At 34.8% G+C, this 57,671-nt stretch carries 63 protein-coding genes and 2 other annotated features (2 of these 65 cut by a window edge); of the genes, 7 read left to right on the top strand and 56 right to left on the bottom strand.

What is annotated here, in order from left to right; all coding sequences use genetic code 11:
• From ACTNDN_RS00850 to ACTNDN_RS00840, 3 genes are all read right to left on the bottom strand, one after another.
• Nucleotides 1–1,191: the 5' portion of a DNA internalization-related competence protein ComEC/Rec2 gene (locus tag ACTNDN_RS00850; protein WP_349204328.1), read on the bottom strand. The gene continues 1,140 nt to the left of window position 1, outside the view; the window shows 1,191 of its 2,331 coding nt (coding positions 1–1,191); its start codon is at nt 1,189–1,191; the stop codon falls past the left edge of the window.
• Nucleotides 1,192–1,237: 46 nt separating this feature from the next.
• Nucleotides 1,238–1,816 (bottom strand): ComE operon protein 2, encoded by a 579-nt coding sequence (locus tag ACTNDN_RS00845; RefSeq protein WP_031536578.1) that lies wholly within the window; start codon nt 1,814–1,816, stop codon nt 1,238–1,240.
• Between the two features lie 152 nt (nt 1,817–1,968).
• On the bottom strand, nt 1,969–2,607 hold the full coding sequence (locus tag ACTNDN_RS00840; RefSeq protein ID WP_031536577.1) for a helix-hairpin-helix domain-containing protein: 639 nt from the start codon (nt 2,605–2,607) through the stop codon (nt 1,969–1,971).
• A gap of 88 nt (nt 2,608–2,695) precedes the next feature.
• Between ACTNDN_RS00840 and comER the strand changes: the two genes are divergently transcribed.
• The gene (comER, locus tag ACTNDN_RS00835; RefSeq protein WP_031536575.1) at nt 2,696–3,529 is read left to right on the top strand and encodes a late competence protein ComER; all 834 of its coding nucleotides are present in this window, start codon (nt 2,696–2,698) and stop codon (nt 3,527–3,529) included.
• A 159-nt stretch (nt 3,530–3,688) separates the two neighbouring features.
• Here comER and ACTNDN_RS00830 read toward each other — a convergent pair whose 3' ends face one another.
• From ACTNDN_RS00830 to ACTNDN_RS00795, 8 genes are read right to left on the bottom strand one after another with little or no spacing between them, the layout of a single operon-like run.
• Nucleotides 3,689–4,435 carry a class I SAM-dependent methyltransferase gene (locus ACTNDN_RS00830; RefSeq protein WP_031536574.1) on the bottom strand — a complete coding sequence of 249 codons (747 nt, stop codon included), beginning with the start codon at nt 4,433–4,435 and terminating at the stop codon, nt 3,689–3,691.
• Nucleotides 4,432–4,788 carry a ribosome silencing factor gene (rsfS, locus tag ACTNDN_RS00825; RefSeq protein WP_031536573.1) on the bottom strand — a complete coding sequence of 119 codons (357 nt, stop codon included), beginning with the start codon at nt 4,786–4,788 and terminating at the stop codon, nt 4,432–4,434. The genes ACTNDN_RS00830 and rsfS overlap by 4 nt, the downstream gene beginning before the upstream one ends.
• Before the next feature lie 4 nt (nt 4,789–4,792).
• Complete coding sequence (yqeK, locus tag ACTNDN_RS00820) at nt 4,793–5,359, bottom strand: bis(5'-nucleosyl)-tetraphosphatase (symmetrical) YqeK (RefSeq protein WP_031536572.1); 567 nt, start codon at nt 5,357–5,359, stop codon at nt 4,793–4,795.
• A complete protein-coding gene (locus ACTNDN_RS00815; RefSeq protein WP_031536571.1) occupies nt 5,349–5,918 on the bottom strand; it encodes a nicotinate-nucleotide adenylyltransferase in 570 nt (189 codons plus the stop codon). Before ACTNDN_RS00815 ends, yqeK begins: the two co-directional genes overlap by 11 nt.
• Before the next feature lie 22 nt (nt 5,919–5,940).
• Nucleotides 5,941–6,234, bottom strand: a complete 294-nt coding sequence (gene yhbY / locus ACTNDN_RS00810) for a ribosome assembly RNA-binding protein YhbY (protein ID WP_016202941.1) — start codon at nt 6,232–6,234, stop codon at nt 5,941–5,943.
• The gene (gene aroE / locus ACTNDN_RS00805) at nt 6,228–7,067 is read right to left on the bottom strand and encodes a shikimate dehydrogenase (RefSeq protein WP_031536570.1); all 840 of its coding nucleotides are present in this window, start codon (nt 7,065–7,067) and stop codon (nt 6,228–6,230) included. The genes yhbY and aroE overlap by 7 nt, the downstream gene beginning before the upstream one ends.
• 36 nt (nt 7,068–7,103) lie before the next feature.
• Nucleotides 7,104–8,207 carry a ribosome biogenesis GTPase YqeH gene (gene yqeH, locus ACTNDN_RS00800; protein ID WP_235247946.1) on the bottom strand — a complete coding sequence of 368 codons (1,104 nt, stop codon included), beginning with the start codon at nt 8,205–8,207 and terminating at the stop codon, nt 7,104–7,106.
• A gap of 3 nt (nt 8,208–8,210) precedes the next feature.
• Nucleotides 8,211–8,726, bottom strand: coding sequence for a YqeG family HAD IIIA-type phosphatase (locus tag ACTNDN_RS00795; protein ID WP_235247945.1), 516 nt, complete (start codon nt 8,724–8,726; stop codon nt 8,211–8,213).
• Nucleotides 8,727–9,328: 602 nt separating this feature from the next.
• On the opposite strand from ACTNDN_RS00795, the gene ACTNDN_RS00790 reads away from it, so the two are divergent.
• A complete protein-coding gene (locus ACTNDN_RS00790; protein WP_048719030.1) occupies nt 9,329–9,469 on the top strand; it encodes a sporulation histidine kinase inhibitor Sda in 141 nt (46 codons plus the stop codon).
• Between the two features lie 197 nt (nt 9,470–9,666).
• Here the strand turns inward: ACTNDN_RS00790 and ACTNDN_RS00785 are convergent, their stop codons facing one another.
• Nucleotides 9,667–10,458: a phosphatidylserine decarboxylase gene (locus tag ACTNDN_RS00785; RefSeq protein WP_031536567.1), complete on the bottom strand. Its 792-nt coding sequence runs from the start codon at nt 10,456–10,458 to the stop codon at nt 9,667–9,669.
• A 122-nt stretch (nt 10,459–10,580) separates the two neighbouring features.
• Between ACTNDN_RS00785 and pssA the strand changes: the two genes are divergently transcribed.
• On the top strand, nt 10,581–11,120 hold the full coding sequence (gene pssA / locus ACTNDN_RS00780) for a CDP-diacylglycerol--serine O-phosphatidyltransferase (protein WP_235247943.1): 540 nt from the start codon (nt 10,581–10,583) through the stop codon (nt 11,118–11,120).
• A gap of 125 nt (nt 11,121–11,245) precedes the next feature.
• Here pssA and ACTNDN_RS00775 read toward each other — a convergent pair whose 3' ends face one another.
• From ACTNDN_RS00775 to ACTNDN_RS00755, 5 genes are all read right to left on the bottom strand, one after another.
• A complete protein-coding gene (locus ACTNDN_RS00775; protein WP_031536565.1) occupies nt 11,246–13,030 on the bottom strand; it encodes a M3 family oligoendopeptidase in 1,785 nt (594 codons plus the stop codon).
• 37 nt (nt 13,031–13,067) lie between these two features.
• On the bottom strand, nt 13,068–13,208 hold the full coding sequence (locus ACTNDN_RS00770) for a hypothetical protein (RefSeq protein ID WP_349204595.1): 141 nt from the start codon (nt 13,206–13,208) through the stop codon (nt 13,068–13,070).
• Nucleotides 13,209–13,230: 22 nt separating this feature from the next.
• The gene (locus tag ACTNDN_RS00765; protein WP_031538904.1) at nt 13,231–13,446 is read right to left on the bottom strand and encodes a hypothetical protein; all 216 of its coding nucleotides are present in this window, start codon (nt 13,444–13,446) and stop codon (nt 13,231–13,233) included.
• A 126-nt stretch (nt 13,447–13,572) separates the two neighbouring features.
• Nucleotides 13,573–14,334 carry an N-acetylmuramoyl-L-alanine amidase gene (locus ACTNDN_RS00760; protein WP_235247933.1) on the bottom strand — a complete coding sequence of 254 codons (762 nt, stop codon included), beginning with the start codon at nt 14,332–14,334 and terminating at the stop codon, nt 13,573–13,575.
• Nucleotides 14,335–14,456: 122 nt separating this feature from the next.
• Complete coding sequence (locus ACTNDN_RS00755; RefSeq protein ID WP_197030898.1) at nt 14,457–14,909, bottom strand: hypothetical protein; 453 nt, start codon at nt 14,907–14,909, stop codon at nt 14,457–14,459.
• 295 nt (nt 14,910–15,204) lie between these two features.
• Between ACTNDN_RS00755 and ACTNDN_RS00750 the strand changes: the two genes are divergently transcribed.
• Nucleotides 15,205–15,519 carry a hypothetical protein gene (locus tag ACTNDN_RS00750; protein ID WP_031538901.1) on the top strand — a complete coding sequence of 105 codons (315 nt, stop codon included), beginning with the start codon at nt 15,205–15,207 and terminating at the stop codon, nt 15,517–15,519.
• A gap of 159 nt (nt 15,520–15,678) precedes the next feature.
• Here ACTNDN_RS00750 and sigK read toward each other — a convergent pair whose 3' ends face one another.
• Nucleotides 15,679–16,398, bottom strand: a complete 720-nt coding sequence (gene sigK, locus ACTNDN_RS00745; protein ID WP_031538899.1) for an RNA polymerase sporulation sigma factor SigK — start codon at nt 16,396–16,398, stop codon at nt 15,679–15,681.
• Between the two features lie 305 nt (nt 16,399–16,703).
• Between sigK and ACTNDN_RS00740 the strand changes: the two genes are divergently transcribed.
• Nucleotides 16,704–18,641: a fructose-bisphosphatase class III gene (locus ACTNDN_RS00740; protein WP_031538897.1), complete on the top strand. Its 1,938-nt coding sequence runs from the start codon at nt 16,704–16,706 to the stop codon at nt 18,639–18,641.
• 201 nt (nt 18,642–18,842) lie between these two features.
• Here ACTNDN_RS00740 and ACTNDN_RS00735 read toward each other — a convergent pair whose 3' ends face one another.
• The 7 genes from ACTNDN_RS00735 to ACTNDN_RS00705 form a co-directional block, all read right to left on the bottom strand.
• A complete protein-coding gene (locus ACTNDN_RS00735) occupies nt 18,843–18,983 on the bottom strand; it encodes a YrzI family small protein (protein WP_081836693.1) in 141 nt (46 codons plus the stop codon).
• Nucleotides 18,984–19,006: 23 nt separating this feature from the next.
• Nucleotides 19,007–19,159, bottom strand: coding sequence for a YrzI family small protein (locus ACTNDN_RS00730; protein WP_235247931.1), 153 nt, complete (start codon nt 19,157–19,159; stop codon nt 19,007–19,009).
• A gap of 26 nt (nt 19,160–19,185) precedes the next feature.
• Entirely contained in the window at nt 19,186–19,335 is a 150-nt protein-coding gene (locus ACTNDN_RS00725; protein ID WP_081836691.1) for a YrzI family small protein, read from the bottom strand.
• Nucleotides 19,336–19,806: 471 nt separating this feature from the next.
• Nucleotides 19,807–20,940: a bifunctional cystathionine gamma-lyase/homocysteine desulfhydrase gene (locus ACTNDN_RS00720; RefSeq protein WP_441130448.1), complete on the bottom strand. Its 1,134-nt coding sequence runs from the start codon at nt 20,938–20,940 to the stop codon at nt 19,807–19,809.
• Complete coding sequence (cysK, locus tag ACTNDN_RS00715) at nt 20,941–21,864, bottom strand: cysteine synthase A (RefSeq protein WP_441130447.1); 924 nt, start codon at nt 21,862–21,864, stop codon at nt 20,941–20,943.
• A 142-nt stretch (nt 21,865–22,006) separates the two neighbouring features.
• Entirely contained in the window at nt 22,007–22,699 is a 693-nt protein-coding gene (gene mtnN, locus ACTNDN_RS00710) for a 5'-methylthioadenosine/S-adenosylhomocysteine nucleosidase (protein ID WP_349204600.1), read from the bottom strand.
• 1 nt (nt 22,700) lies between these two features.
• The gene (locus ACTNDN_RS00705; RefSeq protein ID WP_235247900.1) at nt 22,701–23,351 is read right to left on the bottom strand and encodes a class I SAM-dependent methyltransferase; all 651 of its coding nucleotides are present in this window, start codon (nt 23,349–23,351) and stop codon (nt 22,701–22,703) included.
• Between the two features lie 231 nt (nt 23,352–23,582).
• On the opposite strand from ACTNDN_RS00705, the gene ACTNDN_RS00700 reads away from it, so the two are divergent.
• Entirely contained in the window at nt 23,583–23,795 is a 213-nt protein-coding gene (locus ACTNDN_RS00700) for a YrzA family protein (protein ID WP_031538889.1), read from the top strand.
• 46 nt (nt 23,796–23,841) lie between these two features.
• Here the strand turns inward: ACTNDN_RS00700 and ACTNDN_RS00695 are convergent, their stop codons facing one another.
• The 31 genes from ACTNDN_RS00695 to ACTNDN_RS00545 form a co-directional block, all read right to left on the bottom strand.
• Nucleotides 23,842–24,483: a DUF1510 family protein gene (locus tag ACTNDN_RS00695; protein ID WP_251627486.1), complete on the bottom strand. Its 642-nt coding sequence runs from the start codon at nt 24,481–24,483 to the stop codon at nt 23,842–23,844.
• A gap of 149 nt (nt 24,484–24,632) precedes the next feature.
• A complete protein-coding gene (locus ACTNDN_RS00690; RefSeq protein WP_349204601.1) occupies nt 24,633–26,381 on the bottom strand; it encodes a peptidoglycan D,D-transpeptidase FtsI family protein in 1,749 nt (582 codons plus the stop codon).
• Nucleotides 26,382–26,475: 94 nt separating this feature from the next.
• A complete protein-coding gene (greA, locus tag ACTNDN_RS00685; protein ID WP_031538886.1) occupies nt 26,476–26,952 on the bottom strand; it encodes a transcription elongation factor GreA in 477 nt (158 codons plus the stop codon).
• A 452-nt stretch (nt 26,953–27,404) separates the two neighbouring features.
• The gene (gene udk, locus ACTNDN_RS00680; protein ID WP_031538884.1) at nt 27,405–28,040 is read right to left on the bottom strand and encodes a uridine kinase; all 636 of its coding nucleotides are present in this window, start codon (nt 28,038–28,040) and stop codon (nt 27,405–27,407) included.
• A 5-nt stretch (nt 28,041–28,045) separates the two neighbouring features.
• Entirely contained in the window at nt 28,046–29,314 is a 1,269-nt protein-coding gene (locus ACTNDN_RS00675; protein WP_031538882.1) for a peptidase U32 family protein, read from the bottom strand.
• A 19-nt stretch (nt 29,315–29,333) separates the two neighbouring features.
• Nucleotides 29,334–30,263 carry a peptidase U32 family protein gene (locus ACTNDN_RS00670; protein WP_031538881.1) on the bottom strand — a complete coding sequence of 310 codons (930 nt, stop codon included), beginning with the start codon at nt 30,261–30,263 and terminating at the stop codon, nt 29,334–29,336.
• Nucleotides 30,264–30,265: 2 nt separating this feature from the next.
• Entirely contained in the window at nt 30,266–30,907 is a 642-nt protein-coding gene (locus ACTNDN_RS00665) for an O-methyltransferase (RefSeq protein ID WP_031538880.1), read from the bottom strand.
• Nucleotides 30,908–31,214: 307 nt separating this feature from the next.
• Nucleotides 31,215–32,366 carry an endolytic transglycosylase MltG gene (gene mltG / locus ACTNDN_RS00660; protein ID WP_031538879.1) on the bottom strand — a complete coding sequence of 384 codons (1,152 nt, stop codon included), beginning with the start codon at nt 32,364–32,366 and terminating at the stop codon, nt 31,215–31,217.
• A 293-nt stretch (nt 32,367–32,659) separates the two neighbouring features.
• Nucleotides 32,660–32,947, bottom strand: a complete 288-nt coding sequence (locus ACTNDN_RS00655; protein WP_031538878.1) for a DUF1292 domain-containing protein — start codon at nt 32,945–32,947, stop codon at nt 32,660–32,662.
• A gap of 13 nt (nt 32,948–32,960) precedes the next feature.
• Nucleotides 32,961–33,377 carry a Holliday junction resolvase RuvX gene (gene ruvX / locus ACTNDN_RS00650; protein WP_031538877.1) on the bottom strand — a complete coding sequence of 139 codons (417 nt, stop codon included), beginning with the start codon at nt 33,375–33,377 and terminating at the stop codon, nt 32,961–32,963.
• Between the two features lie 4 nt (nt 33,378–33,381).
• A complete protein-coding gene (locus tag ACTNDN_RS00645) occupies nt 33,382–33,648 on the bottom strand; it encodes an IreB family regulatory phosphoprotein (protein ID WP_031538876.1) in 267 nt (88 codons plus the stop codon).
• Between the two features lie 75 nt (nt 33,649–33,723).
• On the bottom strand, nt 33,724–36,351 hold the full coding sequence (gene alaS, locus ACTNDN_RS00640) for an alanine--tRNA ligase (RefSeq protein ID WP_441130440.1): 2,628 nt from the start codon (nt 36,349–36,351) through the stop codon (nt 33,724–33,726).
• Between the two features lie 86 nt (nt 36,352–36,437).
• Nucleotides 36,438–36,671: a binding site (T-box leader), on the bottom strand.
• Nucleotides 36,672–36,730: 59 nt separating this feature from the next.
• Nucleotides 36,731–37,810: an AI-2E family transporter gene (locus ACTNDN_RS00635; RefSeq protein ID WP_031538870.1), complete on the bottom strand. Its 1,080-nt coding sequence runs from the start codon at nt 37,808–37,810 to the stop codon at nt 36,731–36,733.
• A 129-nt stretch (nt 37,811–37,939) separates the two neighbouring features.
• Nucleotides 37,940–38,071: a YrzQ family protein gene (locus ACTNDN_RS00630; RefSeq protein WP_081836690.1), complete on the bottom strand. Its 132-nt coding sequence runs from the start codon at nt 38,069–38,071 to the stop codon at nt 37,940–37,942.
• Nucleotides 38,072–38,127: 56 nt separating this feature from the next.
• On the bottom strand, nt 38,128–38,316 hold the full coding sequence (locus tag ACTNDN_RS00625; RefSeq protein WP_016202904.1) for a hypothetical protein: 189 nt from the start codon (nt 38,314–38,316) through the stop codon (nt 38,128–38,130).
• A 259-nt stretch (nt 38,317–38,575) separates the two neighbouring features.
• Nucleotides 38,576–40,993, bottom strand: a complete 2,418-nt coding sequence (gene recD2, locus ACTNDN_RS00620; protein WP_251627480.1) for an SF1B family DNA helicase RecD2 — start codon at nt 40,991–40,993, stop codon at nt 38,576–38,578.
• Nucleotides 40,994–41,026: 33 nt separating this feature from the next.
• Nucleotides 41,027–41,677, bottom strand: coding sequence for a tetratricopeptide repeat protein (locus tag ACTNDN_RS00615; protein WP_031538867.1), 651 nt, complete (start codon nt 41,675–41,677; stop codon nt 41,027–41,029).
• Nucleotides 41,678–41,845: 168 nt separating this feature from the next.
• On the bottom strand, nt 41,846–42,961 hold the full coding sequence (mnmA, locus tag ACTNDN_RS00610) for a tRNA 2-thiouridine(34) synthase MnmA (RefSeq protein ID WP_031540594.1): 1,116 nt from the start codon (nt 42,959–42,961) through the stop codon (nt 41,846–41,848).
• Nucleotides 42,962–43,007: 46 nt separating this feature from the next.
• Nucleotides 43,008–44,150: a cysteine desulfurase family protein gene (locus ACTNDN_RS00605; RefSeq protein WP_441130436.1), complete on the bottom strand. Its 1,143-nt coding sequence runs from the start codon at nt 44,148–44,150 to the stop codon at nt 43,008–43,010.
• Between the two features lie 138 nt (nt 44,151–44,288).
• Nucleotides 44,289–44,708: a cysteine metabolism transcriptional regulator CymR gene (gene cymR, locus ACTNDN_RS00600; RefSeq protein ID WP_031540596.1), complete on the bottom strand. Its 420-nt coding sequence runs from the start codon at nt 44,706–44,708 to the stop codon at nt 44,289–44,291.
• Nucleotides 44,708–45,391: a YczE/YyaS/YitT family protein gene (locus ACTNDN_RS00595; protein ID WP_031540597.1), complete on the bottom strand. Its 684-nt coding sequence runs from the start codon at nt 45,389–45,391 to the stop codon at nt 44,708–44,710. The genes cymR and ACTNDN_RS00595 overlap by 1 nt, the downstream gene beginning before the upstream one ends.
• A gap of 299 nt (nt 45,392–45,690) precedes the next feature.
• Complete coding sequence (locus ACTNDN_RS00590; protein ID WP_035416894.1) at nt 45,691–46,833, bottom strand: M20 peptidase aminoacylase family protein; 1,143 nt, start codon at nt 46,831–46,833, stop codon at nt 45,691–45,693.
• Nucleotides 46,834–46,899: 66 nt separating this feature from the next.
• Nucleotides 46,900–47,688, bottom strand: a complete 789-nt coding sequence (locus ACTNDN_RS00585; RefSeq protein WP_035416896.1) for a GNAT family N-acetyltransferase — start codon at nt 47,686–47,688, stop codon at nt 46,900–46,902.
• Nucleotides 47,689–47,710: 22 nt separating this feature from the next.
• Nucleotides 47,711–48,832, bottom strand: coding sequence for an o-succinylbenzoate synthase (gene menC, locus ACTNDN_RS00580; protein ID WP_031540600.1), 1,122 nt, complete (start codon nt 48,830–48,832; stop codon nt 47,711–47,713).
• A gap of 144 nt (nt 48,833–48,976) precedes the next feature.
• Nucleotides 48,977–50,260: a replication-associated recombination protein A gene (locus ACTNDN_RS00575; protein ID WP_031540601.1), complete on the bottom strand. Its 1,284-nt coding sequence runs from the start codon at nt 50,258–50,260 to the stop codon at nt 48,977–48,979.
• A gap of 97 nt (nt 50,261–50,357) precedes the next feature.
• The gene (locus ACTNDN_RS00570) at nt 50,358–51,311 is read right to left on the bottom strand and encodes an ABC transporter permease (protein WP_235247723.1); all 954 of its coding nucleotides are present in this window, start codon (nt 51,309–51,311) and stop codon (nt 50,358–50,360) included.
• 2 nt (nt 51,312–51,313) lie between these two features.
• Nucleotides 51,314–52,228: an ABC transporter ATP-binding protein gene (locus ACTNDN_RS00565; protein ID WP_284561198.1), complete on the bottom strand. Its 915-nt coding sequence runs from the start codon at nt 52,226–52,228 to the stop codon at nt 51,314–51,316.
• 252 nt (nt 52,229–52,480) lie between these two features.
• Nucleotides 52,481–53,248, bottom strand: coding sequence for a tRNA threonylcarbamoyladenosine dehydratase (locus tag ACTNDN_RS00560; RefSeq protein WP_441130432.1), 768 nt, complete (start codon nt 53,246–53,248; stop codon nt 52,481–52,483).
• A gap of 369 nt (nt 53,249–53,617) precedes the next feature.
• Nucleotides 53,618–55,387 (bottom strand): aspartate--tRNA ligase, encoded by a 1,770-nt coding sequence (gene aspS, locus ACTNDN_RS00555; RefSeq protein WP_441130430.1) that lies wholly within the window; start codon nt 55,385–55,387, stop codon nt 53,618–53,620.
• 113 nt (nt 55,388–55,500) lie between these two features.
• Nucleotides 55,501–56,775, bottom strand: coding sequence for a histidine--tRNA ligase (gene hisS, locus ACTNDN_RS00550; protein WP_441130428.1), 1,275 nt, complete (start codon nt 56,773–56,775; stop codon nt 55,501–55,503).
• Between the two features lie 96 nt (nt 56,776–56,871).
• Nucleotides 56,872–57,108, bottom strand: a binding site (T-box leader).
• An 82-nt stretch (nt 57,109–57,190) separates the two neighbouring features.
• Complete coding sequence (locus ACTNDN_RS00545; RefSeq protein WP_031540607.1) at nt 57,191–57,370, bottom strand: hypothetical protein; 180 nt, start codon at nt 57,368–57,370, stop codon at nt 57,191–57,193.
• A gap of 213 nt (nt 57,371–57,583) precedes the next feature.
• On the opposite strand from ACTNDN_RS00545, the gene ACTNDN_RS00540 reads away from it, so the two are divergent.
• Nucleotides 57,584–57,671: the beginning of an N-acetylmuramoyl-L-alanine amidase gene (locus tag ACTNDN_RS00540; protein ID WP_031540608.1), read on the top strand. The gene runs 1,439 nt beyond the window's last position; 88 of the gene's 1,527 nt are visible here — the first part of the coding sequence; it begins with the start codon at nt 57,584–57,586; the stop codon falls past the right edge of the window.

Genomic DNA, 57,671 nt, shown 5'->3' with positions numbered 1-57,671 from the left:
GATATAAATAAGATTCGCTACTAAAGATAGAGTAGGAATTTCATAAAAATAATACAATATAACAGGAATTACTGCATATTCGGAAATAAAAGTAGTAAAGAAATACATTTTGACGGTTGAGGTATGATAAGACCTAATTAGAGTGGAAGAAAGGATGAGGAAAAAACAAACAATAAAGGATAACAAAAAACCAATATTAAAAAGATTCCGTGGGTCGATAATTAAGCATAAACAAAAGACTACACTGATTATATCAATCATCGGCAAGCCAGAAAAAATTCGAAATTTATTTTTGGCCAATAGTACCATGGAGGTCAAAACAGCTCTAACTACCGATGGACTTATTCCTGTCAATACAGCATAAACGGGCAAGAGTAGTAAAAGAATTGTGCTAGCCCTTTCTTTCGTAATTCCAGCTCGGATCATCACAAAATAAAGTATCCCTATTAATACGACAACATGGGAGCCAGAAATAGCTAGTAGATGGATAATTCCTAAACGCTGATACGCAATTTGGAGGTTTTCGTCCATCATTCCTCGTTCGCCAAAAATAAGCGCTTCTGCAATAGGTACGGTTGTTTCTGAAAAATGTTCAGCAATCCAGATAGTCCCTTTTTCTCTCAGCTGCTTTAATGAAAAGAGGAGATTACTTTCTTCCTTACAGTTTGTTAAATTTAAATCCTGTGTTGCAAGTAACCAATAAATTGAATCATTTTTAAGAAACTGTCTATAATCAAACCCATTCTCGTTTCTTTGCGAAGCGGGAAGCGATAATGACCCCTGTAGCATACAAGTTTTCCCAATCACTCGCTCACTTTCTAAAAAATTTTTTTCTTTTTCTGTATTCATTTTGTAGGAAACGATTAATTTTTCTTTCGTTTGTTTATCACGCCCAACGGTCCTCCACCTATCCCCGTCTATATCAGCTGACTCTAGGAAAGTAATGATAAAAGAAGAATCATCTTCGCTTATCTCCGAGTGGTTTCCTATATTGTCATAACTACCCCTCACAAGAAAAAGGAGAAAGAAACAAATGAGAAAACCACTTAATCCTAATGTGATTTTTTTAGCCAAATAAAGCCATAGGATAAAAAGAATATATAATAGATAAAAAAATAATGTTTGAGAAAAAGAGCATAAAATACCAAAAAATGCCGAAATGGCGAAGAATAGAAATCTAGTTTGAAACATAAATCGCTCCTATCTACTGCTGTAGATCGGAAAAGGAAAAGAATTATCAAATAGACGTCTTTGCTGTAGGGATAATAGAAAATAATTCTTCTGCTCTTTTTTCCAACGTTTCCACATTAACAGTATCCGTATTATTTTCCTTTAATTGCTTAACAAGTGCTTCCACTAAAGCCTTTTTCTCTTCTTTTTTATCAAAATCATTTCTCTCCACTTGTACTGTTGCAATATTAGCCTGTTCAAACAGCTCAAGTGCATACGGATGATTTTTATAATCTATTGCATAATACACTGTCTTAATCCCTGCTTGTACAATCGCCTTGCAGCATTGGAGACAAGGAAAATGAGTGACATATATATCTGCCCCATCTGTAGGAACACCAAATTTTGCACATTGTAAAATCGCATTCATCTCTGCATGAATGGTTCGTACACAATGATTATCAATGACATAGCAACCTTCGTCTATACAATGAACTCCACCAGCTATGCTACCATTATATCCACCAGCAATAATACGCTTATCTCGTACGATAGTCGCTCCAACTGCTAATCTTGTACATGTGCTTCTTAATGCTAATAATTCACTTTGTGCCATAAAATACTCATCCCATGAAATTCTATCCAATTCCCATTCACTCCCATTAATTATCAAAGTTATGCAATGCAATAATCTAATTCTTCATTTAGTTTATCGAGAAGTATGTTGTGAGTCAATTATGAAAAGGAAGCTAAGCCATGGACATAACTCACCTAAATTTTCTGTAAAACATTTGTCTATCACTTTATGGTAATGAATGCTTCTAATTTCTCATATGTTTTCTCGCCAATTCCACTTATGTTTTTGATATCCTCTTTTGTAGAGAAACCTCCATTTTGTTCACGATATTCAATGATTGCAGCTGCTTTGGAAGGTCCCACCCCTGGCAATTCAGTTAATTCTGTTTCACTAGCCTTATTTATATTTATTAATTCCTCATCTGAGGATAAGCTCGTCTGGTTTCCAGATTCGCTAATAATAGAATCTTCTTCCCCTATATATGGAACATAGATAATCATCTCATCTGTCACCTTCATCGCTAAATTCACCCCATTTTTTTCTCCTTTATCCAACATCCCTCCTGCTTTTTTTATGATATCATTCACTCGGTCTCCTTCCGTTGCTTCATAAACTCCCGGGTTTTTAACTGCGCCTTTTACATCTACAATCAGCAATTTATCTTGTAATCCCTCTTCCACACTATTACCATCTATCGCTGTTTCCTCCACACTGCTACCTGCAAATAAATCATCTTGCTGAATATAGTCTTCTTCCTCATTAGGTTGCATAAGGATAGGAGAATAATGATAAAGCACAAGAAAGAGTAAACAACCTAAAACAATAAAAATGAATTTTCTATTTTTTCGAAGCCAGTCCATGATAACTAATCATCCTTTCAGGTATATTTTTTATCTTTGCTTCATATCGTTATATGAGAAACCGCTCATTATAGGGGGGGAAGGAAAAATGAAAATTGGAATGATTGGTACAGGTAATATGGGGAAAATATTAATAGAAGCGATGATTGATGGAAATGCTATTTCCCCCGAAGACGTATTTATTTTTAATCGAACACTTTCCAAAGCATTAGAAATTAAGGAAAATTATCCAAACATAAATATATGCTCTAATGCTATTGAAATAGCAAAAGAAGCAGATCTTATTTTTTTATGTGTAAAGCCTCATGATATGTATGGTGTCTCTAAAAACATTTCTCCTGTTTTAACAAAGGATAAATGTGTCGTTTCCATTACAAGTCCAATTAGCCCTGACCAGCTTGAAACTTTCTTTAATTGCTCTGTTGCGCGGATAATTCCAAGCATAACAAATAGAGCATTAGCAGGCGTATCTTTGTTCTCTTTTGGAAGGAATTGTACAGAAGCTTGGAAAAATCAGCTGGAGAATTTCTATAAAAAGTTTTCGACTCCGTTAGAAATTGAAGATAATATTACGAGGGTAGCCTCTGATATAGTAAGTTGCGGACCAGCATTTTTTTGTTATCTTACTAGGAAGTTTATCGAAGGTGCGGTGGATGAAACGGAAATTGATTTAGAAACAGCAACTAAATTAGCTAGTGAAATGCTTATTGGGTTGGGAGAATTATTAAAGAAAGGTTATTATACTTTACCTACCTTACAGGAAAAAGTAAGTGTAAAGGGTGGTATCACTGGCGAAGGAATAAACGTATTAGAACGTCAACTAGGAGATACTTTTAACCAGTTATTTCAGGCAACACATGCAAAATATGAGGATGATCAGCTATCCCTTAAAAATCTTGTTTCAGGGCATAAAAATAGTTAATGCTAATAAAACATTCTATAAGACTAACGTAAATTCCTTCTTTCCATTTAAATTTTTTTATCCGCCTTTAAGATTTTCCAATCGGACATAAGAAAATGGAAATGATCCCTCTATGGAACATTTCCATTTTCTAATAATTATTTCAACTTAGATACTCTCTCACTTTTTCTTACAATAAAAGAAAATTCTTTCTGCATGATCCTCTATTGGACCATCAGAAAAATCTGCTTCTACTTTTAGAATAGCAAAACCAGTTTGCTCAAGCCATTCTCTATACTGTTCAACCGAATAGGTTCGTTGAAGATGGAGTTCATCGTAGCGAAAATACATATCTGTTTTTTCGTCAAGTTGAAAAAAGCTTAAATCATGCTCAACACTATTTGGATAGTCACCTTCGTAGCACTGCCAAATAAGGCTTACGTCCTCATCGTTGACAGCATAGGTTTGATTAATAAATAAATGATTCATTTTATACAAAGAATGAACATCGAATATAAATAGACCTCTTTCATCCAAATGTTCATAAACACTGTTAAATGTATTAACCACTTCTTCTTCTGTTTGTAAATAATTGATGGAATCACAGCATATACAAACAAGATCAAAAACAGGTAAACCTTCTAACTGAGACATATCTTGTTCAAGATAAAAAATCGATTCTCCTGCTTCCATCGTTTTTGCCTGGGCAACACTCAGCATATCCTCTGATAAATCAACACCAGTTACTTGAAAACCAGCCTGTGATAATCTAATCGCTAATTCGCCTGTTCCACATGCTAAATCTAGAAGGTTTGCTCCATCAACTTTATAATCGCTTGCTGCTTTTTTTATAAGCTCAATCCACTTATCGTATGGAACATCATTCATCAGTCGATCATAAAGATAGGCAAACTGCTCATAACTCATTGACTAATCACGCTTTCAATGTTTTCAACTGGCGCGTCTCCCCAAAGGCGTTCTAAATTATAATAAGTTCTTTCATCCCGGTGGAAAACATGAACGATAATATCACCTAAGTCAACTAAAATCCACTTTGCTTCATTATACCCTTCAAATCGTTTAACCGTGATGCCAAGCTCGCTAGCTTTATCTTTAATTTCATTTGCAATTGCTTGTACTTGCTTGTCTGAATTACCATGACAAATAACAAAATAATCTGCGACTAGAGAAATACCTTTCATATTTAGTGCAACAATATTTTCTGCTCTTTTCGCATCTGCTGCTTTTACTGCCGTCCATAATAACGTACGTTCATCCATTCAATCAACCTCCATGTTTTATACAATAACTATTATATGTTTCAAAACTCAAAGGAAATACTGCTCTATTATTCCGGATGAGAAACATGATCGTGTTTTTTACTGCTTGTAAAAATGCACGTTCAAAATCCAGTTCTGCTAATTCTCTAACTTCATCAACACCAGGAAAAGCTCTACCTGGTTCCATATAATCAGCCAAGTATACTATTTTTTCTAGCATACTCATTTCTGGTCTCCCCGAAGTATGGTATCTAATAGCATCTAGTATTTCCCTATCGTTAATTCCTACTTCTTTCTCTACTAGAAAAGCGCCAACTGGAGCATGCCAAAGTTCAGAATGAAACAATAAAAGATTAGGATCCATATTTTGCTCTAGGATAATCTGTTTCATTTCATCCTTCTGTCGGAATTTAGCGTAATCGTGAAAAATCGCTGCCATTTCTGCCTTTTCGACATTTCCGCCATATTTAGTCGCTAACTTAATAGCTGTTTCCATTACACCAATTGTGTGAATATAACGTTTTTCCGTTATCTGCTCTTTCACTATTTGTAATGCTTCCTCACGCTTCATATAATCGATTCTCCTCAATATATCTCTTTACTGCATCTCTTACTAAAAATGAAATGGTTTCTCCAGCTTTAACCCTTTCACGAATTAAGCTAGAGGAAATATTAATATCAGGAACCTTTACATACTGAACAGGATAATCTGTTTCAAGTTCATATTTAGGACGGTTTACACTAATGAATTGTACCATTTTCAAAAGCTCTTGAATTTTATACCATTTAGGCAGATATTCTACCATATCTGCTCCAATTATAAAATAGAAATCAATATCTGGATAAGCTTCTTCTAATAGCTTCATTGTATCGAAGGTATATGATTTTCCTTCTCTATCCATTTCAATTGTTTGGATTCGAAAAGAAGTGTGTGCCTCTATCGATAACTGTACCATGTCCACTCGATGAGCATTCGTTACGTCCCCTGATTTCATTTTATGTGGAGGTTCTTGGTTTGGCATAAACCATATTTCATCTAATTTTTTTGCATGTAGCACTTCATTCGCAATGATTAGATGACCAATATGAGGGGGATCAAACGTTCCTCCTAATATCCCTACTTTTTTCAAAAATATCGCCTCTTCTGCGGAATTAAGATGGTAAATTAATCGTTTTATTTTCTTTAGACTCTTTATATAACACGATTGTATTGCCAATAATTTGAACTAGCTCACTTTTCGTGCCATTCACTAATTCACTTGCAACGGTATCTTTATCTTCATCGCAATTTTGTAAAATGCTTATTTTCAATAATTCTCTTACTTCTAATGCTTCACTTATTTGCTTAATCATATTATCATTTACGCCACCTTTTCCTACTTGGAATATAGGACTTAAATGGTGTGCCTTTGCTCGTAAAAATCTTTTCTGCTTACCTCTTAACATGTTAATCCTCCTAATTGTGTCAAAACATTTTGCCTCATTCTAGTTGTATCTGGAAATACCCCTTGCCATTTTTCAAAAGCTAGGGCTCCTTGATATACAAACATATCAATCCCGTTTTGAGTTATTGCGCCTTTGGCTTTGGCATCTTTTAATATTTTTGTTTCCAATGGATTATAGATTATATCACTTACAAACGCACCCTCCATCACATTGCTCATTTGAATGGGAGAAGCATCTATTTTTGGTGACATTCCGATAGAAGTTGTTTGTATAATAAGACCATATTCTCCAAGCGTTTTTTCCGCTAGCGCAATTTCCATTATATTTGTTTTTACTGGATAAGGACATGCCTCTTTTAAGGCTTTTGCCTTTGAAATGGTACGATTGCAAATATCGACTTGTTCTACTCCATAATGAGCAAGAGTAAAATAAATACCCCTTGCAGCCCCACCACTTCCAATAATTAAGGTTCTTCGCTGTTTTATATCAGGAAGCTGCTTTAAAAGACCTTTTAGATATCCTTCTCCATCTGTATTATACCCAATCCATCGACCATTTTCACAAACTACAGTATTTACAGCACCAATAGCTTTACTCAACGGATCCAGTTCATCCAAAAAGGGAATAATAGCTTGTTTATGTGGTACGGTAACATTAAAGCCTGCCATGTTCATGTCCCTTAATTCACTTAAACCACTTTGCAGGAAATCCTTTTTTATATGTATCTTTTTCATCTCAGCATCTAATCCATAAAACTGAAAAAGATCATTGTGCATAATAGGTGACATGGAATGTTCGATTGGATCGCCAATTACTGCAAAATTCTTCCTCATACCGCTCTCCCTTTTCCCTTATGACATTTCTAATCCTTATATCAATGATTTACGAAGCATGGCATGAACCCCTTTTGGAACGTAAACAGATACTTGAATATTTGGTTCATTAACTGTAATCCAGCCTAAGCCCGAAAATACAATATCCGTCTTTGGCTCTTTTATGGAGAAATCGTGTCTTACTAATTCGGGAAATTCATCCATCTGTTCTCTGTTTGGAGGAGTTAATAACTCACCAGCATGCTTTTTATATAATTCATCTGCATTCTCCAATTTTGTTCGATGAATCATTATCTCGTTAGAAAAATAACAAACAAAGCTATTACGATCCCCTTTAACAAAATCAAATCGAGCTAGTCCACCAAAGTAAAGTGTTTGTCTGTCGTTTAATTGAAATATTCTCGCTTTGATTTCCTTCTTTGGAGTTATAACTTTTAAATCCTTTTTGTCAACAAAATGGGCCATTTGATGATGATTGATGATTCCCGGAGTATCCACTAAAAATTTCCCATCTGATAAAGGTATCTCAATGATATCTAGTGTTGTACCTGGAAAATGGGAAGTAGTGATTACATTTTCTTCTCCTGAAACCTCTTTAAGAATTCGATTAATAAATGTTGATTTCCCTACGTTTGTACAGCCAACTACGTAAACATTTTTTCCATTACGGTGATAATCAATTGCTTCTAAGACTTCCTTTACATTCTTCCCTCTTTCAGCACTAACAAGATACACATCTTCAGGTCTTAATCCTAAATCTTTCGCTTCTTTTTTCATCCAATTAACGACTTTCTGCTGTTTCACTGATTTAGGTAGAAGATCGACTTTATTTCCAATTAATAAAACCTTATTTTTCCCGGTAAAACGATGCAGACCAGGTAGCCAGCTTCCATTAAAATCAAATATATCTACTAATTTAACAATCAGGCTATCGCTTTTGCCAATCTCATTTAATATCTTTAAAAAGTCATCATCTGTTAATGAAACATCCTGTACTTCATTATAATGTTTTAAACGGAAACATCTTTGGCAAATTACCTCTTCTTTCTCCAGTGAAGAAGAAGGGGCATATCCTAATTCATTTTTATTATCCGTTTGAATGGCAACTCCACAGCCAATACAATGTATTCTTTCTGTCACTTATTAATCCTCCCAAGTCAATTTTCCGTTTCTACGAAACCAATTTAAAATTCTTCTTTCAATTTTCCGATTGATTCTTGTCATAAAACCATCTGTTTGTGCAACAGGAACTACTAAAATAGTATGAAACCCACTTCTATTTCCACCAAGAACATCTGTTAATAATTGGTCTCCGATTACTACTGTCTCTTCTTTTTTTACATTCATTTGCATTACTGCTCTTTTAAATGCTCGACCAAGTGGTTTGCGCGCAGCAAAAATAAAAGGAATATGCAATGGATCTGAAAATGACTTAACCCTCGTCTCCTTATTATTAGAAACAATTGTTACTTTAATATTATTTCTTTTCATTTCTGCAAACCATTCAATAATTTGCGGTGTTGCAAGCGGGCGATCCCATTCTACTAACGTATTATCTAAATCAGTGATAATCCCTTTAATTCCTTTTTCTTTTAAGCTTTCGGGTGAAATCTCAAATATATTTTTTACAAACTGATCAGGTAAAAATTGATTAAACACTTAAAATACACCTCTTGTCTCTTTTATATCTATGTTTTTACCAATATATATGCTTCTCTTTTTATGGTAACCATTTTTCACGGTAGAAGAAAGTAATATTATACCGTTTTTCTTCTTAAAGAAGATACAATATCTATTCTTTTTTTGATAATAATAAAATAATTTTCGACAAAAATCGCATTTTTCAACATATGTGGATAACATTATGCACATAATACCCATTGATTTACACGCCGTCTACATACTTCTCAACAAATTAATCACAGGTTATCCACTTATGATTGTGGATAACCGAACAGTTGTTCTCTATGTTTATTTTTGTTAAAGTAAGGATACAGAATAATATCCAGTAAACTTCCAAGGCTAACTTCCCGGAAATGACAAAATGTATCTTAAATGACTATTGTTGGACAAGCAATTATTACTATCAAAAAAAACTATGTCAAATTTATACGCACAGTATGTATGGTGCCCATTTTCAAAGCACTACTTTCATCTTAATAGAATAACAAAAAAAATTTTTTCGGCATCACAGGTAATACATATTTATATGTTACTAGAAAGAAGTACTTATTTTTGATTTGAATGGAGGTGTTTCTGGCATGCGTAAATTGTCAGATGAATTATTGATCGAGTCTTACCATAAAGCTAGGGAACTTAATTTAAGCCCTGAATTTATTCGTCTCATCGAAACTGAAATTCACCGACGTTCTTTAAACAACAAGATAAAAGTTTCCTCTTGATTAAGTGACAAAGAAAAATGATAAAACTATATATACACTTTAAAACAGCCCTTTCATTTAGGCTGTTTTTTTATTTACGCTACATAAAAGTTACTATATCTATATAAAATACAAAATGGCAGCAGAAAACACCTTGCTTTGGTAACAAAGAAAAAGCAAAGTGACTCATACTTAGCCATTAATTTTGAAAGATTAGTCTATACTTTTTTTCTCATTTCGCCAATAACCTCTCCTATTTTAACCGGATATGGCATAGAAGGAAAGTCTTTCTGTATAAAAGTATTTTTTTCAAATAGTAAAACAACTGTAGAACCGAAAGAAAAATAAGCCATTTCCTCTCCTTGTACTAAGTGCTCTTTATGATGACTTAGTATAATCGAGTTAATAAACATCGCTCCAACTTTTACCATACAAATGCCAGTTCCTTCTTCGGTCTTAATTTCAGTTATAGACCGATAATTCCGAGATAGAGTTGATTTCCCCCACTTTAAGCCATATTTATTAACAGGATACGATTTATTTCCAAGAGTCCAACGTTTTATCACTATACCTGTTGCAGGACAATGAATTCGATGATAATGACTTGGACTTAAATAAAAAATAAGATAAGTTCCTCCAACATATTTTTTAACTATTTTTTCGTCTCCAAGCATATCATAAATAGAATACGTTTTTCCTTTCACGATAATGGATTGATCGCTCTTTACTTTTCCAATATCTTCAATCACTGCATCAACAGGACTAATGATCTCTCCTGCAACGGCATCTATTTTTCGACTATTAGCTTTTAATTTTCTAATAAAGAATTCATGTAATGAACGGTATTCATTTAACTGTTTTTCCATTTCACCTATATTTATTTGATATACCTTTGCAAAGGAAGGAATCATATAACGGCTCCATTTAGAATAGGCAAATTTCTTAATTAAAGCGGAGCTCCATCTTCCATTCGTTAGTTCGATACAATGGCGATATACTCTTTCTTTCAACGAAGCAATCCTCCAATAAATAAAATTTTTCTTTACGAATATTCATATACTACATTAAAATTATATATGATTATATTAAAAATAGTTGTATGAAATTCATTTCATACTGGGAGTGAATATAAATGTTTTTACATGAAGTCTTAGAACAAACGATGAAGAAGATTAAAACACAATTAGCTAATGTATTAACTTTAACAAATATTTCTTTAGGTGCTTTGGCAATTATTTATAGTTTAAAGGGACATCTACAATTAAGTCTATTATTAATTTTTATTGCAGCATTAGCAGATCGCCTGGATGGAATGACAGCAAGAAAATTTAATATTGAATCAGAACTAGGCAAACAGCTTGATTCGATGAGTGATATTATTTCATTTGGAGTAGCGCCAGCACTATTAGTATATCAAGGAGTTCTATTTGAATTTGGAGCACCAGGATCATTTTTTACAGTCCTTTATATTGTGTGTGGAGCTTTTCGCTTAGCTAGATTTAATATAACAGAAAGTCATGGTTATTTTACAGGCTTACCAATAACAGCTGCTGGTTGTATCCTGACCTTTAGCTGTCTATGGCTCGCATATCTGCCACTTCATATTTATTTATTCCTCATGCTAATCCTTTCTGTATTAATGATTGGAAATTTTAGATGGAGAAAAATTTAACTACACTTACAACGCATTATTTTATTTAAAAAAAAACTAGGACCTCATAAAGTAGCTATAACCAAGCTAGATTTATGAGGTCTCTTTATTTTGAAAATGCTTAATCTGATTTGCTTAGATCAAATTCATTCATTTGTTAGCTCCAAAAATTCTTCTACATCATTTATACAAAGCTGAATAGCACTGTTCCAAAAATCTTCTTTTGTTAAATCAACTTGTAAATGTTTATAAGCCAGTTCTTCTACTGTCATACTTGCTGTATCCCTTAATAGTGAAATATACTTATCCTCATAACCTTTTCCTTCCTCTAATGCTTTTGCATAGATCCCAAGAGAAAATAGAAAACCAAATGTATAAGGAAAATTATAAAAAGGTACCCCTGTTATAAAGAAGTGTAATTTTGAAGCCCAGAAAGAAGGATGATATTCGGATAGAGCATCTCCATATGCTTCTTTTTGCGCAGCCAACATTAGTGTGTTTAGTTGCTCCTTAGAAACTTGTCCGTTTTGTCTTTCTTCATAATATTTTGTTTCGAATAGAAAACGAGCATGAATATTCATTAATAATGCAATAGAACGCTGTATTTTATCTTCTAGTAATACTAGCTTTTCTTCTTCCGTGGACGCAGCTTTCACAGCCGCATCTGAAACAATCATCTCTGCAAATGTAGAGGCTGTTTCTGCAACATTCATTGCATAATTCCTATTTAATGTATGCATATCTCTCATCGCAAAAGTATGAAAACCATGACCTAGCTCATGGGCTAAGGTTGAGACATTTGATGGAGTACCAGAATATGTCATAAAGATGCGTGATTGGGCACTTTCTGGAAAATAAGTATGGAATCCTCCAGGTCGTTTTCCTTTTCGATCTTCTGCTTCAATCCATCTATCTTCAAATGCCTTTTTTGCAAAAATAGCCATCTCTGTTCCGAATTGTTCAAAGTGCTTAATAATAAAGTCAGCACCCTCCTGATAAGACATTTTTGTTTCTACCTTACCTAGCGGTGCATCCAGATCATACCAACTCAGCTTTTCTAACCCTAACAGTTTTGCTTTTCTTTCCAAGAACTGCACAAAAGGCTGTTTCTTTTTAGAAATGGCACTCCACATTGCTTGCAGTGTTTTTTCTTGCATGCGATTCATGTCTAACGGTTCTTTTAGAAAGTTATTCCACCCTCTCATTCCATAAACATTTAATCGAAATCCAGCTAAATGGTTTAATGTTTTTGCGAGAACTTCTCCATGAGCATCCCATGCCTTTTCCCATTCTGAAAACACCCTTTTACGAACCGAACGATCTGGACTAGAAAATTTATTTGCAGCTTGTCCAATAGATAGTTTTTCCTCTTGAAAAGGAATCTGGATTTTTCCAACAATCGTATCATACATTTGGCCCCAACCATAATATCCATCAACACTTAGTTTATTTATAAGCGTTTCTTCTGCTTCAGATAATTTCTCATTAGCTGCAGTTCTTCTTTCTGACAGGACAAAATAAAGTTGTTCTAATTCATTTCCTTTGAATAAGGAATCCCATTCCATGTCACTATATAAGGATAATTTCCCGTCCAGAATAGTTAATACATTTTGAAAGGTTGCACTTAATTCGGTTACTCTCCCTCTTAATGCGCTCGCCTCTTTATCCTCCATATTTTGTGCCTCTAAACAACTTACGAAGGCACCTGCCTGTCTTACTTTTTTTACAACAATTTCAAATTGTTCCACAATTTGTTGCAAAGCATCGCCGTCCATCGCTTCTTTCAATGGCTCAAATTTATGTACATATGATGATAATTTAGCTATTTCATCCATTGATATCGCTAAGTGCTCTCTAAACTTGGGAGAATGGCTTCCTCCAGGAAATAATCCATCTAAATCCCATGTTTCTTGATAGGCTATTCTACTCATTATTCTATTAGCTCCTTTCTTAGTAACTACTATGCTATTATAGTTCGAATATCGGAATATTTCCATTCTTTCTTAAGAATCGTAAATAAAGTAAAATTTCCATCAATGGGAATTTCTTTCTTCCCCATTGATGGTTAATACGATGACTGTTTCCGAAGATTTTCGGGGCTCTTTCCATTTTCTCTTATCCTTCATGCTTATTAACGAAAGTAGCCACCAAATACCCAAACACCCCAAAAAAGAATGATAACAATAAACAGAATAATTAAGAATGCATACCAGACACCACTGGAACCTCCATATACGCCTCCGTATGCAGCATAAGGTGCTCCAAATCCATATCCAACTGGAGTTGGTCCTACTCCTCCAAGTGGAACAGCTGGTGGTATTTGATTCGGGTATCCATAACCAACCATTAATATTCCTCCTCTCTTCTATAAAATATTCTTTATTTGTACCCAATGTTTTAGGCAATTGTCCTATTTTCTAATGATTTTCCTCTATCACAAAAATTGCTTTATATATTCACTAATTCTCCTATACTAATTAGAAAGATAAGTCGAAAAACCTGCATCTTCTGCCTTTGCAGCCAATTGCTCGGCATTATTTCTACTGCTAAAGGCTCCAATTTGTACAATATAGAGGTTATTTCGAAATAGAACGGCTGTTTCAAATCCTTTTTCACTTGCTTGTGCTGCTAGGTTATCCGCATTTACTTTTTCTGAAAATGCACCAATTTGCACACGGTATATTGGCTTAGATTGCTTTTTTGTTAATGAAAATGCTTTTTCTAAACCAAGGACATGACCTCTAGCAATTTTCACAATAAAATTGCTTTCTTTTAGGCGGTTAGCATCTGACGTTGTATCGATAAAACCATTTTCTGTTAATAATGCAGGCATACGTGTTTCTCTTAACACATAGAAATTTGCACGCTTCCTTCCTCTATCAATAAAGCCTGTATCAGCAACTACTTGCTCATGAATTAATTCTTGATAAGTTGTTGTAGGTTCACCAATCCCTGGATATATATAGCTTTCAAAGCCTGTTCCACCACCAGCATTTATATGAATAGAAAGATAAAAATCAGCATTCCAGTTATTAGCCGCCTCTGTTCTTTCTGACAAGCTCACTGTAGCATCTCCCGTACGACTCATTCGAATAGCAATATCTTCATATTCGTTTTGAAGTATAAGATTGATTTCTTGTGCAACCATTAATGTGATATTTTTTTCTAGTAATCCATTTCCTACTGCACCAGAATCAGAGCCACCATGACCTGGATCGATAAAAATTTTTACCATACTTTTCACCACCTTTCTAATAGTATAGAAAGGTGGTGAAAAATCGCTTGTTTGAAAGCCTAAGTATTATGAAAAAGTAGATAGTTAGTAACATAATCAAGATGACTTCATCGAATGTATGATTAAAATAGTATAACTTCTTTTTCTGTATTCTCAATATATTTTACTTCATAAATATTTCCTTTTATATCGCAATAATAAATAGATTTACTGATAATATTATCCTCTTCACCAAAACTGATAAAAATAATATATTTCACTAATCCTTCCTGTAAACCTTCAGAATCTACCGTGTCAAATTTTGACATATATTGATAGTTTGAGACGGGATACAAATCAAATCTCCATACAGTATTATTGTACAATTCTCCTCTTATTTCTTGATAGTTCCTACCTAGAATGGAGTTGACGTCTGCTTTTGTTTGCATATTTCTAACCATATCTTTTATCTCAGAAATAGTTACAATCGTTTGATCTTGCTGATTACTTGCTATAAGTTCATTTTTTTCATGATTCGGTCCATTAGTAAGGATAGATAGCAATAGTGAGATAACTAGCAGCAGCCTCCTAAACACCAATCTTCAACCCCTTCCGTTAGCTCTAACCCTTTTGAAAGAAACATTTATATTTCATTTATATTACAATTATTATAAAATATTTACACGATTTGAAGATTATTTGTTTATTCTTCTTTTCACGCTAGATGCTTAGCCTCCAGTCTTTCAATAATAGTAAGGCATGTACTTTTTACGATATGATATTTTATAGATAAAAATGATTAAATTTTCCAGTTCTAAAAAACTCCTTCGTTTCTTGTTCGCATACTTCTAAAGGACATGCATACAATGAAATGGAAGGAGGAGATTAATTGTGAAAAAAATCTCTTTTATATTGGTTATTGTACTTCTTGCTTTTATTGCATACATAGAAACCCCAACGGCCAGCATCAATAAAAATCAGGTTCTCTTTTATAGTCCAACAAATGAAGATCAAGAGGTTTCAAGTAATACAGATGAAATATTCGGTGCACCCGAACTGGAATACAAATTAGAAGAGACGAAAGAAGAGGATGGCTTTATTGTAGAGGTTTATCGTGAATATGAGATTTATAAAAATCGGCAGGGCGATATAGTAAAAACCGTAGCTACAGATAATACAGAGTTTATCCACTATGTGAAATATTAAGGATTAGAAAAAGCACCTAGTCATAGATTTATCCAATGACTTTAGATGCTTCTTCTAGCCTTCTATTTTCCTATTACTTTCTTTTTACAATTTCAAGCTAATGAAAAAATTTTACCCTCATAAGAATGCACCTTTTTATAACATCCTTATGTATAAACGCTAATCATTTTTGCGCTTTTTTTCCTTTTCTGCTCGGTAAAACTCATGAAACATTTTCATCAAAGCTCTTTTTTCAATCCGAGAAACATAGCTTCTTGAAATTCCTAGTTCTTTCGCAATTTCTCGTTGTGTTTTTTCCTTCTTTAAATCGAGTCCAAATCTTCCAATGATTACTTCTTTCTCTCTTTCATCTAACACATCAATATATTCTTTCACTTTTTCAAGCTCCATATTCAACTGAATAGTATTTACAACATCTTCTGATTCTGATTTCAAAACATCAATGAGGCTAATCTCGTTTCCTTCTTTATCCTGACCAATGGGGTCATGCAGGGATACATCCTTTTTTGTTTTTTTCAGTGCTCTTAAATGCATTAGGATTTCATTTTCTATACACCGAGCCGCATAAGTAGCCAATTTCGTCCCTTTTCCCTCTGAAAAGCTTTCTATCCCTTTTATAAGACCGATGGTTCCAATCGAAATTAGATCCTCTGAATCTTCACCTGTATTTTCAAATTTTTTCACAATATGGGCAACTAAGCGCAAGTTATGCTCTATTAACATATTTCTTGCATGGGAATCTCCTTCAGCCATCAACCTTAAATATTTTTTTTCATCACTCGCTGATAATGGTTGGGGAAATGCGTTATTTTTTACATAGGAAACAAGGAATACTAATTCTTTTAATAAAGCTCCAAGCGACAATAAGATTCCGGACATCTTTCCACCTCCACATTCAAGGACATTTGCCTATACTTCATTACTATGTAAATAGGGAGTAGGTCTTGCATGTCCACGTGACAATAAACTTAGGAAAATCTATTTTATTTTAGTTTATTTCTAAGCAATTATGGGTAATATCTGGAGCATCTCATCAAAGAAGACAAATACCTAAATCTTTATTTCCAAAACAAAAGGGACATTAGAATTATTTTCCAAATATTTTAAATTAATTACTAAATTCTCGCTTATTCCTTGTATAATATATATTGATAGCTTTTTCTATTACATGGGGGTGAGCCAAGATGGATACGAAATATTTAGATTTACTTACAGAAAAGTATGATTCAGAAGAGAAAGTGGTAACTGAAATAATAAACCTTGACGCCATACTGAACCTTCCGAAAGGGACAGAGCATTTTGTCAGTGACCTGCATGGTGAGTATCATGCCTTTCAACATGTTTTAAGAAATGGTTCAGGAAATGTGAAAGAAAAAATTCGTGATTTATTTAAAGAAGAGCTTTCCAAAGCCGAAATCGATGAATTTGCCACATTGGTTTATTATCCAGAAGAAAAACTAAAAAGAGTAGTTAATTCATTTATACATACATATGAACTGGATGCCTGGTATGCAGATACAATCGAAAGAATGATTCGATTAGTATCATATGCATCTTCCAAATATACAAATTCAAAAGTTCGAAAAGCATTACCACCACAATTTGTTTATATTATTGAAGAATTATTGTATGAAAAAAATGAATTGAATAATAAAACGGATTATTATTCAAGCATCATTAACAGAATCATTTCATTAGGACAAGCAAATAAATTAATTATTGGACTAGCTTATACCATACAAAGACTCGTTGTCGATCATTTACATGTAGTAGGCGATATATATGACCGGGGTCCCTATCCTGACAAAATAATGGAAACATTAATGGACTACCATTCAGTTGATATTCAATGGGGAAATCATGACGTATTATGGATCGGTGCATTTGCTGGATCAAAAGTATGTCTTGCTAATATTATTCGAATATGTGCGAGATACGATAATTTAGATATTATCGAGGATGCATATGGAATCAATTTGCGCCCTCTCTTAAACTTAGCAAATAAATATTATAAAGATAATAAAGCTTTCCGCCCAAAAATGAATGCAAAAAAAGAAGAGAATACAGAAGAAAATATATTACAAATTACCAAAATTCATCAAGCTATATCTATCATTCAATTTAAATTGGAAATGCCTATTATTAAAAGACGCCCTGATTTTCAAATGCATCATCGTCTTTTACTAGAAAAAATTGATTATGAAACGAACACAATTAATTTTAATGAAAAAATTTTCTCATTAGAAAATACTTGCTTTAATACAATCAATCCAGAAGATCCCTCTCTTCTTTTAAAAGAAGAAGAACAAGTCATAAATAAACTGCTTTTTTCGATACAGCATTCAGAAAAGCTCGCGAGACATATACACTTTTTAATGAACAAAGGAAGTCTTTATTTAAAATACAATAGTAATTTATTAATCCATGGCTGTATTCCTTTAAATGAGGACGGTTCAATGAAAACGATGCAAATAGATGGGAAAGAGTATAGAGGAAAAGAATTGTTTGATTTATTTGAATCCTATTTACGCTATAGCTTCAATCATCCAGAAATAACTGATGACTTTGCTACAGATTTAGTTTGGTATTTATGGACTGGCGAGAATTCCTCCTTATTTGGCAAAAAAGATATGACTACGTTTGAGCGATATTTTATAAATGAGAAAGAGACACATAAAGAAAAAAAGAATGCCTATTATTTTTTGCGAGAACAAGAAGATATTTGCCGCAATATATTGCAGGAGTTCGGATTAAATCCTGACCAGGGGCATATCATTAACGGACATACTCCTGTTGCTGAAATAAATGGGGAAAATCCAATTAAGGCAAATGGAAAAATGATTGTTATTGATGGCGGGTTCTCCAAAGCATATCAATCAAAAACAGGAATTGCGGGGTATACCTTATTATACAATTCTTACGGAATGCAATTAGTTGCACATAAACGGTTTACTTCCAAAGAGGATGTACTCGAAAATGGTACAGATGTATTATCTGTAAAAAGAGTTGTTGATAGGGAGCTTCAACGGAAAAAGGTATTAGAAACCAATGTTGGAGAAAAGTTATTGGAGCAAATGAACGATTTAAATCAGTTATTGGAATATCGCTATATAAAAAAATAAAAAGACACAAACAATCAGTGGATTTCCTTATTCACTGATTGTTTGTTGTTTTAACAGAAATTGTTGCACAGTTTGGCCTACTATGTTTTCTCTATAAGTTCCCTCGTTAGTCAGTATCTTTATCTGCCCATAAGATTGATTGTCGACACTGCAGGATAATTAAAAACATCTTTCTTCCACCTCTCGTTCTTATCTTAATTTTTATAAAAAGCGTACTGCAGACAATTGCTTTCTTCTATTCTCTTCCATTATTTCCTCAATAATTTGTTGATGTCGTATTTCTTCTTCTGTCATCTGTTTTTGATGAATAGTAATTGTAAAAAATAGCATATTTAACGTCATTTCCTTTCACTCCTTATACATTTTTAGTAATTGTTATGGGAAAAGTACCCAGAACGAATCTGTTTTGTTTTTGTTTCTTCATACATTTGCTCAATTTCCTGTAAATGAGCATGTTCTTCGTTTGTCATCTTTTTAAAGTGAATCGTTATTGTTATAAAGAATATACTTAAGGTCATTTCTTCACCTCCTAAGAGAGCACTTTTTATAACCCATTTCTTAAATAGCCTACTTCGTCGAGTTTTCTACGATTTTCCTCGATTCTTTTTTTCATTTCCATTTCTTGCATCCAATCAGCATTTGTATACTGCTTTTTCTTAATCGTAACCGTTAGAAGAATTAGATTTAATGTCATTTCCTTTACACCTCTCTTTAATCAATTATTACCATAAATGGAATTTTTTCTCGTGAGCACACAAAAAAACCGCAAATAGACCTATCTGCGGTTTAAAAATAGACATAATAAAACCGCAGGACACGACTACCCTGCGGTTGGATATTTTCTAGTTAGAATAAACTAAGATAAAATTTCCCATTCCGAAGTGGTTGAATTCGTGTATATTGCATATTCAATTACTAGTACACTGTTTAATTCTGGTAAAAATCTTTCCATTTTATTCAACCTCCTTAGAATTTTTTTATCTCACATTGGTAATTATATCCTCCAATGCCAGCTTTGTAAACCTTTTTTTAAAATTTAGACGGCTACCCACAGTTATTTAGTGATTTCTCCTATTTTTGTTTAATCTTTTCAAACAGACAAGGAGTCAAGATAAAAAGGGATATCAAATAGCCATACTATTTGATATCCCTTTTTATTTTTAAATTATTGTAGTGCTTGCTTTAAATCCTCGATTAAATCTTCTACATCCTCTAGTCCAACAGAAATTCTTACAAGACCATCAGTTATCCCAAGCTCTGCTCTTCTTTCTGCTGGGATTGAAGCATGTGTCATCCTTGCCGGAACAGAGATTAAACTTTCTACAGCCCCTAAGCTTTCTGCTAGGGTGAAGAACTTGACTTTCTTTAAAAGCTTATCAGCGTTTTCTGCACTTCCAACATCAAAGCTAACCATGCCTCCAAAACCTAGTGCTTGCTTCTTGCTTATTTCATGATTTGGATGTGTGCTTAGACCTGGATAATATACCTTTGAAATGGCAGGATGTTCTTCTAAAAATGAGACAATTTGCTTTGTATTGCTTTCATGTTCCTCCATACGTATTCCAAGTGTTTTCATCCCTCTGATAAGAAGCCAAGAATCATTTGGTCCTAAAACACCGCCTGTTGAATTTTGAACAAAATGAAGATCTTCTCCTAATTTTTCATCTTTAACGACTACCAATCCAGAGACGACATCACTATGTCCACCTAAATACTTTGTTGCACTATGAAGCACAATATCCGCCCCTAGTGTTAATGGTGTTTGCCAATATGGCGTAGAGAATGTATTATCTACAATCGTAAATAAGCCATTTTCTTTCGCAACATGAGAAGCTGCCTCGATGTCTGTTATTTTTAATAACGGATTGGTTGGGGTTTCGATATACAAAGCAACTGTATTTTCTTTTATTGCTTCTGTTATATTGCTAATATCACTGGTATCGACAAAACTTGCCTCGATACCAAACTTATTTAATACCTTTGTCATTACTCGGAAAGTTCCACCATAAACATCGTCTGTTAATAATATATGGTCACCCTTTTTAAATAGCATCATGACCGCAGTAATAGCTGCCATACCGGAACTAAAAGCAAAACCTCTTGTTCCCTCTTCTAAATCCTTAATGAGTTCTTCTAATGCATGACGAGTTGGATTACCAGTTCTGGAATATTCAAATCCTTTATGGTTTCCAATACCGTCCTGTTTATAAGTACTCACTTGATAGATAGGAACATTTACTGCGCCAGTATGTGGATCACTTGGAACTCCACCATGTATTAATTTTGTTTTTCTTTTCATTTAAATTCCTCCCTCAAATATTTTTTTGCTTATATAACGATCACTAGAATCTGGAAAAATCACCACGATATTGCTACCACTTCTTGCTTTCTTCGCTACTTGAACAGCTGCATAAAGAGCTGCGCCTGAAGAACTACCGACAAGTAAACCTTCCTTTTCGGCAGCAAGCTTTACATAATGAAAAGCATCTGAATCTGAAACCGTATAGATTTGGTCAAAAAATTTTCGATCGATAAAATCTGGCAGAAATTCCATTCCAATTCCTTCTGTTTTATGGGGTCCACTTTGTCCACCATTTAAAATAGAGCCTTCTGGTTCTACTATTACTGACTTAACAGCTGGATTTTGGTCTTTTAAATATCGAGCCGTTCCCATAAAGGTACCACCCGTTCCGGCTCCGGCGACAAATATATCGACTTGATGATTTAATTGCTCCCAAATTTCTGGCCCTAGCGTTTTATAATACGTATTTGGATTCACTTCATTTTCGAATTGTCCTGGGATATAAGAATTAGGAATTTCTTGATGCAATTCCTTTGCCTTTTCTATTGCACCACTCATTCCTAATGAGGTTGGTGTATGAATAATTTCTGCTCCCAATGCCTTCATAATTGCTTGTTTTTCCATACTAAATTTTTCTGGTACGCAAACCATTACTTTTACTCCTGTATTTAAGGCTGCTAGTGCCAGCCCAATTCCTGTATTCCCTGCAGTAGGTTCAATAATCGTTCCACCTTTAGTTAGCTTTCCACTTTGTAATGCTGCTTGAATTAATTCATAGCCTAATCGATCTTTAATACTTCCACCAGGATTATAATATTCTAACTTTGCAAATAACCGAACACTTTTAGGTAATGGAAAATTTGTCAGTTCTACAATAGGTGTATGGCCAATTAATTGATGTACATTTTGATAAACATTCAAACTCTACACCCCCTATTTTATTCTTACCCTTTTTGTTGAAAATTTCGTGGTATCCATAAAATAATTACTTCTTATTATTCTGATTGGATTACTCTACTTTATAGAAAAAGAAAGGTGAAGGGTTTTTAACCCTCCGCCGCTTTTAGATTCTGCTAACGATTCCCATAACTAGATTTGCTGAATGTACAGCTGCCTTTTCTAAATACTGGTCAAAGGATAAGTAGGATTCTTTACCAGCAATATCAGATAAGGAACGAATAATAACAAATGGAATGTTATATTGATATGCTACTTGAGCAATAGCCGCTGCTTCCATTTCAACTGCTTGTAGTTGATCAAATTTTGATTTAATAAATGCTGCTTTTTCAGGTTGATTAATAAACGAATCACCTGTTGTAATCAAACCTGTTACTACAGCATGATTTCCAATTTCCTTGGCACTCTGTTCAGCTATATCAATTAACCTTTCATTTGCCTTAAAACTTGCAGGCATTTGTGGAACTTGCCCATATTCATAACCAAAAATTGTGGCATCAACATCATGATGGCGCACGTCGTTAGAAATAACCACATCTCCTACTTCTAATTCAGGATTTAGTCCCCCTGCTGATCCAGTATTAATAAGATAATCTGGTTCAAATGTCTGAAGGAGGATTGTTGTGCTCATTGCCGCATTTACTTTTCCTATACCTGATCGAAGTAAGATAACCTCTTTACCGTATAATTGCCCTTCAACAAATTGAAATCCAACGATTGTGTGTTCTTTCTTGTTTGTTATTCTTTCACGTAATAAAGTTACTTCTTCTTCCATTGCCCCGATAATTGCGATTTTCAATTCATTTACCTCTTTCGTCTATTTTTTCCCCTTCCATAATCCAAACAAAATCATTCATCTTCTCGAAATGAGCAGAAAAGCCATTTTTCTCTAAGATTTCCGTTAGAAAAGGGATTGTTGTATAGTATTCTCTTTGTAAGTCTTCTGCTAAATGCTGCTGTCCCTTTTCGGTCGCTACCTTTATTGCTTCATCGTATGCTTCTTTCGTGACAAACATTGTATCAGCAAACACTATTTTACCACCTATAGGCAGGAAATTACTATACTGTTTAATCGCTTCCTCTTTTTCTTGATTGGTTAAATGATGAAATGCATAAGTACTTACAAATGTATTTGGTATAAAATCTAACTTGAATTCGAGAAAATCTCCTTCTATTAGCTGTGCTCTTGCACCAATTTTCTCCTTTGCAATTTTTCGCATAGCAGCTGATGGTTCAATCGCTGTAACCTTAAATCCTTTTTTAATCAATTGAAGTGTTAGATTCCCAGTTCCCGGTCCAAATTCTACAACATGGCCAGTGGAACGCTTAGCAACATTGTTTAATATATGGTCATAATGACAAAATACTTCTTCATATTCGATATCATTAGTGAGGCTATCATCATAAGATTCAGCCCATTGTTCAAAGATTTCTAGGAACTCTTTTCCCATAACTTTGCACCCCTGTTGTTATAATATACAATTCCTATCAGTATACTATGCTTTAAAATATTTCTTGTTCTTAATTTATCATATCTTTCTTCCTGTTATCAACAAACTTAAAATAGTAAGTTAATTCCCTATTTTTTAATAACTCTCTTTTGCGTGTTTCATTATTTTATTATTCTTCCATCGTTTGCTTATGTTATGATATTTTTACTAGTAGTAGAAAGGGAGTTATACATGAATATTCAATTAGAATTAATCGAAGATAAAGTAGAATTTTTTGAAGGCGAGAGTTTGAAAACAATCGAGAAAAAAATAAATGAACAGATTGAAGTAAATAAATCCATTCTACTCTCAGTGCACTCAGTTTCTCATCAGGTTACTTTACTAGATAATGGGCGGCCTTATTATACAGCTGTTGTGCATTTCAAACTGAAAAAGAATTTTTAATACAAACCAAAAAAAGAACTGGAGAGTCTTTCCTCCAGTTTCACTCTTAACGAATATTTAAATCTTTTATTTCCTCTACTTTTGTCGGTTTCCAACCGCTTCCGTCAACCCATTCAATATACACTCTATATTTTTCAGATTGGTCTTTCGAAGAAACGGTCCCTATTGATTTTTGTGGATCTTTGTTGTTATTGCCAAGGAACCACACCGTCATATTATTACTATCTAATCCAGTCGCATAGGACAAGGCTTTTACTTGCTCCTTCCAATCCACACCTTCTGAATATGATGCAACATGCTCACCAGTTTGTGTTGTTCCTACTGGCTCCCAGGAAGAATTCTCTATTGTCTTGACTACATTGGAATCACTTCCCCCTTCTGTTACCATTTCTCCATTTTCCGATTCCGCTGCTTCTTCATCTACTTGTGTATCTTCCTCATTCGTTGCTTCGTCAGATTCAGTTGTTGAAGCTGTTTCGTCATTTGTTGCTTCCTGACCTGTATTCGTACCGCTCGATTGTTTTTTATCTGCATTATTTTCATCGTTCGTATGAAAAATAGAATAAGATACGAATCCGATTAATAAAATTACGGCGATAATTAACCCATTCAAAATAAGATTCGTTTTCTTTCTCTTGGATCTCTGTTGATATCTTGTGCTATTTTCATTATTTATTTCTTTACTCAAGGTGTTTCTCCTCCTATTGACTTCTTCCATTCTATCTATATAAGCACGGCTTCCCATTCAAATTCTTTTTCACTGTTCATATTTTAACATGTTAGTACGCTTTTAGAAAAGTAGGAACCCTATGTATTTTCCTTTATCGGTCCCTGAGCTTACTGCTTTTCATATATCCCCTTTACTACATCGGCAAAAAGTTGATTTACTCCCCCTTCATCTGAAAAGACATCTAAATTTACCGCTACTAAAGCATACTTAGGTTTATCAAATGGAAAGTAACCTGCAAACCATTTATTATGAAGCTGCTTACCATCCTGAAATACGCCTGTTTCCGCCGTTCCTGATTTACCCGCAACCGTGTAAGGAAGATCCTGAAACCATCTCCCGGTCCCTTTCTCTTTTCTAACAACTTCTCTTAATAGCTGTTGCAGTCTTGATGCAGTATAAGGAGATAAACTTTCCCCGTCTAGCTCTTGTTTATCAAAAGAGTAAAAGGTCGTTCCATTTTTGTATTGAATATCTGATACGATTTGTACACTTTCCTTCGTCCCTCCTCTAGCAATGGTAGCCATCATATTGGCAACAGCTAGTGGTGTAACTCGAACTTCATGTTGGCCGATACCTGTTAATGCAACAAAGTTTTTGTCCTGTTTTGCTTCCGCATTAAGAAACACTCTCCCCTTTTCTTCTCCACTAAACTGCTGAAAATCTGCTGAATGAAAAACACTTCCTTCCCAGCCAACTAAACTAGTTAAGGATAATTTCTCGGCATATTCTTCGATTAAGTTCTCATCTATGTCTTTTAATTCTTTTGCTAATGTTCCAAATGTATTGTTACAGCTAACAGCAAAACTTTCTGTAAAATTTAGCATCCCATGCTGATAATTTGGGTCTGGGTCACCGTTAATCTTTTTACTACAATTGAATTGCCTATTAGGGTCATCCAATTTGTTATCAATTGCGGCAGCTGCGATGACGGTTTTAAAAACAGATCCAACAATTTGCTGTTTCAGCATATAGTTATTTACTCCGTCTGTCTGATATGGATTTGTTTTATTTATCTTTGGTCTTGACACCATGGCTGCAACAGAATTATCCTCGAGATCCAACAGAACAAGTCCACCCTTCTTTATGCCTTGTTCATCCACTAATCTTTCAGCCATCTCTTGTAATTCCGTATCAATCGTAGTTCGAACATTGACAGGGTAAAAAGGATTCGCTGGTTCTACATATTTAACATTTAAGCCAAATAGCGGTCCTCCTTTTGCATCTACATGGTAAACAAGCTTTGATTCCCCATCTGGCAACAGAAATTCATCAAAACTTCTTTCCAATCCGGTTAAGCCAATTAATGTATTACTTGATAGTTCTCTATCTGGATAACGCTTTTGAAGTTCTTCGTAGTTTTGTCCAGTAATACCAAGCAATTGTTCAGCCATATTGTTATTGATATGAAATTTTTTCTCCGCAGCAAATACACCTGGTATTTTTAGCTTATTGATAGCAGACATTTGACTGCTTGTTAATTCTAAAGGTTCCTTACCTCCAAATACTACTGGATCTTCGGCATCTACTATACTTTTCTTTACATTGTATTCACTTGTCCCAATAATATCCGCTACTTTTTTGCTATCCCAATCCATTTTATTTAAAAATGGAAATAATATTAAAACCGCTTTTGTCTGATGTGTTAGAGCATCCCCATTTTTATCAAGAAAGGTTCCCCGACCATTGTCTAATTCCATTTCCTGAGATCTTTGCTTTACACTTGCTTCCACCAAATTAATATTATGCTTAGTAAAATGGTTTGTCTCTACTAACTGAACTTGTATTAACCGACCAAGCAAAACACAAAGGGCAAATAAAAAAACAATGCCAATGCCAACTATTCTTTTTCTCCACATAAAAAACACCTCATCAAGAGTGTTGACGAGGTGTCTCCTTTATAAACAAGTCATGATAACTTTTTATATTGTTACCAACTTATTTAAATCATACTTATTTAATTGTAACGATTTGTACATTCATTTCTCCACCTGGAGTTTGTACAATTACCTTGTCTCCAACTTTTTTTCCGAATAAGCTTTTGGCAATTGGAGAATCGTTAGAAATTTTCCCTTCAAACGGATCTGCCTCCGCACTACCAACGATGGTATATGTTTCTTCCTCTCCATCTGGAAGCTCGATAAAGGTTACAGAGCTTCCAAGAGAAACTGTGTCACGATCAAGTTCGTCTTCAGAGATTATCTTTGCATTACGAATCATATTTTCAATTGTCGTAATACGACCTTCGACAAATGCTTGCTCTTCTTTCGCTGAATCATACTCTGAGTTCTCAGATAAATCTCCGAAACTACGTGCAATTTTAATACGTTCTACTACTTCTTTACGTTTTACCGTTTTTAATTGCTCTAATTCCTGTTCTAATTTTTCTTTACCTGCTAATGTCATTGGAAATTCTTTTTCAATTGCCAAAATCTTCACTCCTTCAAGTATGGGATTAATAGAAAAAATAACATATATGCTCTTCTAAAAGCCCCTAATAAATTATGTATTAAAGATACTAGCACGACAACTTTGGATAGACGCGCTTTTTTCTAATAGAATGAGTTTAATACGGATTGAGGAAAAAAGAAAGCATTTTCTACCAGATTAACCGTTCTGTTTAAACATTTTTTTTTTGATTAGTGGTTTTTGTTGAAAATTGATTCCCTTTAATGAAGTTCACTTTGTTTCCTCCATTGCCTTCTAACACTCTATTCCTCTTCTTCCTGTTATCTTAACTTATTGGTACTTACATAATCATTATTGGGAAAAATGAAGCTGGGATCAAACTAAATAGTAAATCTATAAAGTCGGACTCTCTAAATGCTTTTGTCCCAGCCTAAATTTATCTAAGTACTTTTTAATGAATACTATCTATTGTTTCATAAAAGCGATTTTTGTTCAAGAATTGTTTGAATTTTTGTAACCATCAAGTCAATTGCTACATGATTATGGCCGCCTTCTGGAATGATAACATCTGCATATCTTTTCGTTGGTTCTATAAATTGATTATGCATCGGGCGAACTACATTTACATATTGTTCAATCACGGAGTCAATGGATCTTCCTCTTTCTTTGATATCTCTCATCAATCTTCTGATAATACGCAAATCAGCGTCTGTATCCACAAACAGCTTCATATCCATTAAATTTCTTAGACCTTCATCTTCTAAAATTAAAATACCTTCAACAATAATTACATCCTTTGGCTCAACTAGTATCGTTTCCTCTGAACGGGTATGCATGGCATAATTATATACAGGCTTTTCCACTGACTCATAATTTAATAATTTTTGAATGTGGCTTATTAATAACTCCGTATCAAATGCGAGAGGATGATCATAATTTGTTTTCAATCTCTCCTCAAAAGGTAAATGAGATTGATCTTTATAATAATAATCTTGTTCGAGCATCAAAATGGAATGTCCTTTAAAATGGTCAAATATAGCTTTTGTCACACTTGTTTTTCCAGAACCGGAGCCACCTGCGACACCTATTACTACTGGTTTCGGCTGCATGCTAATTAAAGCTCCTTTCGCATCATATTATTTGGATAAACAGGGTGATCCACCTTGAATTTAACAATCTGTAACGGATGTCTTGCTGCATCGATTTCGTTGCCATCTGCATCCCAAATTTTTTCAACAACCATTGTAAAATTATCGATTTCTGGACCGAAAAATTCGACTTCCTGCCCCTGTTTAAAGAAGTTTCTTTGTTGTAATGTTACCATTTTTGTATCTTCTTGATAATCCAGCACTAAACCAGCAAAGTCAAATGTAGTCTTTTTGCTATGATTTCCAAACATTTGCTCTTTATACCCTGGCTGTCCCTCAAAGAAAGCAGGTGCTGTCTCTCGATTTGCACATTTATCCAGTTCTTTTAGCCACTCCTCTTGAATGATAAAGTTGTCTGGATCAGCACAATAAGCATCAATAACTTTACGATATACACTAACAACTGTTGCTATATAATGAATAGATTTCATTCTACCTTCAATTTTCAAACTATCAATACCTAGTTCAATCATACGAGGAATCGATTCAACTAGTTTTAAGTCTTTCGGGCTCATTGCAAAAGGGGCATCCCCATCCGTAAATAAAGCCTGTTCTTCTTCTCCCTCTAGCTTGTATAAATCATAGTCCCAACGACAGGATTGACAGCAACCACCACGATTTGAATCTCTAGCAGTCATATGATTACTTAATGTACAACGGCCTGAATAAGCGATGCACATCGCACCATGGATAAAGGTTTCAATTTCAATATCTACTTTTTCTTTCATTTCTTTTATTTCATCAGCACTTGTTTCACGAGCAAGCACAACACGTTCTAATCCTTCTTCCTTCCAATATTGAACAGCCTTCCAATTTGAAAGAGATTGCTGTGTACTTAAATGGACCTCAATTTCCGGTGCTACTCGTCGACAAGTTTCAATGATTAAAGGATCGGCAACTATTATTCCGTGAACACCTGCTGCCTGTAAACCTAATAAGTAATCTTCCAATCCATCGATATTTTCGTTATGTGCAAAAATATTAGTTGTTACATATACTTTCGCCTGATATTTCTTCGCAAACTCCACTCCTTCTTTCATTTCTTCAAAAGTGAAGTTTCCAGCATTCGAACGAAGTCCATACTCTTGCCCACCAATAAATACAGCATCTGCCCCGTAAGCAACAGCGATCTTTAATTTTTCTAGATTACCAGCTGGTGCTAATAGTTCCGGTTTCTTTATAATTACTCTTTTTCCATCTCTTATTTCAGAAATAGGATCTTTAACTATAGTCATTTCCCTTCTCCTCCATTTTTTAGTAAACCGTTTCTTTAAAGAAAAATCCTGTATCTAATGGTCTATTAGGTGGTTGAATTTTTTCTATTTCAGCAAGTAAATTATCTTTTTCTTCGTCATATTGACCTGGATTATTTAAGTACATGGATATTGCTTTATGATAAAAACCAGTAACTGCAATAATATATGCTGAATCTTTTAGAAGACCATCAATTTTAAAAGAGTCAACGCCAGCTTCTATAAGGTCTTGAAGCTCATCAATAATACAAATATCATTTGGACTCATAATATGCGTACCATTTTCGTCCTGAAAAATAGGGTATTTATTTGCTCTTTCTTTATCATGAAGAAATAAATTCTTATCCGTTTTGCTCGCTTCCAATTCCACTTCTTTCCCTTGATATTGGAAATAGTGTTCTAGCAAAGTACGTTTTGATTGAAACATTGTTGCCATTCCATGAACCTGAATTTCTATTTCTACTTCTGCGTTCTCTTTTGTTTCAATAATAGCATCCATGCTAATTTCTCTCGCCAGAACTGCTCTTTTCGCTCCTTTTCGCCCCCAGTAATTACACGTATACCAGTTCGTTCCTGTCGTTTCTGTACTCCAGTGTAATTTCAAGCTTGGAGCTACTTCTCTAGCAATCATTAAAACAGCTGGATCTCCATAGATAACAGCATCTGCTTTCACATCATTTAAAAAACGAAGATATTCTGTTACATCCTCTATTTTATCATTATGAAAAATAGCATTTACAGCTACATAAACCTTTTTTCCTCTTTGGTGAGCTATTTCAATCGTCTTTTTTGTTGCCTCACGATCAAATTCACCAGCTAATCTCAAACCAAATTTTTGCTCACCAATCACAAATGCATCTGCTCCATTATCAATAAGTGGCTCAATATCATTTATGCTGGTTGGCGTTACTAGTAATTCCGGTTTTTTCATGATTATCCCCTCTTTTTACTAATTGCAATACCGTCTCCGACAGGCAAAATCGCTGTGTGGTATTCCTGATTTTCCATTAGCCATTGATTGTAATTTCTTATTTTACGTACTAATTGGCGAAGGTTTCTACTCTCTATCTCCCTTTCTGCAACTAAGCCATGAAATAGTATATTATCTGTATATACGATTCCGTCAGCTGATAAAAATTGGCTATATAGATTAAAAAACTTTTGATACTGTCCTTTTGCTGCATCAATGAAAATGGCATCAAACGGTCCATAATGTTCTACAGCGGAATCGAGTTCAAGGGCATCACCTTGCAATAAGATTATTTGTGATTCCTTTTTAAGCTTTTTTACATTTTCTTTCGCTACTAAATACCGGTGTTCGTCTCTTTCAATCGTTAATATTTGAGAAAACGGGAGTACCTCTGCCATTCTTAATGCGGAATAGCCAATTGCTGTACCAACCTCCAAGATTTTTTTAGGCTGTTGAATACGCAATAATTGTAATAATGCTTCTATTCCTACTAACTCCATGATTGGAACTTCATTTTGTCGAGCATACTCTTCTATTTCTCGCAATTGCTCATTTCTTTCTGGAATTAATTGTTCAATGTAATCCAGGATTTGTTTATTTTGCAAGGATGAGTCCCTCCTATTTTCCTTAAAGCCCTATCCTTTTTTGTCTTCTACCTAAAAATAGTTAGCTTCTGAATAAGAACCTAACAACTCATTAAATGTGTATGAAATTCGGGTAATTGACTAATATATACTCAAAAACACTTGTACTATTTTATCATAAAATATTGTTGAATGCTAATAAATCTTCGGTTATCAAAGGTAAACACCGTATAATTTTGACGAATTTTCGAACAATCTAGGATGGAAATCAAAATAGATTAAACTAGACAAAAAGACTGCAGCAATTTTTTTGCCTGCAGTCTCTTTTTTAATTATTCTCTGTAATATATTTAGCTTTCAATTCATTATGCTCATTAAGCGATTTAGAGAAGTATACTTTCCCATCTTTCGAAGCTAGAAAATATAAATAATCGGTTTCTTCCGGATGTAATGCAGCTTCCATGGAAATCGTTCCAGCATTCGCAATTGGGCCAGGCGGTAAGCCTACATTTTGATAGGTATTATATGGAGAATCTACCTCTAGGTCTTCATAAAGCACTCTATCCTTATGTTCACCTAATGCATAGAGGACAGTAGGATCTGTTTGCAGAGGCATGCCTTCTTCAATCCGGTTATAGAAGACACTTGCAATTTTTTTTCGATCCACATTTTTTGTAGCCTCTTCTTCTATTAAAGAGGACATTGTCAAGAATTGATGAACAGTTAAATCATCTCTTGCAATCTCCGTTTCATATGCATTTACGACACTTTCTGTTTTATCAAGCATGACAGAGATGATTGATTCTAGTGTTGGTTTTTCTTCATAATAAGAATATGTGGCGGGGAATAAATATCCCTCAAGTGGATACTTAATATTTTTCGCCCAAATTTCTGTTGTCAGAATATCAGGATACTGTGCCATTAACCCCTTGATAAATGTCTCATCATTTAATTGCTTCCAAATTTCTTCTTCTTTTTGATTTGTTTTCTCTGCAATAATAGCAGCTATTTCCTTGAGCTGTTTGCCTTCAGGTATTGTCATAGTAAAAATTGGCTCCTGCATAATCTTGCCTGTTTTTAAGCTTTCAATGATTTCCTGAATCGTCATGGAAGGATTCATGTGATACTCCCCTGCCATAAAATTCGACTCATTCTTAAATTTTACATAATATTTAAACACCTTCGCATTTTTTACGAGTCCATTATCTTCCAGCAATTGAGAAATAGTGCTTACACCAGAACCAATTGGAATATCAATAATAATTTCTTTATCACTGTCAGAACTAACAGGCTGAAGTGCTGATTTTATATAGAAATAACCAGAAGTCCCTACAACTGCTACAATTATAATCAATATAAGGGCAACGATCGCCACTATTCTTCTTACTAATTTCGCTTCTTGTTGTCTCTGATTTAAATTAGCTAAAAATAACTCTTTCTTACTCTTTGAAGCATTCTTTTCGTCTTTATTTTTAGTCAACCTTTTCCCTCCTTGACACACACCAATCAAACTTTTTTACATATCTCGACCTATTATACTATATTTTGCAAAGAAATTTGTAGCTTTTATCAAAATTTACCTGTCGATGGGAGGCTAACATAGCTGGATAGTAACTTAACATCAGATATTTTCCGATACTATGGCGTTTATTATGCTGATTTGAAATCGAAGGATCGCTCTATTTATTTACATAGACTGATAGTCAAAAATGTAACAATTTATTTAGAACAAAGCAAAAAAAGAGCCCTAAATGGACTCTTTTTAACCGTAAATTATTCTTCTTCTTGTTCTGCAAGGAATGTGTTAAGCATTTCTTCAACAAGATCCCATTCTTCTTCAGTTTCAATTGGAGAAAGCTCACCGTCTCCTGTTTCCTCGTTCGGAATGAAAGAAGATGCGTGGATATCGATTTCTTCATCGTCATCTCCTTCGCCCATAGGATAGTATAATACATATGATTTTCCGAATTCATCCGATTCAAATGTAAACAGAATCTCACATAATTGTTCATTACCTTGCTCGTCTACAACTGTAATTGTATTAGTTTCACCGTGTTCCATTATTTCCACCTCATTATTTTTGGCTGTCTAAATACCCTTGCAAGATCAAGGATGCAGCCATTTTATCAATAACTTTTTTGCGTTTTTTCCTACTAACATCTGCTTCTAAAAGGATTCTCTCAGCAGCCATTGTTGTTAGTCGTTCATCCCAAAAAATAACTGGCAATTCAAATCGCTCTTCTAAAAGCTTACCGTACAATTGGCTAGCTTCACCACGAAAGCCTATACTACCATTCATATTTTTGGGAAGTCCAACCACTATTTTACCTACATCATACTCAACAATCAAGGATCCAATGCGTTCTAGACCAAATCGTTCTTTTTCTTCATCGATTTGAATCGTTTCAATTCCTTGTGCTGTCCATCCTAAAGCATCACTAACAGCTACTCCAACTGTTTTTGAGCCAACATCCAAGCCCATTACTCGCATATGTTTATTCCTCTCGTTGCTGTTTTAAATAAAACTTCACAAGTTCCTCAATGATTTCATCACGCTCTAATTTTCTGATGATATTCCGCGCATCCATATGGCGGGGAATATAAGCAGGATCCCCGGAAAGCAGATAACCAACTATTTGATTAATCGGATTATACCCTTTTTCTTGAAGTGCTTCATATACTTGATAAAGTACTTCTTTTACATCATGTTCATATGGTTCTTCTGGAAAATTGAATCTCATTGTTTTATCGAATGAGCTCATTTTGAAACACCCCATTTCCTTTTCGAACAATTTCTGTTAAGAGTTATCTACATTTTACACTACTTGTCCCTAATATCAAACGGATTTCACATAATCTTCTACAAAATCTAGGGCATCCTTTAATTTAGATGGATCCTTCCCGCCTGCTTGAGCCATATCTGGACGACCGCCACCGCCGCCGCCGCAAATAGAAGCCACTTCTTTAACAATCTTCCCTGCATGATAGCCTTTATCCATTAAATCTTTCGTAACACCAGCGATGATATTTACTTTTCCTTCATTAGCACTTCCAAGAACTAATACAACAGAGCCAATTTTTTGTTTTAATTCATCTGCCATTGTACGTAAATTATTCATATCAACATTTGGTATTGATGCTGCTAACACCGGCACCCCATTTACCATTTTTACTTTTTCTACAAGATTTCCTGCTTCTATATTACTTAGTTTTGCAGCAAGCGATTCATTTTCACGTTGTAACTGCTTTACTTCAGTAAGAAGACTTTCAATTCGTGTAGCAACATCCTTTGGACTTGTTTTTAATTTATTTGCAGCATCTTTTAATAAATGAATTTGATCTGTTAATTGTTGATATGCTGCTTGTCCAGTTACTGCTTCTATACGTCTAGTTCCTGCACCGATTCCTGCTTCTGATACAATTTTAAATAAACCGATTGCTGAAGTATTGTCTACATGACAGCCACCACATAGTTCTAAGCTATATGAGCCCACTTGAACAACACGGACGATTTTACCATATTTTTCACCAAATAGAGCCATCGCACCCATCGCTTTTGCTTCATCAATATTTTTATAATCAATTTGTACCGCGATGCTTTCCCAAATTTTTTCGTTAACGATTTTTTCTATTTCATCTAATTCCTCAGCTGTAATTTGTCCAAAATGAGAGAAATCAAAACGTAAACGATCTGGTTGTACAAGGGAACCTGCTTGATTGACATGTGTTCCTAAAACATCCTTTAGTGCCTGATGCAATAAATGAGTAGCTGTATGGTTTTTAACAATTTTGGAACGATTTTGGCGATCTACCGTAGCCTTTAATTCATCTTTAACCATAATGGCTCCTGATTCAATCGTTCCTCTATGCAAGTTTTGACCATTAGGTGCTTTTTGAACATCTTCTACCCGTATGGTTACATGTGTTGATTTCACAATTCCCTTGTCAGCAATTTGACCGCCGCTCTCAGCATAGAATGGAGTCTTATCTAAAATAAATTGAATTTCGTCACCAGCTTCTGCTGACTCCACTTCTTCTCCATCCTTTAATAAGGCAACTATTTTTGCTTCTGTTTCCCACTGTTCGTAGCCAACAAATTGACTTTCTACCTTGATATTCCCTAAAACACCACTTTGAACTTGCATACTGTCTACTTCTTGACGAGCTTTTCTTGCGCGATCACGCTGACTTTCCATTTCCCTTTCAAAACCTTCATGATCAATGCCAAGACCTTGTTCTTCCGCATATTCCTCTGTTAGTTCAACTGGGAAACCATAGGTATCATATAAGCGGAAAATATCTTCTCCTGCTATTACGCCCTTTTCCTTTGCTTTCTCCATTACTTCAGAAAGGATTGCAAGACCTTCATTTAATGTTTCATGGAAACGTTCTTCTTCACTTTTCATTACTTTTTGAATGAACGGTGTTTTTTCCTTTACAGTTGGATAATAATCAACCATGATTTCTGCAACCACTTGAACTAATTCAAACATAAATGGACGATTAATGTTAATTTTCTTTGCATAACGTACTGCTCTACGCAATAATCTTCTTAAAACATAGCCTCTTCCTTCATTTGATGGAAGTGCTCCGTCTCCAATCGCAAAAGCAACCGTACGTATATGGTCTGCGATTACTTTAAATGCTTCATCACTTGAAGCATTCTCTCCATACTTAGCGTTTGCCAATTGTTCTGTAGCTTGTATAATTGGCATAAATAAATCTGTATCGAAGTTTGTAGGAACATTTTGAACAACAGATGCCATACGCTCCAAGCCCATTCCAGTATCTATATTCTTCTTTGGAAGTGGAGTATAAGTGCCATCTGGATTATGGTTAAATTCAGAGAACACAAGATTCCAAACCTCTAGATAACGGTCATTCTCTCCACCTGGGTATAATTCTGGATCATTAATATCGTCGCCATATTCAGGACCACGATCATAGAAAATTTCTGTATTAGGGCCACTTGGACCTTCTCCAATATCCCAGAAATTCCCTTCTAAACGAATAATTCGGTTTTCTGGTACACCAATCTTATCTCTCCATAAGAGATATGCTTCTTCATCTTCGGGATGAATGGTTACAGATAATTTTTCTTTGTCAAAGCCAATCCACTTCTCATCAGTCAAAAACTCCCAAGCCCATTCAATCGCTTCTTCTTTAAAATAATCACCAATCGAAAAATTACCTAGCATTTCAAAGAATGTATGATGACGAGCTGTTTTCCCTACGTTTTCAATATCATTTGTTCGGATAGACTTTTGTGCATTTGTTATTCTTGGATTTTCTGGAATTACCCGACCATCAAAATATTTTTTCAATGTAGCAACTCCACTATTAATCCATAATAAAGATGGATCTTCATGGGGAACTAAAGACGCGCTTGGTTCAATTGCATGTCCTTTGCTTTGGAAAAATTCCAAAAATTTACTTCTGATTTCTGCACCAGTTAAATTCTTCATCACATTTCCTCCTATTTCTCTGTATGTATTTTTTTGCAAATATAGAGTTTAACCTTTTTTCGGCATAAAAAAAACTTCCATCCCTGGACAGGGACGAAAGTATTGCTCGCGGTACCACCCTGATTATGGATAAAAGTATACGAAGATACTATAAATATATTATCCATCTCTCAATTGTCCTTAACGCGGAACACGGCAGGGATTAGCTGCATTCAAGAACTAGCTTTCAATTATCCTTCACTGAGAACTCCTTTCAGCCAAAGGGAATTCCTCTCTTTACAAGTGGTCTATAATCTACTTTTTTCTTTCATCATTTTATCCATATATGCTTCATTCGAATTATACTGATTATTAGGCAGTATTGTCAATATCGGTCTATTTATATACGTTTTATTTCCGCCTCTTTTTTCCCAAAGTGTTTTCTCATATGGATAATTGCTACTTTAGCTATAGATAATAGCGGAACAGCAACAATCATGCCAATCAATCCTCCTATTTCCTCCCCTAAAAGAAGAGCAAACATAATAAATAGTGGATGCATATGGGTGCTTTTTCCCACAATGTAAGGGGATAAAATATTTCCTTCAAGAAACTGCAGAATAATAATGATGATGACCACAATAATCAGCATTTTAACCGAAACAGTACTTGCTACAATTAAAGCAGGTATCGCACCAATAATAGGTCCAAAATACGGAATAACATTTGTCACTCCTACAATGATTCCTAGTACTAGTGCAAACTTCATATGAAAAAACCAAAATAGTACCATGGAAATGACACCAATAATTGTACAAACTAATAATTGTCCTCTTATATAGCTACCTAATGATTCGTTGACATCCTCCAAAAAGACATGAGCACTATTGCGCCATTTTTTGGGGATTAATCCATTAAAAGCTTTTCTTACCGCATCAATATCTTTAAGCATGTAAAAAGAGATAAATGGAATAAGCATAATGACAATCGAATAATTGATCATTGCCATCGCCCCATTAATTACCTTATTCACAAGGGATTCCATCTTTGTTTCAAATATGCTGATTCCTCGGTCAACTCTTTCCTGAATATTAAATGGCCAAGATTCCATTTTATCTTGAATCGAGTCAATGAGATCTTTATATTGTTCTGCAAGCTTGGGAGCACTTTCTGTCAGTTCTTCCAGCTGCTGTATAAGAATGGGGATTCCTTTATACAAGGCATATCCAATTCCACCGAAAAAAAGCATATAGATAAGTGCTACAGATAATCCTCTATGTAAACCTTTTTTATGAAGTATCTCTACAATAGGATGCAATAAATAGGTAATAAATGCTCCAATGATAAAAGGAGTAATTACTTTTGTGATAAGACTTAAAATGGGTAACCATAATGGTGATAATTTTATGAACACAAATAACACAATAAAAAGCAATAATGTAAATCCTAATCGGTAATACCATTTTATTCTTATGTCCATTTCCTTGCCTCCCTCCTAAACTATTGTGAGAGATAGAAGGAATTTTTATACACTTTCTAATCCATATCCTTCCGTTCAATAAAAAAGACTGTAGATTTTCGAACAACTCTACAGTCTTCCTCCTATACATTAGAACATTTTCATTACTTTTTTTTGCATTCTTTTTACTTGCTTCTGACTTAGCATATTATTTTTTTGCATATAGCTTATCGCTGCTACTCCAGCGCCAATAGCTAGAGCTGTGTTTATCGCTTTACCCATTTTACTATGCACCCCTTTTAATAGAAGAGAGCGCCAATCCTAAATTTGAGAAGAACCTAGCTTAATCGACGCTCTTCTTCTTCAAATAGATCGTCTAAAGAACTTAAACTACCATCTTCTTCAACTTGATGTGTATGAATAATCCCTTTTGTTAGCGATAATTCAATAAAGCAATTCCAGCAGTAGTATTGATTGATTCCAATTTTTCCAATATCTTTGCTCTGGCAATTTGGACATTTGAGCATAGGAAAACACCTCATTATATTCGTTTCATGAAATTCCGAAACACAGGAATTTCCAGGTAAGCATTCCCATTATGCTCAAAACAGCATCCATTTATACCAGAATTTCTTAGGAGTTGGCGATTATTTCATGGAAATTTAGAATCGTTCTGGAATATTCGAAGAAGAATAACATTACTATTTTTCGCTTACGAGTTAAAAACATGTAGGGCAAACTTTGGCAAAAAAAAATCCCCTAAAGAGGGAATTTCATTTTACCGCATTATACTTCCATAAAGTCATATGGAGTTATATTATCCATGCCGATCATTGGGTCAATCTCATTGATTTTGCCTTCGTACAATAAATCAAAAGAATTCTCTGTGGACAGCTCTGCCTTTTCATCTGGTTTGTAGACATCTGCAAACATTTCTTTGATTTTTTCTTTTAAGGTCGTTTGACGATTTAACTCGTCATTTCTGCTGACGCCTAGTTCCATCGCTTCTATTTCACCGCAAAGAATTAAGAATTGTTTACTTCTTGTGATGCCCGTATAAATGAGATTTCGTCTTAACATCCGATAATAGCTTTTAACTATTGGCATAATGACGATTGGAAACTCGCTTCCTTGTGATTTATGGACAGAACAACAGTAAGCAAGCGTTATTTGATTCAAATCCTGTCTCGTATACGTCGCTTCTATGCCATCAAAAGAGACAATAACCATATCTTGTTTTTCTGTATTTTCCTTCGCATAAAAAATCGATACAATTTCCCCCATATCACCATTAAAAACATTGCTTTCTGGTTGATTGACAAGCTGAAGTACTTTATCACCAATTCGGTATGTAACCTCTCCAAATTTCAGCTCTTTCCTGGTGCCATCAGGATTAGGATTTAATATCTCCTGTAATATGGCATTCAATCGATCGATCCCCGCTGGTCCTCTATACATCGGAGCCAATACTTGTATATCCATAGGGGCAAACCCTTTATTTTTGGCATTTAGAACAATTTTTTCAATCGCTTGCGGAATCTGATTGGAAGAGCATTTTATAAAGGAGCGATCTCCCTGTGGTGTAAGTAAATTGGCTGGCAGCTGTCCTTTTTTCATTTCATGAGCCAGTTCGATAATCGAAGAGCCTTCTGCTTGGCGATAGATATCTTTCAATTTAACAGTTGGGATGCAAGCTGAATCAAGTAAATCCTTTAGTACTTGTCCAGGCCCTACGGATGGAAGCTGGTCTTCATCCCCTACTATTATCACTTGAATATGTTCTGGTAAAGCTTTAAATAATTGATGAGCTAACCATATATCAACCATCGACGTTTCATCCACAATGAGAATCTTTCCCTCAAGAGGATGATCCTCATCTCGCTCAAATGTACCTGTACCATTCCACCCTAATAAGCGATGAATGGTAACTGCCGGTAAACCTGTAGACTCTGCCATCCGCTTTGCTGCTCTACCGGTAGGTGCAGCAAGAATAAAAGGATAAGGCTCATCATTTTTATAATCTTTCGGATCCAAAGAACAGCCATGCAATTCTCCATACAATTCAACAATTCCTTTTATTACTGTCGTTTTTCCTGTACCAGGACCCCCTGTTAATATAAGCATCGGAGACATCAACGCCGTTTGAATTGCTTCTCGTTGGGATGGGGCATACTGGACACCAATACGATCCTCCAAATTTCCTAATGCTAGAAGAAATTCCGACTCTGGAAATTGGTCTTTGTACTCCGACTGTTCCATTACTCGCTTAATATTTCTTACAAGTCCTTTTTCTGAGAAAAATAAGGAAGGCAAATATATTTTCTTATTTTCGACTATAATTTTCCCTTCTTCTTCCAACTGGATAATTTGATCTGCTATTTGCGAAAATTCAATCTCCTCTTTTTGATTTTCTTCCAGTAGTGTTTTCACTTTTTCTAGCAAATGTTCAGCATGAAGGTAAACATGTCCCTCTTGATTACTGCTTAACTCTAAAATATATAAACACCCTGCTTTTAATCGGTCAGGGTGATTTCCTATAATCCCTATTTGTGCCCCTAAATCATCCGCTTTACCAAATCCTATCCCTTCTATATCTTCCACCAATTTATAAGGATTGGTCTGCACAGTTTCTATTGTATTTTCTTTATATACTTGATAAATTTTCATTGATAATTGTGGACCAAATCCAAATTGATTGAGCGAAACCATTGCTTGTTCTAAGCCCTGGTTTTTCATTAGCGTATCATATAATACCTTTGCCTTATCTGGAGCAAGTTTAGGCACCGTATCCAAAATGGACGGCTGATTCATAATTTTAGAAATTGCTTCTTCTCCCAATGTTTCTACAATATTTTCAGCAGTTTTTTCCCCAATCCCCTTAAACAGATTGCTGGATAAATATGCGATGATTCCTTGCTTTGTCTGTGGCATCTCTTTTCGAAAGGAAGTTGCTTGCAGCTGTAGCCCAAATCTTGGATGCTCTTTAAAATCACCATAGAATGTATAAGTTTCTTCCTCATTCATCTTTGGCAAATAGCCTGTAATAACTGCTTCTTTATCATCGTAATCATGATTGGTTTCGTCTACTCTTATTCTTATAACAGAATAGAGATTTTGTTCATTATGAAAAATAGTAACAAGGTGACGTCCCTTTATGTACTTTTTTTCTTTTTCAAAAAGATCCAAAGAATTTTGCTCGTTCAACTGTCATCCCCCTTTCACTTTTTACTTTGAAAATTATTTTCCTTCTATTATTTGCTTCCCATAGCCAGCAAGAAGATGATCTGGCTGAATTTCTAGAGCCTTATCAAACATTTCTTTTGCTTTCTCTGACTCTTCTTTAAAACCATATGCAACCCCTAAATTATAGTATGCATCAGCGTGAGTAGCATCTAATGAAATACATGCTTGAAATTGCGTGATTGCCTCATCGATATATTCACTTTGTGCTAGGCAAAGACCTAATTGGAAATAAGCCTCAGCATCTTGATTATTTAATTCAACTGCACGTTGAAAATAAGGAATAGCAAGCTTCCCCTTTTCTAAACCAACATATGTTAATCCTAGCATAAAGAAATTATCACTTGTTTCTAATCCCTTTGCTAGTGCTTGTTCAAACATTGTTTTAGCAGATTCCAAATCTTCTTTCTCATAGTAAACTGCGCCTGCACTATAATAAGCTGCAGCAGTAGTATCATCTATTTCAATCGCCTTTTGATAAAAGGACAATGCTCTTGTGTCATCTCCTAAAGCTGATAAGACATTTCCAAAATTCACATAAGAAACAGCATTTTGGGGATTTTTCTCTATTTCGTCCATAAAAAACTTTGCTGCTTCCTCCCATTTTCCCTCTTGCATATATTGTATTCCTAATTGACTATTATCCATCTTAAACACTCCATTTCTTATTGGTAGTATAGCATATTTTTAAATAAAATTCGGTTAAACAACAGCCAAAAGAAACTAGCAAATATCCTTAAAGCAGTGGATATTGCTAGCTTCCTTTGACTTTTCTAAAATAACTGCCGACTAACTATTATTAGCCGACACCTATTATTACCCAACATATGTTAATCTTTCACTATCTCGGAACACTTTATCAATCGTTCCGCCACCTAAGCATTCTTCTCCTTGATAGAATACGACTGCTTGTCCTGGAGTTACAGCACGAATTGGTTCATGGAAAATAACTTTCACCGTTTTTTCATCGATAACCTCAACCGTCACTTTATTGTCTGGCTGACGGTAACGGAATTTAGCTGTACATTCAAAAGATGTACCAATTCTATCGTTCGATACCCAGCTAACATTCGTTGCAATAATGCTGTCAGAATAAAGTAATTCATGATGGAATCCTTGTCCAACATATAGGACATTTCGTTGTAAATCCTTGCCGATTACAAACCAAGGATCTCCACTTCCACCAATGCCTAAACCATGTCTTTGCCCAATTGTATAATACATAAGTCCATCATGGCGGCCAACTATTTCTCCATCCATTGTTTCCATATTCCCTTTTTGAGCAGGAAGATATCCACTTAAGAATTCTTTAAAATTACGTTCTCCGATAAAGCAAATACCTGTACTGTCTTTTTTCGTAGCAGTTGCAAGATTTGCTTTAGCAGCAAGTTCGCGAACCTTTGATTTTTCCATTCCACCAATAGGAAACATTACTTTGCTTAATTGTTCTTCTGTTAATTGATTTAAAAAGTACGTTTGGTCTTTATTATCATCTTTCCCTCTAAGCATGCGCACTTGTCCATCTTCTCTAACAACTTGTGCGTAATGTCCTGTTGCTAAATAATCTGCCCCAAGACTCATCGCATGCTCTAAGAAAGCTTTAAACTTAATTTCTTTATTACACATAACATCAGGGTTAGGCGTTCTACCTGCTTTATACTCTTCTAGGAAATAAGTAAATACTTTATCCCAGTATTGTTTTTCAAAGTTTACTGCATAATAAGGAATTCCTAGTTGATTGCAGACGCGGATAACATCTTCGTAATCTTCTGTAGCTGTACAGACACCAAATTCATCTGTATCATCCCAGTTTTTCATGAAAATTCCGATTACATCATATCCTTGTTCTTTTAAAAGAAGTGCTGCAACAGACGAGTCAACTCCACCGGACATCCCTACTACAACACGTGTATCTTTTGGTGCTTTTTCCATTTCTATTTCCCCTTCAGCCCTTCCCTTTTCATGGAAGGGAAGGTTATTATTTTGTCAGACGGTTAATGATTTTAACTAACTCATGACCGACCTTTTTTATTTGTTGTTCTGTATTATTTAAACCAAAGCTAAATCGAATCGAATTTTTTGTTCTTTCCGATTCTTTTCCAAACATACTCACTAAAACATGGGATGGTTCAATTGATCCAGCCGTACATGCTGAACCACTAGAGGCAGCAACACCAGCTAAGTCTAGATTAACTAACATCGCTTCAACATTTGTACCAGGAAAGCTTAAGTTTAAAACATGTGGTAGGGTATTATCAACTAATCCGTTTTGCTCAAACGAAATCTTATTTTCCTTTAAGATTTCAATCAGCATTTCCTTATATTTTTTATATTGCTCTCTCTTCTGTACTCTATCCTGTTCAGCAATTTCTACCGCAAGCTGAAAGCCAGCTACAGAAGGTACATTTTCTGTCCCAGCTCTTCTTTTTTTCTCTTGCTCTCCACCAAATAGTTGGGGATTAAGCTTTATACCGTTTCTTACATATAAAAACCCTATTCCTTTAGGTCCGTTAATCTTATGAGAAGATACAGATAAAAGATCGATATGCTGTTCTTTCACATCAATTTCTTCTAAACTATAGGCTTGTACAGCATCTGTATGAAATACAGCTGGATGATCTTTTAACATTAAACCAATTTCCTTAATTGGCTGAATGGAGCCTACTTCATTATTGCCATACATAATAGTAACAAGAATGGTATCTTCTCTTAATACCTTTTGAAATTCATTTAAATCAATTACTCCATTTTCGTTTACAGGAAGATAAGTAATTTCATAGCCTTTTTTCTCTAATTCCTGGCAGGCATGCAATACAGCGTGATGCTCGATTTCTGTCGTAATAATATGTTTTCCTGTAGCTTCTTTGCTCTCTGCAATTCCAAAGATTGCGTAATTATCAGCCTCTGTGCCACCACTTGTGAAAATAATTTCATTTTCATGTGCACCAATGCTAGAAGCAATTACTGCTCTTGCATTATCTAAAATATTTCGCGCCTGTCTTCCATAAGAGTGAATACTAGAGGGATTTCCAAATTGGTCTTTCATGATTTCATACATTCTGTCAATTACTTTTGGATGCATGGGCGAAGTCGCCGCATGATCCACATAAATATGTTCCAAGTTATTCACCTTCATTTAGTTAGTTATCTTTTGTAATCACTATTTACACATATTTTGTTGTTTTTACAGGTTCATGTAAAAACCAGTCCGTGCCATACGTTTCAAATACTATCGAAATAAAATAATTTCAAAAAATTTTTATATATAAAACATATAACCATCCGTACTGCCATCTTCTTTGTGATTAGCGAGGTCTTCAATTGTTGTTGAATCCAGCACATCCTTTACCGCATCTCTGATTTTCATCCATAATGCTTTTTTGGCTGGTTCCTCATCTTCAATTCCTTCTACTGGGCTAATAGGTCCTTCTAATATGCGGATAATATCTCCAGCTGTTATTTTATTTGGATCATCTCCTAAAACATAGCCGCCATAAGCTCCGCGAATACTGCGTACATATCCTGCGTTACGCAATGGTGCAACTAATTGCTCCAAATAATGTTCCGAAAGATTATTTGCTTGTGCAATGGACTTTAAAGAAATCGGTCCTTCTCCATGTTTCTTTGCTAATTCCATCATAATCGTTAATCCATATCTTCCTTTAGTCGATATCTTCATTATTTTGCCTCCCGCTCCATTTTCGGTTGTTGAATGTTTTTCCCTGTTCTCACGTTTCGATTCAATATATAGGCCGTCCATTTTGTACACTGTGGAATACTCCACCCGGCAATTCTCCCTATTAAGATAGCATAAATAATGGTTCCCCATGAAACCGGTCCACCTAAGATCCATCCTATTATTAAAACCATGGCTTCCATAAATAATCTAGTCTTCGCAATGCTTCCACCAAATTTTTCAGACAAGACAATCATTAAACTATCTCTTGGGCCTGCCCCAAGTTTTGCAGAGATATAGATTCCCATTCCATATCCCATTATGATTAATCCTATTAAAAACATGATCCATCTGTTAAATAGTGCCGATGGAGTAATCATAATAGGAAGAAGCAAAAAGAAATCAATAAATATTCCTACTAGCACCATATTTAATAGTGCTCCAAATGGCGGGAACTTTTTAGAAAGAATGGCTGCAATTAATAATATAAAAAATCCGACTATAATTGCCCAGCTACCAATAGTTAAGCCAAATTGAATATGCAATCCAATATTTAAAATGTCCCAAGGGGCTGATCCTAAATTTGCTGTAATAACTAAAACAATACCTAATGACATAATCAAAAGCCCTAAAATAAAAATGATTAGTCTTTCAACTGGTTTATCCTGTCTTATTAAAGATTTCATTTGCTGCCCCTTTTACTTTTCCTATATTATGTGTTTCTATCTGTCTAATTACCATTAAGCATTATAGCATATTTACTAATGAATTGTTGAGAAGAAAACCTAGTCTCCGTTCAATATCCAGTATAATTATTTTATTTCCTATCTATTCAATAGGGTATCATATTTTTTCCGTTTCTATCTAATCAGCGGATTATTGTATTTCTATTTAACCTGCTTTACTATTATTTTTAGTTATGGCATCTCCTCATCCATGGAAAAAGAAAGAATTTCTTCTCTGAAAAAGAAGAAATTCTTAATGGTTATTGTTTTTCTTCCATTATCCTAATTGCTGATAAAACCATAATTTTTATTCCATGAAGCAAGCTATTTAACTGAAAATGCATGTCTGGATGATGGAGACCTGGCTCTAAATCAGTTCCTAAGCCAATCATTGTTGTTTGAAGATGGCTATTTGCTTTCGAATAATAATGAAAATCTTCCCCACCAGGTGTCACCGGTGGTTTAACTAACCCTTTCTCGCCAAGGATCTCTTTAATGCTCTTAGCTACTATCCCTTCCATCCATTTATTAGGATTTGCTGCAGGCATTTCTGATAATAATTCTAATTCTACTTTTGCACCATTTACTTCTCCAGCTAATCTTATTTCGCTTTCTAGTTTAGCAATAAGTTCCTCCATTGCCTCATTCGTTTGTGCTCGAACATCTAGTCCAAACTCCGCATAATCTGGAATAATATTAAAATTCTTTCCTCCCGCTTGAGCAAATGTTAATTTTGCCGATGCCGGAATAACCGGATTTAACGGGATGGAACGAATAGCTAAATTAATTGCTGTTAGGCTATCAATCACATTTATTCCTAAATGAGGTCTTGCTGCATGTGCCTGCATTCCATAAATTTTCCCTTTAATGCTTGCTGCTGCTCCATGATAAATAGCTGGAGAGCATTCGCCAAATCTCATTTCCTGAATTGGTCGTACATGTAGCCCTAATAAATAATCCACATCTTCTAAAAGTCCTTTATTGATAAAAGAAATCGCGCCACCACCAGTCTCTTCTGCTGGCTGAAAAAAGCATTTAATGCTAGCTGTTGGTTCTACGCCTAATGCCTTTAAACATTTTAATGTAAAAATTAAAATAGTCGTGTGTGCATCATGACCACAGGAATGATTTGCTTTCCATTCTCCGTTCACTTGCTGCCATAAAGCATCCATATCTGCGCGAAGACCTATGACAGGTCCGTTTCCATCCCCAAAAGAACCTACTATTCCTGTCTGATCATCAAATATTTCATAAGGAATCGATAGCTTCTCTAATTCACCCTTTATAAATTTTGTGGTTTCTATTTCTTCCCAACTTATTTCAGCATTTTCATGAAGATAGTGATACATTCCCAATATATTCTCTCTTTGTTGGTCTACCCAATGGTCTATTTCTTCCCGCATTTTCACCCTCCTATTGTTATTCCACTACACAATTATTATTGATTCCTTAATTATGAAAGTTTTTTGTTAAACAGAGCTAACAATATAATAGTTCACTAACTTATTTGTTGTTTGAAATGATTTCACCTTATACCCCTTTTTAAACAGAAGCATAAATGCATCTCTTAGTATGAAACGCCACTTTTCTGCTATCATAAAGTTTCTTTCTTTTATCATATGTATATTGTTTGGAACAGGAATCTTATAATAATCAACTTGTTCAGAAATTGTTTCTAACGAGGAGGGGCTAGGTATATCTTCAACCATCTTCCATGAAACACAAGATTGAATTTGCTCTTCTAGTGGAACATAATCAACAGAACTTTTTTTAAGATCCCATTCTAATACAAATCTGTCAGAAGGTAAGCCACCATTTAATTCATCATTCATTATTCCGTAATGATTAGGATAATAGGTTTTTACTATCCCGCCAAGTTTTGCAATATTAAGATAGGCATTCCTTGATTCTAATGGATCAAAAGTCCATATGATTTTTTTGTATCCCTGTCTTAATGCTAGTTCTTTTTGCTTTACTTTCATCTTATAGCCTAATCCACCATCTCGAATTTGTTGCTTAACAGCCATCATATGTGACACTAGATAGGCTTCATTTTGATAAAATCCAGGAAACCCATAACAAAAGCCAACTAATTCTTCCTTCAAAAACACTCCAATGATGATTCCGCCGTTATGAAGAGAAGCGACTAAAAATGGATAAGGCGTTGTATTCTTTTTGTTCCAAATGTCATCTTGAAATTCTACGACCTTTTGTATGTCTTTTTTATCGGTGACCTCTCTTATTATATAGGGATGCATCCATCATTTCCCTCCCAATCTCTCATACGGTTTTACTTTCATAAACTTTCGTAGTTAACAAGTATTTATTAATGACTTCCTTATTCAACTTAAAACCAATACCATCACCAGTCGGAACATCAATCTCTCCTGGCCTAGACAAAGTAACCTCTGGAAAAATAATATCTTCTTTCCAATATCGATTAGATGCAGATGTGTCTCCAGCGATTGTGAAAGAAGGTAGGGTTGTAATGGCAATATTGTGGGCTCTTCCAATTCCACCTTCCAGCATCCCTCCACACCAAACTGGAATGCTATGTTTTTCACATAAATCATGTATTTTTTTGGCTTCTGTCAGTCCCCCAACACGACCAATTTTAATGTTAATAATTCTACAGCTTCCTAGTTCAATCGCTTTGCGTGCATCTTCTACCGAATGAATACTTTCATCTAAACATATAGGGGTTGCAAGCTCACTCTGTAATATCGAATGATCAATAATATCATCATAGGCTAACGGCTGTTCAATCATCATTAATTTAAGTGGATCCATTTCTTTCAGTCGCTCAATATCTGCTAGCGTATATGCAGAGTTAGCATCAGCCATTAAAGGAATATCGTAGCCAAATGTTTCCCGAATTTTAGTCAATGGCTCTAAGTCATATCCTGGCTTAATTTTTACTTTGATCTTTTTATAGCCTTCCGATAGGAATCGATCCACTTTTGATAGGAGCTTGTCTGTCGTCTCTTCGATACCTATACTTACTCCTACAGCAATGGATGAGCTTACTCCACCCAGTGCTTTTGAAAGAGAAATCCCCTTTTTCTTACTATATAAATCCCACACAGCTCCTTCTAATGCTGCTTTTGCCATATTATTTCGTCTAATAGGCGCAAATCTTTTAGTAACATCATCTGGATGATTAATTTCCTCTTTTAACAATAGTGGAATTAGAAATGCATCTAGCATATAGGAAACAGTTCCTGTTGTTTCTTCACTATAGGTTGGATCTGGCAAAGCAACAGACTCCCCATACCCAATGTGCTCGCCACTAAATATTTTTATAATGAGAAAGTCCTTCTCTAAGAGTTTCCCAAAGCTTGTCTCAAAGGGACTCACCAATGGCATTTTTACATGTTGAACTTCTATTTTATCGATTTTCACCTTTTCACGACCTTCTCTTCTATTCTCTTTCTTCTATTTTAATAGTTATTTGAATTTTGTGTACACTTTTCATTCGATTTTCGAAATTTTTTCTAGTAAAAAGGACGTTAACATTTCAGACAAGTCAAAAAAGGATAGAAAATCTTATCTATCCTTTTTAAAACCAGCTAATTTTTCATAAATTGCGCCAAGTTTCTTCTCTTCTCCTGCTTCTGTTGGATGATAATACTGTGTTCCTTTGAGCTTCTCTGGTAAATATTCTTGATCGACCCAACCACCAAATGTTCCAATGGGATGGTCATGTGGGTAAATATAGCCAACATGTCCTAGCTTTTTGCTTCCTTCATAATGTCCATCTCTTAAATGCATGGGAATATCTCCAACTCTGCCACTGCGGACATCTGCTATTGCTGCATCTAATGCTTTATAGGCAGCATTGGATTTAGAAGATAAACACATCTCAACCACTGCTACAGATAGAGGAATTCGCGCTTCTGGAAGCCCTAATCTTTCACTCGCTGTTACAGCCGCTAATACATTATTCCCGACAGATGTTTTCGCAAGGCCAATATCTTCATAGGCAATTACGAGTAATCTTCTATTTACTGCCACCAAATCTCCTGTTTCAAGTAAATGGGCCAGATAGTAAAGGGCTGCGTCGACATCACTACCACGGATGCTTTTTTGAAGACTAGATAAAAGGTTATAGAAATGCGAACCTTTTTTATCGCCAAAAACGCCAACCTTTTCTATCATTTGGTCAATTGTTTCATCCTTGATAGTAAAAATGCCGTCCTCTTTATCTGATGAATAGACAATAGACTCTAGAAGAGTTAATGATTTTCTTGCATCCCCATTTGTACCTTTTGATATTCGCTTAATTTGCTCCTCACTAATTTGAATGGAAAGATTTCCTAGCCCTCTTTCTTCTTTTAAAGCTCGATGCAATAATTCTTCTATATCGCTATCTGTTAATCTTTTTAACTGTTTAATTTGTCCACATCTGCTTCTGATCGCAGGGTTCACATCATGATAGGGATTTTCTGTTGTTGCACCTATTAGAACAATATCCCCTCTTTCTACATGAGGTAATAAATAATCCTGCTGGGCTTTATTAAAACGATGAATTTCATCTAAAAAAAGAATGACTTTACCTGTCAATCTTGCTTCATCCACTACAGCTTCTACATCTTTTTTTCCTGATGTAGTCGCATTTAGTGCAATAAAGGGAAGCTTTGTTGTACCAGCAATGGCAAAAGCAATCGAGGTTTTGCCAATTCCAGGTTCACCATATAGAAGCATAGATGGAACATGTCCATTTTTAATCATTTTATATACACTTGTTGTTTTACCAATAATTTCTTTTTGACCAACTACTTCATCAAGATTAGTAGGGCGCATTCGATATGCAAGTGGTTCCCCGTTCATTTATACACCTTCTTGTTTAACTTCTTTCATTTATTATATCGTAAAAGAAGAATAGAAGAAAAAAGAATGAAAGCCAAAAGAACCTTCATTCAAAAAATTATGCTGCCACATCTCTCTTCTTAAATACCCAAAAGGCTAAACCAATGAACACAATAAAGTAAACGGATAGCATAATAATGGAGAAAGTCAACGTCATACCGCTTATCAATGGTGTTCCTTCAAAATACTGTGTCAAATCTGTATTAGCAAACAATAAAAATTTAGCCCAATCAAACCAATTGGCTAACAATACGGTTACTGTACTCCCCATAAACATTAAGAAAATGGAAATACCGATTGCAAGAGAACTGTTCCGGAAAACTGACGATATCATAAACGCCATCGTAGTAAGCATAAGGAGACTAATTGAATTTAGCCCATAAAAACTAATTAAATGAAGGAGCATGCTTTGTTCCTTCACTATCCCATTAGAGTAATGTAAATACGGATATGCATCATCTGGAAGACCAAATAAAATAGCTCCTAGAATAAACGAAAAGGCAAACACGACAAGTATGGATAACAAACCGAATAGCAATACCGTTAAATATTTGGATAGTAATATCTTCGTTCTCTTCAAAGGTCGGATAAGCAGAAGCTTTACTGTCCCCCAATTAAACTCATTTGCGACTATTCCAGCAGCTATAATAATCATAAATAAACCGGCGATACTAATTAACTGGATACAATCAGAAACAAAATCCCATGCAGAATACTCTACATTTGTACTATAATCATGCTTTATTCGATACTCATTTATCGTCATTTCCTTTGTATAATATTCTCTCATTTCGGTTGGAAGATGTTCATCCTCAAGCATTTCTTGGTAGCGTTTATTTTCCAATTCAAGACCATGCTTCCAGTTTTCATTATCTGGAACAGAAAATCCGCTAGATTGATATTTATTAAATGCTCCAAATAGTAGAACAGCAAGTAATAAGATACCAATCATCACTAGTGTTGCTGGACGTTTCCAAATTTTCATCCATTCATTCCTTATTAACTGAATCAAAATTATTCTCCCTCCTTTTGATTAGTCAATTCCAAGAATCGATCCTCTAATGTTTTTGAAACTTCTCTTATTCCAAAAATATCAATATTGTGTATAACAAGGGTTTTAATTATTTCTGGTATTTTTTCCTTCGTTACAGTTATTAAAAGTCCTTGTCCCCTTTTAATACATAGCACATCAGGTGAAATTTCTTGTAAGTGATTTATCGCTTCATCAATAGGATTTAGCTCTATTTCAAACACTTGCTCAACGGCAACAAAGTCCTTGACTAATTGTACATCAACTAGTCTCCCATCTTGAATTATGCCAATTCGGTCACACATCATTTCCATTTCAGATAATAAGTGGCTTGAAACAATTACTGCCATATTTCTTTCTCTTGCTAGCATTCTTAAATGATCCCTAATTTCTCGAATCCCGGCTGGGTCTAAACCATTTGTTGGTTCATCTAAAATCAATACCTTCGGATCATGCAAGAGGCTTTGAGCAAGACCTAATCGTTGTCTCATTCCGAGTGAATATGTACGCACTTTGTCATGGATTCGGTCTGTTAATCCAACTAATTCAACAGTTTCCATTATTTTCTCTTTAGATATCCCCTTCATCATTCTTGCATAATGTATGAGATTCTCATACCCACTTAAAAATTTATACATCTCTGGATTCTCTACAATTGCTCCTACATGCTTTATTGCTTTCTCAAATTGATCGCGGACACTCTCGTTACAAATATAAATATCTCCATCACTCATATTTATTAATCCAACAATCATACGTATTGTTGTCGTTTTACCTGCACCATTTGGACCAAGAAAGCCAAATACTTCTCCCGCTTCTACCTGGAAACTTAAAGAATCAATTATTTTTCTACCCTTTATTACTTTAGAAACATTTTTTAGTTCTACAACGGAAGACAATATCACTACCTACCTTTCGTTATTTTATATTTTCTTCATCACTCAACTATCTATTTTTTATTAGCCTTATTAAAGAAAACTTGGAATCTAACTCATTGTATTAGTTTACTATTTGGATCACACTGATACAATAGGCTATGTTCATTGCTAATGGACAGTTTCTCTATTAAAACAAAAGGATGACCTCTATTGTTTATGAGATCATCCTTTTTTAATTTTAACTATTATTTAAAGAATGGCCAAAATAAAAGCTTATTTTTCATCCTTAACACGTGTAATTTTTATATCCGTTAATAGCTCTTTAACAACATGACTCGCCATTATTAAACCAGCTACAGAAGGAACAAAAGCATTAGAAGAAGGCGGCATTTTCGCCTTTCGAATTGGCGCATTATCTTTTCCGACCACTTTACGAACATCTTCGCGAATGACTATTGGACTTTCATCAGAGAATACGACATTAATCCCTTTTCTAATTCCTTCTTTACGAAGTCTTGTTCGAATTACCTTTGCAATTGGATCTGTATGTGTTTTACTGATATCTGCAATTTGGAAACGAGTTGGATCCATTTTATTTGCAGCTCCCATACTTGAAATAATTGGGATATTTCTTTGTAAACATTCTTTCATTAAATGTATTTTATAAGAGATTGTATCGGAAGCATCCATTACAAAATCCAAGCCATATGCAAAAATTTCTTCATACGTTTCTTCTGTATAGAACATTTTCAACGCAATTACTTCACAGTCTGGGTTAATATCTGCGATACGTTCTTTCATAATATCTACTTTAGGACGACCAACAGTGGATAATAATGCAATTACCTGTCTGTTGACATTCGTAATATCTACATCATCTTTATCGATTAAGATTAATCTTCCTACGCCTGAACGAGCTAACGCTTCTGCAGCAAATGAACCTACGCCCCCGATTCCTAGAACAGCCACAGTGCTGTTTTTCATCGTCTCTAGCCCTTCTTTCCCAATTGCTAACTCATTTCTCGAAAATTGGTGTAACATTCGTTTTCAACTCCATTTAATTTTTCCTAAGCAATTATGTTTACATATTCCCTTATCAGGAACTTTCATTCAGAAAGAATAAATTATTACTTATGAAATATATCATAAATTTTTATCAGCTACCACTACCCTTTCCTTGTTTCCCGATAAGAATTAAATTTTATTACTCTCCTTTTATGATAGCTGTTAATAATGAGCGTTTTCTTAAAACAGGAATGGAACAAAATATATCATTCAGTCTGCGGTTAATTACCACAACCGTCTTTTTCAACATTCATAAAAAACCCAAACAATTATATGAAGTATTATCTTCGCATAATTGTTTGGGTTTATATTTGGAATACTTTTGTCTCAGTATCTTTCTTCCGATTATTTATCTAGTTTTAACTGTAAATGTAAATCAGTTAATTGATTTTCACTTACTTCACTTGGAGCATTTGTCATAAGACAGCTCGCACTCGCTGTTTTAGGGAATGCAATTGTATCACGAAGATTGGTGCGACCAGATAACAACATAATTAAGCGATCTAATCCGATTGCAATTCCGCCATGTGGTGGTGTGCCATATTCAAAAGCTTCTAACAAGAAACCGAATTGTGTATACGCCTCTTCCTTCGTAAATCCTAATAAGCTAAACATTTTCTCTTGAATGTCTTTTTCAAATATACGCAAGGAGCCTCCCCCAAGCTCATAGCCATTCAGCACAATATCATATGCTTGTGCTTTCACCGCTTTAGGATTCGTCTCCAGCAATTCTAAATCAGTTCTTTGGGGCATTGTAAATGGATGATGTGCTGCATAAAAACGGCCTTCTTCTTCGTCATATTCAAATAATGGCCAATCTGTAACCCAAAGGAAGTTAAACTTGCTCTGATCAATTAAATCTAGCTCTTTCGCTAATTTTAAACGTAACGCTCCTAATGCATCGGCAACAACGTTCTTTTTATCAGCAACGAATAATAATAGGTCACCAGCTTCTATTGATAAAGCTTGCTCTAATCCTTTTTGCTCTGTTTCGGAAATAAACTTAGAGATAGGTCCTTTTAAGCCATCTTCTTCTACTTTTAACCAAGCAAGACCTTTTGCTCCATATACTTTTACAAACTCTGTTAATGCATCAATATCTTTACGAGAATACTTACTGCCAGCATTTTTTACATTAATTGCCTTTACTTGGCCACCTGTTTCAACTGCTGAAGCAAAAACCTTAAAGCTTGAGTCTTTTACAATTTCAGAAAGATCTACTAATTCCATTTCGAAACGAGTATCTGGTTTGTCTGATCCATATCTACTCATTGCTTCATCATATGGCATTCTTGGCATTGGTAAAGGAACGTCTATTCCTTTTACTTCTTTCATGATTTTTGCCATCATTTTTTCCATCATGCTCATGATGTCCTCTTGACTCATAAAGCTTGTTTCGATATCAAGCTGTGTAAATTCCGGTTGTCGATCTGCACGAAGGTCTTCATCGCGGAAACAACGAGCGATTTGATAGTATCTCTCTACGCCACCAACCATTAATAATTGCTTGAAAATTTGCGGTGACTGAGGTAGTGCGTAAAATTCACCTGGATGCACACGGCTTGGTACCAAATAATCCCTTGCCCCTTCAGGCGTGCTTTTCGTTAAAATTGGTGTTTCGATATCTAGGAATCCTTCACTATCAAGATAGTCTCTCATCACTTTTGTTACTTGATGACGCATTTTTAATGTTTCAAACATAACAGGTCTTCTAACATCTAAATAACGATATTTTAAGCGTACATCTTCTGCAACATCTGTTTGATCAGAAATAACAAAAGGAGGAGTTTTCGCTTCATTTATGATTTTAATTTCATCTGCAATTATTTCGATTTTTCCTGTTTGAATGTTTTCATTAACTGTACCTTCTTGACGTGCAACTACTTTACCTTTTATATCAAGAACAAATTCATTTCTTACCTTATCAGCGATTTCGATTGCAGCTTTATTAATTTCTGGATTAAACACTACCTGTACAATACCAGTACGATCACGTAAATCAATAAATATTAGTCCGCCAAGGTCTCGTCTTTTTTGTACCCAACCCTTTAAAACAATACTTTCACCAATCGATTTTTCTGTTACTTCTCCACAAAAATATGTTCTTCCAAACATGAAGCATCCTCCCTATTGTCAACATTTGTATATTCCCTTTTTTATATTCCTACTGAGTCATTCATATGTTTTATTTTTAACTGTTTTCCATTCAAAACAGCCCTAAGATATGCTTAAAATGCTTCAAAATCCTTTAATGCATTTACAAGCTCCGTTAAATCTATTTCCTTTTGTTTTCCTGTTTCTAACTGCTTTAGGTTAATTTTGTTGTTTTGTAGTTCATTTTCTCCTAAAACAGCTACATATTTAGCATGGAGACGATCAGCAGCTTTAAATTGAGCTTTTACTTTCCTGTTAAGATAATCTCTTTCAGCAGAGAAGCCAGCTTGTCTAAGCTCATTTACTAATCCTACCGTATAATCCATTGCTTCTTCACCTAATGAAACTAAATAGCAATCCACTTTCTTTTCAATAGGTAATTTAATTTTTTCAGCTTCAATGGCTGCAAGTAGTCTTTCTAAGCTCATTGCAAAGCCAATACCAGGAGCTTCTGGACCGCCTAGCTCTTGTGTTAAGCCATTGTATCTGCCGCCACCACATAACGTAGTAATCGCCCCGAATCCTTCTGCTTCACTCATTATTTCAAAAGCAGTATGGTTGTAATAGTCTAGACCTCTTACAAGGTTTGAATCTACTACAAAAGGAATATTTAAAGCTGCTAAATATTTTTGCACTTTTTCAAAATATGCCTTTGATTCTTCATTTAAATAATCTAATATCGAAGGAGCAGATTGCATTAACGGATGGGTATGATCTTTTTTGCAATCTAAGATTCTCATTGGGTTTTTTTCTAATCTTGTTTGACAATCATGACAGAATTCCTCAATGCTCGGTTTAAAGTGGGCCATTAATGCTTCACGATGAGCTTGTCTGCTTTCTTTATCACCTAAGCTGTTAACAACAACTTTTAGCTTCGATAACCCCATTGTTTGATAAACGGAAAAAGCAAGTGCTATAACTTCTGCGTCAATTGCAGGATCTTTACTTCCAATTGCCTCCACACCAAATTGAACAAATTGACGAAAGCGTCCAGCTTGTGGTCTTTCATAACGGAACATTTGTCCTAAATAAAAAAGCTTAATTGGCTGGGAAGCATATCCATGCATTTTATTCTCAACAAATGAACGAACAACCGCTGCTGTTCCTTCAGGTCTTAATGTTAGGCTTCTTTTTCCTCGATCCTCAAACGTATACATTTCCTTTGTAACAATATCTGTTGTGTCCCCAACGCTTCGTAAAAATAACTCTGTATGTTCAAATATAGGAGTACGGATTTCACTGTATTGATATCGATCACAAAGCTGTTTAATTTTTTCTTCAACATATTGCCACTTTTCTACAGTACCTGGCAAAATATCTTGGGTTCCTCTTGGAATATTAATATGCATTTTATGTATCCTCCCTGCTATTAAAAAGCGCCTATGTCTGCGCTGTATTCGTATAATTTCAAATAAAAAAATCTCGTCCCTTGCATCCATCTGAATACAAGGGACGAGATTTTTCCCGTGGTACCACCCTAATTGAAGATTTTCTTAAATCTTCCACTTTGCAGTTAACGCCTGCTCACGTTTCTACCTACTTTATGAAGCAAAATATTTTCAGAAGAAAGCCTCCCAGAGTGTTCTTTCTCTATGGCATCATGTAGAAATGCTTGCAGCCTAATGGACATTTCCTCTCTGTTCATGTGTTTCATAGATACTTTTCTCGATCAATGGCTTTACTAGATTATTTATTATTATCTCATTAATAATAAATAGGAACGATTATATTGTCAATAGGGTACAAACATGATTTTCCTACAGTTTATAATTTCCCTAATTGTTTCTTTAGTTTTTTTACTTCACCTAATGAAAGACCAAATTCAGATGCAAGTTCAACTGCATTAGAAGAATTTCCTTCTCTTTTTATGAAATCGTGAAAATCTACACCTAGTAATTTGGAATCAATTTCACTAACTGATAAACTTTTTTCGCCAAATCTCATGCATTTCACCCTTTTTTCTGTTATTTTTTTATAGTATTACCATGAGTAGCTAAAAAATATCATCAAAAATAAGTTTCTTGTCTAAATTTGATTAGAAAAAAGAAGAATATCTTAAAGGAATCTATATTCTAAATGAAGAATCCTATTTAAGTGCAAATTTATTCTAGTCATCATTAGACGATTTATGGAAGGAGTGCAGCTTGTTTGAAGAATATGAAATGGATGCTATTCCTTTTAGTCAGCATCTTCTTCATTCCTACACATCAACTTGTATCAGCAGAAAATCAATTAACCGTTCAAG

It is taken from the genome of Niallia sp. HCP3S3_B10, assembly GCF_052064465.1.
Taxonomy (GTDB): domain Bacteria; phylum Bacillota; class Bacilli; order Bacillales; family Cytobacillaceae; genus Niallia; species Niallia hominis.
The sequence above is the reverse complement of the archived record's forward strand: the minus strand, read 5'-3'. Positions and strand labels throughout refer to the sequence as shown.

Excerpts from the sequence above, each read along its gene's own strand:
- ACTNDN_RS00840 (WP_031536577.1), bottom strand. The coding sequence starts at position 2,607 with ATGGACTGGCTTCGAAAAAATAGAAAATTCATTTTTATTGTTTTAGGT.
- comER (WP_031536575.1), top strand. The coding sequence starts at position 2,696 with ATGAAAATTGGAATGATTGGTACAGGTAATATGGGGAAAATATTAATA.
- ACTNDN_RS00830 (WP_031536574.1), bottom strand. The coding sequence starts at position 4,435 with ATGAGTTATGAGCAGTTTGCCTATCTTTATGATCGACTGATGAATGAT.
- rsfS (WP_031536573.1), bottom strand. The coding sequence starts at position 4,788 with ATGGATGAACGTACGTTATTATGGACGGCAGTAAAAGCAGCAGATGCG.
- yqeK (WP_031536572.1), bottom strand. The coding sequence starts at position 5,359 with ATGAAGCGTGAGGAAGCATTACAAATAGTGAAAGAGCAGATAACGGAA.
- yhbY (WP_016202941.1), bottom strand. The coding sequence starts at position 6,234 with ATGTTAAGAGGTAAGCAGAAAAGATTTTTACGAGCAAAGGCACACCAT.
- aroE (WP_031536570.1), bottom strand. The coding sequence starts at position 7,067 with ATGAGGAAGAATTTTGCAGTAATTGGCGATCCAATCGAACATTCCATG.
- ACTNDN_RS00790 (WP_048719030.1), top strand. The coding sequence starts at position 9,329 with ATGCGTAAATTGTCAGATGAATTATTGATCGAGTCTTACCATAAAGCT.
- pssA (WP_235247943.1), top strand. The coding sequence starts at position 10,581 with ATGTTTTTACATGAAGTCTTAGAACAAACGATGAAGAAGATTAAAACA.
- ACTNDN_RS00775 (WP_031536565.1), bottom strand. The coding sequence starts at position 13,030 with ATGAGTAGAATAGCCTATCAAGAAACATGGGATTTAGATGGATTATTT.
- ACTNDN_RS00770 (WP_349204595.1), bottom strand. The coding sequence starts at position 13,208 with ATGGAAAGAGCCCCGAAAATCTTCGGAAACAGTCATCGTATTAACCAT.
- ACTNDN_RS00765 (WP_031538904.1), bottom strand. The coding sequence starts at position 13,446 with ATGGTTGGTTATGGATACCCGAATCAAATACCACCAGCTGTTCCACTT.
- ACTNDN_RS00760 (WP_235247933.1), bottom strand. The coding sequence starts at position 14,334 with ATGGTAAAAATTTTTATCGATCCAGGTCATGGTGGCTCTGATTCTGGT.
- sigK (WP_031538899.1), bottom strand. The coding sequence starts at position 16,398 with ATGTCCGGAATCTTATTGTCGCTTGGAGCTTTATTAAAAGAATTAGTA.
- ACTNDN_RS00740 (WP_031538897.1), top strand. The coding sequence starts at position 16,704 with ATGGATACGAAATATTTAGATTTACTTACAGAAAAGTATGATTCAGAA.
- ACTNDN_RS00735 (WP_081836693.1), bottom strand. The coding sequence starts at position 18,983 with ATGACGTTAAATATGCTATTTTTTACAATTACTATTCATCAAAAACAG.
- ACTNDN_RS00730 (WP_235247931.1), bottom strand. The coding sequence starts at position 19,159 with ATGACCTTAAGTATATTCTTTATAACAATAACGATTCACTTTAAAAAG.
- ACTNDN_RS00725 (WP_081836691.1), bottom strand. The coding sequence starts at position 19,335 with ATGACATTAAATCTAATTCTTCTAACGGTTACGATTAAGAAAAAGCAG.
- ACTNDN_RS00720 (WP_441130448.1), bottom strand. The coding sequence starts at position 20,940 with ATGAAAAGAAAAACAAAATTAATACATGGTGGAGTTCCAAGTGATCCA.
- ACTNDN_RS00705 (WP_235247900.1), bottom strand. The coding sequence starts at position 23,351 with ATGGGAAAAGAGTTCCTAGAAATCTTTGAACAATGGGCTGAATCTTAT.
- ACTNDN_RS00700 (WP_031538889.1), top strand. The coding sequence starts at position 23,583 with ATGAATATTCAATTAGAATTAATCGAAGATAAAGTAGAATTTTTTGAA.
- ACTNDN_RS00690 (WP_349204601.1), bottom strand. The coding sequence starts at position 26,381 with ATGTGGAGAAAAAGAATAGTTGGCATTGGCATTGTTTTTTTATTTGCC.
- udk (WP_031538884.1), bottom strand. The coding sequence starts at position 28,040 with ATGCAGCCGAAACCAGTAGTAATAGGTGTCGCAGGTGGCTCCGGTTCT.
- ACTNDN_RS00675 (WP_031538882.1), bottom strand. The coding sequence starts at position 29,314 with ATGACTATAGTTAAAGATCCTATTTCTGAAATAAGAGATGGAAAAAGA.
- ACTNDN_RS00670 (WP_031538881.1), bottom strand. The coding sequence starts at position 30,263 with ATGAAAAAACCGGAATTACTAGTAACGCCAACCAGCATAAATGATATT.
- ACTNDN_RS00655 (WP_031538878.1), bottom strand. The coding sequence starts at position 32,947 with ATGGAACACGGTGAAACTAATACAATTACAGTTGTAGACGAGCAAGGT.
- ruvX (WP_031538877.1), bottom strand. The coding sequence starts at position 33,377 with ATGCGAGTAATGGGCTTGGATGTTGGCTCAAAAACAGTTGGAGTAGCT.
- ACTNDN_RS00645 (WP_031538876.1), bottom strand. The coding sequence starts at position 33,648 with ATGAGCTCATTCGATAAAACAATGAGATTCAATTTTCCAGAAGAACCA.
- alaS (WP_441130440.1), bottom strand. The coding sequence starts at position 36,351 with ATGAAGAATTTAACTGGTGCAGAAATCAGAAGTAAATTTTTGGAATTT.
- ACTNDN_RS00635 (WP_031538870.1), bottom strand. The coding sequence starts at position 37,810 with ATGGACATAAGAATAAAATGGTATTACCGATTAGGATTTACATTATTG.
- ACTNDN_RS00630 (WP_081836690.1), bottom strand. The coding sequence starts at position 38,071 with ATGGGTAAAGCGATAAACACAGCTCTAGCTATTGGCGCTGGAGTAGCA.
- ACTNDN_RS00625 (WP_016202904.1), bottom strand. The coding sequence starts at position 38,316 with ATGCTCAAATGTCCAAATTGCCAGAGCAAAGATATTGGAAAAATTGGA.
- ACTNDN_RS00615 (WP_031538867.1), bottom strand. The coding sequence starts at position 41,677 with ATGGATAATAGTCAATTAGGAATACAATATATGCAAGAGGGAAAATGG.
- mnmA (WP_031540594.1), bottom strand. The coding sequence starts at position 42,961 with ATGGAAAAAGCACCAAAAGATACACGTGTTGTAGTAGGGATGTCCGGT.
- cymR (WP_031540596.1), bottom strand. The coding sequence starts at position 44,708 with ATGAAGATATCGACTAAAGGAAGATATGGATTAACGATTATGATGGAA.
- ACTNDN_RS00595 (WP_031540597.1), bottom strand. The coding sequence starts at position 45,391 with ATGAAATCTTTAATAAGACAGGATAAACCAGTTGAAAGACTAATCATT.
- ACTNDN_RS00590 (WP_035416894.1), bottom strand. The coding sequence starts at position 46,833 with ATGCGGGAAGAAATAGACCATTGGGTAGACCAACAAAGAGAGAATATA.
- ACTNDN_RS00585 (WP_035416896.1), bottom strand. The coding sequence starts at position 47,688 with ATGCATCCCTATATAATAAGAGAGGTCACCGATAAAAAAGACATACAA.
- ACTNDN_RS00575 (WP_031540601.1), bottom strand. The coding sequence starts at position 50,260 with ATGAACGGGGAACCACTTGCATATCGAATGCGCCCTACTAATCTTGAT.
- ACTNDN_RS00560 (WP_441130432.1), bottom strand. The coding sequence starts at position 53,248 with ATGTTACACCAATTTTCGAGAAATGAGTTAGCAATTGGGAAAGAAGGG.
- aspS (WP_441130430.1), bottom strand. The coding sequence starts at position 55,387 with ATGTTTGGAAGAACATATTTTTGTGGAGAAGTAACAGAAAAATCGATT.
- hisS (WP_441130428.1), bottom strand. The coding sequence starts at position 56,775 with ATGCATATTAATATTCCAAGAGGAACCCAAGATATTTTGCCAGGTACT.
- ACTNDN_RS00545 (WP_031540607.1), bottom strand. The coding sequence starts at position 57,370 with ATGAGATTTGGCGAAAAAAGTTTATCAGTTAGTGAAATTGATTCCAAA.